The organism is Pseudomonas syringae CC1557, from assembly GCF_000452705.1.
Taxonomy (GTDB): domain Bacteria; phylum Pseudomonadota; class Gammaproteobacteria; order Pseudomonadales; family Pseudomonadaceae; genus Aquipseudomonas; species Aquipseudomonas syringae_F.
Genome location: NZ_CP007014.1, coordinates 1,762,367 through 1,818,587 on the forward strand (window position 1 = coordinate 1,762,367; position 56,221 = coordinate 1,818,587).

Sequence of the window (56,221 nt, forward strand, 5' to 3'; positions counted from 1 at the left end):
GACAAATGCCGGTTGGCCGATACGCAGGCGGCGTGCCCCGACGCCGCCTTCAAGACCCAGCCCCGGCAGGCTGTGTACGTCTTCGGCAGCCTGTGGCGCTTGCCCGAATGCTCTGGCGATAGGGTGTTCGGAACGGTTCTCCAGCGCAGCGGCCAGTCCCAGACACTCATCGGCACTCAGTTCACTCAAGGGCAGAATACTGCGCAGGACCAGTCGCCCTTCGGTCAGGGTGCCGGTCTTGTCGAAGATCACCGTGTCGATCCGGTTCAGGCCCTCCAGCACATGGCCTCGGGTCAGCAACAGCCCAAGCCTGTGCAGCGTGCCGGTCGCTGCGGTCAAGGCAGTCGGAGTCGCCAGCGACAGCGCACACGGGCAGGTCGCGACCAGCATCGCCAGGACAATCCAGAACGCACGCGATGCATCGATCTGCCACCAGACCACCCCGATCACGGCCGCTGCGATCAGGGAAAACAGAAGGAACGCCTGTGCGGCACGGTCGGCGATCTGCGCCAGCCTGGGTTTTTCGCTCTGGGCCCGCTCCAGCAGCCTGACAATCGCGGACAGCTGTGTTGCCTCGCCCAGTGCCGACACCTGAACGGTTAACGGCCCTTCCACATTAAGCGTCCCGGCAGTGACGGCGTCGCCGACGCCACGCGCCTGTGGCAGGTATTCACCGGTCAGCAGCGACTCGTCGACACTGGACTGACCTTCAAGAATCTTTCCGTCAGCAGGAATCACCGCTCCGGGTTGCACCAGCACCCGATCAGCCAGACGTAGCTCGCTGAGCATGATGCGCTCGGTCTGATCTTCCTGGTTCAGGCGCAGGCATGAGGCAGGCAGCAGGTTGACCAGTTGTGCAGTGGCCGCAGCCGTGCGCTCGCGGGCTCGGCGCTCCAGATACCGTCCGGTCAGCAGAAACAGGGCGAACATCCCGACTGCGTCGAAATACAGCTCGCCGGTGCCGGTGATCGTGGTCCAGATGCCTGCCACATAGGCTGCGCCAATCGCCAGAGACACCGAGACGTCCATCGTCAATTGAAGGCTGCGCAGGTCACGCAGGGCGCCGCGAAAGAACGGCGCGCAGCTGTAAAACACGATGGGCGTGGTCAGAAACAGCGCCACCCAGCGCAGAATGATGTGTAGCTGCGGGCTGAGGTCAATATTGAACTCTGGCCAGGTCGCCATGGTTGCCATCATGGCCTGAAACCACAGCAGGCCCGCCACCCCGAGTTGCCGCAACGCCAGCTTGTTGTCATGTGCAAGACGTTCGGCTGCGCGGTCGGCCTGCCAGGGGTGAGCCACATAGCCAATGATGCGCAACTCGTTGAGCAATTGGCTGAACAGCAGTTGTTCAGTGTGCCAGCGCACCTGAAGGCGGTGGCTGGACAGGTTCAGGCGCGCCTCGGCGACACCGGGCAATCTGCCGAGCCGCTGTTCGATCAGCCAGCCACAGGCTGCGCAACTGATGCCTTCGACCAGCAGTGTGGTTTGCGAAACCGTGCCTTCATGATGGACGAACGGTGCCTGCACGTCGGGACGGTCGTAAAGTTGCAGTTCTTCCAGCAATTGCGCAGGCAGGATGTCTGGGTTGGCTGATGCCTGACTGCGATGGCGGTAATAGTCTTCCAGCCCGGCAGCGACGATGGCCTCGGTCACGGCTTGGCAGCCGGGGCAGCACAACTCGCGGGTCTCGCCCAGCACCCGCGTGGTAAAGCGGCTGCCGGGCGGGACGGGCAGGGCGCAGTGGTAACAGCGGGTGGGGCTGGAAAGGGCAACCACGGTCAGTCTTTCCGGCCTTGTACGGCCTGTAGCGGTTCGTCGCCGAGCGTCAGGTCTTCGCGGCCGATCTGCTCTTCTTCGAACAGGCGCCAGGTCTGGCCACCTTCGGCACCCAGCAGCTCGACAAAACGACGGCCTTCGACCTTGTCCTGCAACTGACCGACATAACGGCCAGGTTCGGACGCGCTGCGCGTCAGGAAGACCCGACGGTCCCTGGCGGGCTGGGTGGGGGAAATGAGGTTCAGTTCTAGGCGCTCCGGCCCGCTGTTGCCGCTCAGGCGCACCTCTGCTTCTCCGGTAAGCTCGTCCAGATGAACGCGGGCGCGCAATTTGAGTGTCTGGGCCAGCAATTCGCGGTTGAGCGAGCGATTGATGCCTTTGCCGGCTTCGTAATAATTGTCGCTGACCAGATTGTCCGGGTTATTCACGGCGATGGTCACCATCGTCAGGCTCAGGGTCACCGAGCAGGTCAGGATGGCGATGATGAGCCACGGCCAGAGGTGCTTGTACCAGGGGCTTGAAGCAGTCGCAGCGGGCATGAAAGTGCTCTTAACGAATAGTCGGTGGGCCAAGGAAGCTGCTTTGGGCTTCGACCTGAGTCTCGCCGTTGTCGATGTCGCTGAGGGTGAACGTTACCTGATTTCTGCTGGATGGCAGTTTCTCGGGAGCGCTGGACAACTCTACCGGCAAGCTGACGATCTGGCCTGCCGGAACCCTGATTTCGCGCGTACCTTGCAGCTTCAGATCAGGCACGCCACTGGCCTCAATCAGGTAAGTGTGATCGACCTGATCCTTGTTTATCACTTTCAGGCTGTAGACGTTTTCAATACGGCCTTCGGCATTTTCCCGGAACAGCATACGGTCTCTGCTGACATCCAGGCCTGTCAGCGGACGCAGGTAAAACGCGCTCGCCAGCAGCCCGATCATCAATAGCAGAGCCAGCGCATAGCCAATCAGGCGTGGTCTGAGGGTGTGGGTCTGCTGCCCGGACAGGTTGTGTTCGGTGGTGTAACGAATCAGGCCGCGAGGGTAATCCATTTTGTCCATGACCGTATTGCAGGCATCGACACACGCCGCGCAACTGATGCACTCCACTTGCAGACCGTCGCGAATGTCGATGCCGGTCGGGCAGACCTGCACGCACATCGTACAGTCGGTACAGTCGCCCAGACCCATCGCCTTGTGATCAGCTTCTTTCTTGCGCGGCCCCCGGGCTTCGCCGCGGTCCGGGTCATAGGAAATGATCAGCGTGTCCTTGTCGAACATCACGCTCTGGAACCGCGCGTAGGGGCACATATAAATGCACACCTGCTCGCGCAGCCAGCCGGCATTGCCGTAGGTGGTCAGGGTGAAAAAACCGACCCAGAAATACGCCCAGCCGTCAGCTTCGCCGGTCACCAGTTCAACGCACAGGTCGCGGATCGGCGCAAAGTAACCGACAAAGGTCACTCCGGTAGCAAGGCCGATCAGCAGCCACAGGCTGTGCTTGGCGAACTTGCGGACCAGCTTGTTGGCACTGAACGGTGCGTGATCGAGCTTGATACGCTGGTTGCGGTCGCCCTCGGTGATCTTTTCGCACCACATGAAGATCCAGGTCCAGACGCTCTGCGGGCAGGTATAGCCGCACCAGACCCGTCCGGCATAGACGGTGATGAAGAACAGCCCGAAGGCTGCGACGATCAGAATCCCGGACAACAGGATGAAGTCCTGCGGCCAGAAGGTCGCGCCGAAGATGTAAAACTTGCGCTCCGGCAGATTCCACCACACGGCCTGATGCCCATTGCGGGTCAGCCAGACCGTGCCGAAAAAGATCAGCAACAGCAAGGCGCCACCTGCCATTCGCACATTGCGAAACAGGCCTTTGAAGGCGCGGGTATGAATCTTTTCCCGTGACGCGTAAAGCTCGACCGTTTCGCGGCTTTCAGCGGGGGCAGGGGTCATGTCGTGGAGCGGAATCTGGTTGCTCATTGAAGTGTTCTGTATGTGAGGCTCTGAGTTGCGCGGGTCGAATAATGGGCATACGGATAGGGCGGATGGATCACCCTGACGTCAAGCGACCTGGATGCCGATCGCCAGTATGCGCCTAGCGAAGATTTTCAACACATTATGCTCCAGCCCTATTCGCAGCGTCGCATCCGGCCGGAACGATTGCTATCGGTTTTGAAACACGCGTTGACGACTATCAGGGGGACGATGATGATAAGTCTGGCGACGATACGGCTTTGAACGGCATGAGGATGAGTTGCGGTCCCGAGACTTAATGTGTCGGCAATGGCAGTCGTGAGGATTTCAGGCTGTCACGACGCCAGGCACACTGTCTGCCAGAGCCGTATTACTCTTTTTCAGTAGACTTCTCCTGGCGGGACAGGCTGTAAACATAGGCAGCCAGAATATGCACACGATCATTGCCCAGCAGTGCTTGCTGAGCAGGCATCTGGCCCTGGCGGCCGTCGCGGATGGTTTGCTGCAGTTGCGCGAAACTTGAACCATAGATGAAGGCGCGAGGATGCGTCAGGTCTGGCGCGCCCAGCAGGGGCATCCCTTTGCCTTCCGGCCCGTGGCAGGCAGCACAAAGGGTAGAGAACGTCTTCTGACCGGCGGCCGGGTCTGCATTGACGCCTTCCGGAAGCGGCCGTGCGTTCAGTTGGGTCAGCACGTAAGCCGCCACATCGCGAACCCCTTGTTCGCCAAGTGCTCCACCCAGCGCCGGCATCACGCCATTGCGGCCTCCCATGATGGAGTCCTTGATCGCTTTTGCATCGCCGCCCCAGCGCCAGTCCGCATCGGTCAGATTCGGAAAACCGTAGGCGCCCCTGGCATCAGAGCCATGGCAGACCGAGCAGTTGGAGGCGAACAGGCGAGCGCCTATTTTTAGCGCCTGAGGGTCTTTTGCTACATCTTCGACGGGCATCGAAGCGTATTTGGCGAACAGCGGGCCATAACGTGCCTCGGCAGTTGCGACCTCCCTTTCCCACTCGTGAACACTGGTCCAGCCTTGCTGACCGTCGGAGAACTGGACCTTGGTTTCCTTGTCCCGGTACTCATAACCGGGCAGCAGACCCTGCCAGTTACCCAGCCCCGGGTACAACACCAGATAGCCCAGCGCAAAAACCAGGGTGGCGATGAACAGTTTGAACCACCAGCCGGGCAGCGGGTTGTCGTACTCCTCGATGCCATCGAACGAGTGCCCGACTTTTTCTTCGGTCGACTCGTTGCGTTGACCTTTGCGCGTGCTCAGCAGCAGCCAGAGAATGGCGATCAGTGTGCCCAGCGTCAGCACCGTGACATACAAGCTCCAGAACGTGCTCATGGCCTGTCTTCCTGTTCGGCTCTGGCATGCTCGACCTTGCTGATGGCTTCAGGGTCGTCGGCGAAGGGCAGCAGGGTTGCATCGTCGAACTGTGCTTTGCGCGCCGGGCTGAATACCCACAGCATCAGACCGATGAACGCCAGCATCACCACCAGTGTGCCGAGTCCTCGAATCATTCCGATGTCCATCATGATCACCGCTTGCTTTTAATGAGGGTGCCGAGGCCTTGCAGGTAGGCCACCAGCGCGTCCATTTCGGTCTTGCCTTGCACCGCCGCCGCAGCCCCTGCAATGTCTGCGTCGGTGTAGGGCGTGCCGAGCGTGCGCAGCACCTGCAGCTTTTTCGCGGTCTGCGTGCTGTCGAGTTTCTTGCCTGCCAGGAACGGGTAGGCTGGCATGATCGAGGTGGGTACGAGGTCACGTGGATTGTACAAATGCGCTCTATGCCATTCATCCGAGTAACGCCCGCCGATCCTCGCGAGGTCCGGCCCGGTGCGTTTCGACCCCCACAGGAACGGGTGATCCCAGACGCTTTCGCCTGCCACCGAATAGTGCCCGTAACGCTCGGTTTCGGCGCGGAATGGGCGAATCATCTGTGAATGGCAACCCACGCAACCGTTGGCAATGAACACGTCGCGGCCTTCCACTTCCAGCGCGGTGCGCGGCTTCATGCCCTCGATCGGCTGATTGGTCACGTCCTGAAAGAACAGCGGGACGATCTGCGTCAGGCCGCCGATGCTCACCGCGATGACCATGAAAAAAGCCAGCAGGCCGACGTTTTTTTCGAGCGCATCATGCTTCATGAATGAGCTCCCGATACCGTGATCCGTGCTGCGGCTTGTGTGGCCTGCGGGTCCGCCCCGCGTATTGTGCGCAGCACGTTATAGGCCATCAACAGCATCCCACTGGTGAAAATGGCGCCGCCGATGGCCCGCACGACATACCCCATATGGCTGGCCTGCATGGCTTCGACGAACGAGTAGGTCAGCGTGCCATCCTCGCTCACTGCGCGCCACATCAGGCCCTGGGTGATGCCATTGACCCACATCGACGAGATGTACAGTACGGTGCCGATGGTCGCGAGCCAGAAGTGCGCGTTGATCAGGCCGACACTGTGCATCTGCGGGCGGGCGTAAAGTTTCGGAATCATGTGATACAGCGAACCGATGGTGATCATGGCTACCCAGCCCAGCGCCCCGGAATGAACATGGCCGATGGTCCAGTCGGTGTAGTGCGACAGCGAGTTGACGGTCTTGATCGCCATCATCGGTCCTTCGAATGTCGACATGCCATAAAACGCCAGCGACACCACCAGAAAACGCAGAATCGAATCGGTACGCAGCTTATGCCAGGCCCCTGACAGGGTCATCATGCCGTTGATCATGCCGCCCCAGCTGGGCACCAGCAGGATGATCGACATCACCATGCCCAGAGACTGAGCCCAGTCCGGCAGCGCGGTGTAATGCAGGTGGTGCGGGCCGGCCCAGATATACAGGGTGATCAATGCCCAGAAGTGCACGATGGACAGGCGATAGGAGTAGACCGGACGCTCGGCCTGCTTGGGCACGAAGTAATACATCATCCCGAGAAAACCAGTGGTCAGGAAAAACCCCACGGCATTGTGCCCATACCACCACTGGATCATGGCGTCGGTTGCCCCGGCGTAGGCCGAGTAGGATTTGAACAGGCTCACCGGCAGCGAGATGTGGTTGACGATGTGCAGCATGCCGGTCACGACGATGAACGCGCCATAGAACCAGTTGGCGACATAAATGTGGCGGGTCTTGCGTATCACAATGGTGCCGAAGAAGACCGCCGCGTAGGCCGCCCAGACGATGGCCAGCAGTATCGCAATCGGCCATTCGAGTTCGGCATATTCCTTGGTGGTGGTGTAACCCATGGGCAAACTGACGACTGCCCCGACGATCACGGCTTGCCAGCCCCAAAAGGTAAAGGCCGCCAGACCGTCGGAAATCAAGCGTGTCTGGCAGGTTCGCTGCACCACGTAATAGGAGGTGGCGAACAGCGCGCAACCGCCGAAAGCGAAGATCACCAGATTGGTATGCAGCGGTCGCAGGCGTCCGAAGGTGGTCCACTCCAGCTCCAGATTAAGCCCGGGCCAGACCAATTGCGACGCGATAAACACGCCCAGCCCCATGCCGATAACGCCCCACACCACAGACATGATGGCGAACTGGCGCACCACTGTGTAGTTATAGGCAGTCGGAGTGATTGCTGTGCTCATTGCAGACTTCCACAATTCAGAGGGTGACCAGAGACGTATTCGGATGCGGGCGATGCAGGCTCGGCAATCGCACCAAGGCAGACCGAAGGGCAGGGGCAGGACCGGACATGTGAGTGATCAGATGTCGGGTATGTGCAGCAGACCGTGTGCTGGCAAGCTTAACTTTGAAAACGGGGTCTGGGAAGTCGCAGCAATCAGCTGCCATGTGCAGCCTGGATTCCGCACCCCGTTGCAGGGTGCGGAGTTCAGGTTCTGCCACCGGGTTGTAGCATGACGGTGCAGCTATTCCGTACAGACGAGTTGATCAGGACTCCCGGAAGGGCTGCACACTTGTCTGGTCCGCAGTTGGAGCGTGTCATCGTCCGGCAAAATGGCCTGAGCAGGTAAATGACGCTGGAGACCGATTCGGTGGGGTGTCGCTACCGTGCGAAGCTGATGCCGCTTATGAAACCGCCCGGTTGTGTCAGGTTTGGGGCGCCCATTGCCTCGACACCGTTACCTTTCGCACCCTGACAGATTACGCGGCCACAGCTGAATAGTTGCTGTCCGGCGGCCGTGGGTACATTCCGGTTGCCGTGCAACACCCAGGCGATTCGCGGTTTATAGTGGCGAACTACTGACAGACTCACCGGGACCCGACAGGCATGAGCAAAGGTTTATCACTCGCCAGCAATGACGATCAATGGCTACAGCGTGTTCGCGAGAGCGGCTGGATATGGACAGCGGGGCAACCGGTCGACGGGCTGGAACCGCTGACGTTGGTGCTGGCGCACGGGGCGGGCGCGCCGATGGACAGCAGTTTCATGAACGACATGGTTGCGCACCTTGCGACGCAGGGCGTCAGTGTTCTGCGCTTCGAGTTTCCGTACATGGCCCAGCGGCGAGAGGGGGGCAGCAAGCGCCCGCCCAACCCGCAAGCTCAGTTGCTCGACTGCTGGCGCGAGATTTATGCAAGCGTGCGAAGTTCTATCAAGGGACGCTTGGCGGTGGGTGGCAAATCGATGGGCGGACGCATGGCCAGTCTGATTGCCGATGAGTTACAGGTCGATGCGCTGGTATGCCTGGGCTATCCGTTCTATGCCGTGGGCAAACCGGACAAACCACGTGTCGCTCACCTGGCCGAGCTGAAAACACCGACGCTTATCGTGCAGGGCGAGCGTGACGCCTTGGGCAATCGAGACGCTGTCGAGGGTTACACACTCTCCGGCGCGATTCATGTGCATTGGTTACCGACCGCCAATCACGACCTGAAGCCGCTGAAAGTCGCAGGCGTCAGTCACGACCAGTGCCTGGCCGAATCCGCACGGGAGATTGCCCGGTTTCTGTGCACCTGAGTTAAAGACAGCGCAGATCGAAACGGCCTTCTGTTACCTCGAAGTTGATCGATGACAGGCTAAAACTGAAGTGCCCCCTCAAGCGCAGGGTGCAGGGGTCGGCTTCAAGCAGGGTCAGCACGCCGCCCTGGAAATGCGCGGAATGATAGAGGGTGCTCCGTTGGAGCGACCGTTCGTTGTAAATCACCTTGATCCGATCATTGCCTGGCAGGCGGTGAGTGCCCGGTTCGAGGTCTCGGTCCAGATACAAGCCGATGCTGGCCCGTATGCGACCGGCCTTGCCATCGGCGATAACCTTCCAGACCCAGCGGTCAGGCTTGTGAGTCAGCTCCGAGCGCAGGGCGAGTCGTCCCTGCAGCGATGAGACGATAAGCGGCTGCTTGTTGATGTGTGCTTCGAAGCTGCCCTCACGCAGGGGCAGCGGAACACAAGATGTGGCTGGCAAAGTGCTTGTGTGCATGGTCGGACTCTTGACGGCTTTTAAAGAAACTATAGGGCGTTACCTTTCGGGTAACGCCCTGCCTGATAATCAAAGAGGTTTCAGCAGACGGTCATTTGACAGCAACGCCAAAGCTGGGGTTGTGGCTCTTCAATTTGAAGTTTCCACCCGTTACCAGATTCTTCACGTAATACCAGTTCCATCCCGCCAGGCCGGCGTGCGCAATGGTGGACGACCAGTAATTGCCATTGCCCATCCGCCAGCGATTGCCGTAGGCGGCATGAATATCCACAAGTTCTTGAATCGATGGAATCCTCGCACCGATGCTACTCGCAGTTTTGCTCACTTGGGAAAAGCTGCCGGTGCCTACACCCATGCAGTGAATGACGCCGGTTACGCTGACCGGGTAACTCTTGCTGACACTTAGAGCGTCGGTCACGGTAATAGTCGTTGCGCCTTTGCCTCGACCCGAGACCAGGCCGTTGGCGTCCACTTTCGCCACCGACGGGTTGCTTGACACATAACTATAAGGCGCCTGACCACCGCTGGCCTGGCGCTGGACAGTGGTGTCGGCGGGGAAGTTTGGCAACAGATCCGGCGTGCCTGGAATCAGATAGATCTTGCCCGCCAGCGTGACCGGCGACGTATCGAGTTCCAGTTCCTGCCTGGCATCAAGAACCTGCAAAACCAGTGTGTCGGATGTCTGCACCAGACCATTGCTGCGATTGACGACGTAAGAAACCGCAACTGTCTGGCCGGCGTTGGTTGTTACCAGAACAGCCGAAAATGGCACCTCCAGCGCCTTGCCTGCTTCACCGGCTGTGAGGGTCTTTTCCTTGGTGTCACTGCCTTTCGGACCTTGCCATTGCACGATGAGCTGGTCACCGGCTTTGAGGTTGGCGGTGGCGTCGATGACCACAGTGGCGCCGGAAGAGGCGTTGGCAGGGTCGAGGGTGCCGCCGTTGGCTTCCTTTACGGTTGGGGTAGGGAGGGGAGTGACAGTCGTAAGTTGAAGCTTCACGCTCACCGGCTCGGATCGCATGGAAAGATTTCCCGCAAGATCCGTGATCGTGTAATGGACCGGCGCTTCAATATCGCCGATCGACTCGAGAAACGATCTGACAAAATCGACCATGATGCGTTTCAGCCCCATGTCGTCCTTGGTCACTACTGCAGTCGGGCCAGGGATATTGTTCCAGTAGGTATGAATGACGTCGCCTGCCTGCATGCCTTTGTAGCTGGCAATCGTACCGCTCAGGACGTTGCCCATGCCTTCGAGTTCCTCGGAGGTCAGACCGTCCCGGGTTTGGCTGGGAAAAAGAATGGGTGCAAGGACCGGAGCTCCCGGTGGGGTGATGTCCACGGAGATGAGCGTTTTCTCAGAGAACTCAACGACCATGTTTCCAGGGTTCTCAATGGCGTAAGCAACAGAGTGATCACCTTCGCCTAATAGCGCTGGTGGAATCTCCAGACTCAACGTATCCCCTGGCTTGTTACTTGCCAGTATTTCTTTATTGGGACCAATAAGCATTTCATTAAAGTACAGTTGGTAGGTATAACCGGTTAGTGCACCTGGCCATACTTCCAGCTTGACCTGGACAGGATCGGTTAGAGAGGCGATGGGCAACAGCCCATTATCCAGCGCGGCTGGTATGACGGGGGCTTCCAGTAGTTTTCTGTGTGTGTTGGAGCTTGAGTCAGGCATTTTCTTTCCTTAAAAATTTATAAAATGCGGGCCGTCGAGGCCCGCATCGAGTCAACGGACCAGGCAGGTTACGTCAGAGGGTTTGAGCATTAAAACCGGTACTTTAGTTATTGTAGAATTCGCCGGGCTTTGGTTGCTGCCTTCAACCGGCTTGATGGTATAGCTCGCTTCTGCGAAGCCTGTGCAGATAACCCGGGTGTTGAAAAACGGCACTGTAAATACATGCCCTTTTGCAACATCGACTTCGTCAACTGTTCGGGTCGCTACATAAGTGGCTGCTTCAATCGGGTTGTTTGATGGGTCAAAACCTTTGAAGGTGAACGTGATTTTCTGGCCTTCGAACATGTTTACATAGGGAACGATTTTTACATCTGAGCCGTCGGGGTTTTCATTGGGACCTAACACTCCATTCGGCGCGAGGTTAAAGGTGGGGCTGGCGAGTCCGTCTTGACCGCCAGGCTGTTCCTCTCGGGATCTTACCGTGACAGGTTGAATCGGGCTTCTGACTTCATTTGGGTTGCCTGCGCGCGTTACAGTAAAATAAACAGGAATGGTCGCGCCGGTCCCCTGACGTTGCATGAGCTCATTATCAATTGGAATGATCAGGTCTTGTTGGGCTGCCACGTCCCCCGACTTTATCTGATACCATTGCAATTTTACCTGGTCGCCCCAGTGAAGGTTTAAATCATCATTTACCCTGAAGTCTGCGTTCCAGCTCACCAGGCCTCTGCCGTTCAGCTCATAGTCATCCTCGTCAATAAAGTTATTCTCAACGTTCGGATTTTGTACGCTTGTACCCTGTACCGTGAGACTGTTGAGTGGCGCATCAATAGGCAGCGATGTAAATACATCGATGTCGGAATTTAGCGATACGCCCGCAAGCTCTCCGTTACGCGATACTTCATAGTGAATCGATACACTGCCCTGAGGGACTTTGTTTATCGCCTCAAATGGCACTCTCAGGGTCAGCACGACTGCCTCATTTTCCTCGCCAGGTGGCAGTGCAACAGATGCCAGGGGATTGCTATCACCCCAGAACAGCTGGAGGTTATCAAGTGCAGTTGCGCCCGGATAATGCGGAATATCCACCAGCACACCCGACTGCGCCTCAAGATAATCCAGCATGTCGCCTACGGCGGGGTCGATGACCGGGGCGGGATAATCAGACGGAATTTCCTGAAGCCGTAATTTTATAGCAACGGTATTTGAGAGAATCGACGTGTTGCCAGCACGGTCAATGACTTTGTAGCAGACCAGTTTCTCGTCTTGTCCCAAAGACTCCAGAAACTCACGTGTAAAGGTGACTACCACCTTGTCCAGTCCCATGTCATTTTCGCTGACGACAGCGCTCGGGCCTAGAATATCGCCCCACCTTGTCTGAACGAGGTCGTGTTTTGCCATGCCGGTGTAGCCGGGGATCTGTACTTCCAGTTTTCCACCAAGACGTTCAAGCTCAGCAGCAGTCAGACCGTTTTGAACCTCTGTCGGGAATTGTATTGCGGCAAGCTCAGGCGCACCCGGTGGTGTTTTGTCTATCTGGATTCGAAACGACTCTGATGTTTCTTCCACCTGGTTTCCCGGGTTTGTAATGACATAAGCAATATCGTGAAAACCTTCCGATAACAAATCGACAGGCACCTCCAGACTCAATGGATCTCCAGGGGTGTGTGACGCCAGGATCAGCTTTTTCGGACCCACTTTTTTCATGTCGAAAAACAGCTGATAGGTATAGTCAGGGAGCGCTGCCTGCCATACCTTCAGGCTGACAGCCAAAGGCTGAATCAGTGCGCTGACGGGAATCAGACCTGGCGTGTCTACATCATGAAATGCGACTGCTACATCAGGTGCTTCCACTGGGGCTTTCAACCCATTATATCGAACGTTCGGAATAATAGTCGGTTTCAGAAGGTCGGTTTTTTGAAAATTATTCATTGATAAATCCTATCGTTAGTGAAGAATTTTGTAGGAGGTTTCTTACATTTTAATTGAGGGCTACCGGAAGTTTAAAAGCTAACTACTGGTGTTGCTTTCTCAGTCATTTTTGGACGTAATAGGTTTTTATTGGTGGTGTCAATAGCTGTGGTTGATGTTTTTTTTGCCCGGGTACGTGATTTTTCTGTAAACGGCTAAATGTGTCTTGGTTGTAGGGTTTAGCCTATAGTTATTTAGGAGTGCTCCTACAATTTTAATGTTGAAAGTATGAGTATTTTATGAATTTGGTGGGCTACTTTCTCGGGCTCAATAGCCGAGGAGATGGATGGTGACTTATAGAAAGAGTAATGCAGAAAGTTTTAGGCCTGTTTTTTTTCAGTTTTTCGTACTTGGAATGGGAGTTCTGATTACTGCCCAAGTTTCGGCAGACACTCCGTCCAGGTTGGACGAGGAATATCGGGGGGGTGGCAGAGTCGGGCTCGTCCTTCCAAATGGAGAAGAGTTCAAAGCTGTACCGGTAAATGGTGATGAAGTGACTGTCGGCCCTGAGACGGCTTTCGATTCTTATTTTGTGAGCGGGGGAGGTGTTCTCAACATCAATGGCGGAAGGGTTGACAAGGTTTATGCGACTAACTCTACAGTCAACATCGACTCGGGGGTTGTGGAGGATGGTCTTCACCTCACCGACAGTGTGTCGTACCTTGATCACGCGGTTGTAAGAAACAAGTCAGATTTTGGTATGACGCTAGGTGGGACTCTAGGTTTTTTTGAGCCTGGCTCCAAAGCTTCGGTTTTTTCGAGCAGCGTGTCCGGATTGGAAATAGGCGTTGCAGTGGGCACATGGGGCGAGCTGCATCTGGTTAATACTGAGGTGAATGGGTTCGCATCGCAACGTGGAAGGGGTCAAGGTATTGTTTCTTCTGGTGGAAAAGTTTTTAGTACCGAACGTAGTCATGTTACGGGTGATTTGAATGGCCTCAACCTTACTGACGGTTCGACCAGCAATAATTCGGGTGGCAGTCAGGCCGAAAATAAACCCTACACAGTTATCGATGACTCCGTTGTCGAGGGTTTGGCTGGCGCGGCGATCAGAATAGACCATCGTGTAGCGTTCGATATCGAGGCCGATATCGCTGTGCAAAACCATTCCGAACTGCGGGCCGGAAACGGGAATCTGCTTGAGGTCGCAGAGAGTAGCACCGCCAACTTCAAGGTCGACAACAGCATCCTCAACGGCAATCTTGTTGCCGATGACACCAGTACCTTGAACGTCACGCTGCAGAACGGCGCGCAACTTACTGGCGATATCGTCAACGGCAACGCGCTGGCTATCACTTCTGGTGGTCAGTGGCAGATGCAGGGTGACAATGCCGTCAGGTCGCTCTCCCTGCAGGGTGGCAGCGTCGGGTTTGGCGGCGAGGGGTTTCATACGCTGTCGCTGAACGAGTTGTCAGGTACAGGCACGTTTGGCATGCGGGTGGATCTGGACAAGGGGGTGGGTGATCTTGTCGACGTCAATGGTCAGGCCAGTGGGCAATTCGGGCTACGGGTGCGTAACACCGGGGTAGAGGTTGTATCGCCAGATATGACGCCGCTCAAGGTGGTGCATACCGAGGGTGGCGACGCGCAGTTCAGCCTGCTGGGTGGGCGGGTTGACCTGGGGGCTTATTCATACCTGCTGGAGCAGCAGGGCAATGACTGGTTCATCGTTGGCAAAGACAAGGTCATAAGTCCTTCGACCCAGAGTGCCCTTGCTCTGTACAGCGCTGCACCTGCCATCTGGATGAGCGAGCTTTCAACTTTGCGCTCGCGCATGGGCGAGGTTCGTCTCAGTGGCAAGGCTGGTAGCTGGATGCGCGCCTACGGCAATCGGCTTACTGCCACGACCGGTGATGGTGTCGACTACCGGCAGAAGCAAAGTGGCTTGTCGCTCGGGGCGGATGCGCCGATCGAGCTCAGCACCGGAAGGTTGCTGGTTGGTGTACTGGGTGGTTACAGCAAATCCGCTCTGGATTTGAGCCGCGGAACATCCGGGAAAGTCGACAGCTACTATGCGGGCGTCTACGGCACCTGGCTGTCTGACGATGGCTACTACGTGGACGGTGTGCTCAAGCTCAACCGCTTTCGCAACAAGGCAGACGTTGCCATGAGTGATGCGAGCAAAGCCAAGGGCGACTACAGCAACACGGGTGTAGGTGGCTGGGTGGAAGCGGGTCGACATATCAAGCTGGCGGATGACTATTTTCTTGAGCCGTTTGCCCAGTTATCCAACGTGGTGGTTCAGGGTCAGGATCTGCGTCTGGATAATGGCATGAAGGCGAAGAACGATCGTACTCAGTCGGTGCTGGGTAAAGTCGGCACGTCGCTGGGGCGAACTGTCGCGCTCAAGGACGGCGGGTTGGTGCGGCCTTACGTTCGTGGTGCTGTTGCGCAGGAGTTTTCACGGCGTAATGAGGTCAAGGCCAATGACGTGACCTTCGATAACAGCTTGTTTGGCTCACGTGCCGAAGTGGGGGCCGGGGTCTCGGTTTCCCTGTCGGAGCGTCTGCAGGTGCACGCAGATGTCGACTACATGAAAGGCCAGCATATCGAGCAACCGTGGGGCGCCAATGTGGGGCTGCGCTTTGAGTTCTGATCAGCACACGCCAGTAAGTGGGTAAAAACCAGGCCCCCGGTGAGTGATCACCGGGGGCTTTTGGCTACTTGTCCGTAAGCCCGTTGGTGATAAAGCGTTGGCGTTGACGCGCTCTGGAGTTCGCGGGCATCGAGTGCTTGACGTTGACCTGTAACGTGGGTGATGTGCCGATCAGTCGATCATCGCGATAGAGCTCGTAGTACAGGTCCACCAGGCCATATTGAATATGCGGGACAAAATCGTAGGATACGCACAGTACACGTATGACACTGTTTTCGCCGACCCGATGAAAAAGTGTCGTTGTCGACAGGTTTTTTCCCCAATAGAAGCGAATTTCATCTCCACAGCACATCTTGATCGAGCCTGGAATGTGTACAACCACGCCCGTGTGTGCCTGTTCGTGACTGATCACATCATCGCCGTTGTCGGGCAGTATCGGTGGTTTCAGTGTGTCTGAAACATCTGATGGAATATGTTCAGAAGTCATTTTTTGATAGGTACTCTCTTGCAGTGGGGCTTCTCGCACAGCGTCTGGCTCTGTGGGTTGGCTCTTCTCTGAAGTGAGTGCAGCGACATCCTTGGAATGCTCTTTATCCATCATGAACTCGTTTATTTGAATTAAGTGAGTTGTTTTTGTTGTGCCGCCAGCTGTGGCACCGGAAATATTACAAGGCACATTAGTGTTCAGGTCAAGTCGTTAAAATGTGCGATGGTAGTGCCAGGTTTACAAAGGTTTTGCTGTCACATTTGGTTTCAAGTTCAGACTAAATTTTTTGATGGAGTGCTGGGGATGCTGTAAATAGGGGGTGGGGCTTATGTCGGGTGCTTGCTTTGGAATTTTTGAAAGAGTGATATCTGTAGGATCTTTACTACAGATAATTCCTACATTTTTGAAAATAAGGGATTTTGTGAAATATCCCACTTGAGCGTAGGACTATTCACTCAAACTTATCATAAAGGTCTCGCACGGCTTGGCGTACGAAACCTTCAAGGTCCTCAGCAATAATGTAGGTCTCTGCAGTTAACTCTGCATGGAAAGGGTTACCGGACGCGCCATAATCGAGCGATTGCCTGCACGATCGATCACCTGATAGCTCATGGTGATGCTCTCGCTGCCCAGATCAAGCAAGAAGGCCTTGTCGAAAATGATCTGTACCGGGCGTTCAGTCAGGTTGTCAGGAGTGACCTCATGGACAGGGCCTTCCTGTTCATTGCACAGGGTCTGAATACGGTCGCCAGGCTGCATGTCGGCGTAGCCTGGAATGATGCCAGCCAGGGTTTCGCCGAGGTTGATCTGATGGAAGAGCATGGGGGCCAGCAGCGCTGCGCCAGGGGCAGTGCGGTCGATTCGAATCTCAGTAGTTGCTGAGTCTGTTCGCACGCCGCCTGGAAATGTTAGCCATTGGTATCCAATCGCATAATTGCCATCTTTAGCGAAGTGTCCACCCTTGAGATTCATAACGAACGTGACCTCTTGGGGCGCTTCGGGATCAGAAATGGTCTGGATGATCCCAGAGCCAACACCGTTAATCATAAGCTCGAATCTGTCTTTTTCTTTGATTAGACCGCGCGCGGTAAAATGAACCGAAATGCCTAAGTCAAGGTCACGGACTTTTATGAGGCCGTCGTGTTCCGCCACAGGGATTGATGGTGCTTCCATTGGTAGATGGGTAAGGATATTCATTTGTTTCTCCAATTAATAAATCAAACGCCACATGGCGTCGATCCAGATTTTTATTCAGGAGATGGGCAATAGTTACCCGTGGTAATAGATAACTACCGCACATTCCCTTGATTTCAACTAATCGGAGTGTTCGTTGGGTGTCAATGCTCGACATTCATGCTTTACTGCTGCTCTTGATGTTAAGGAAAAGTCTTACATCCTGCTCGGATGATTTGGTGATAATTGTAGGGCGTGAAGATCACAAGCCCGCTAATCAATGAAGGGCGCAATAAAAAGCCCCGACCAACCTGAGTTGACCGAGGCCTGTTACAGCAGTTTCAACCCTCAGCGATTAAAGCGCTCCACCAGCGAGTACTGCGAATTGGCGGTGTCTGTCAGTTCTTCACTCAATACTGCCGAACGTCGGGCTTCGTCGGCGGTTTTGTCGGCCAGTTCGGCGATAGTGGAAATGTTGCGGTTGATCTCTTCGGCTACCGCGCTTTGTTCTTCGGTAGCAGTGGCTATCTGAGTGGTCATGTCGGTGATGTTGGCGACCGCTTCGCTAATGCCCACCAGCGCCTGATCCGCTTCCAGCACCCGTGCCACGCCTTCTTCGGCCTGACGACGTCCGGCGTCCATGGTCTGCACGGCGTCGGTGGCCGTCTGCTGCAATTTGGCGATCAGGCCATGAATCTGGCCAGTAGATTCGGCAGTGCGTTTTGCCAACTGGCGTACTTCATCTGCCACCACCGCAAAGCCACGGCCCATCTCTCCGGCACGTGCCGCTTCGATGGCCGCGTTGAGTGCCAGCAGGTTGGTCTGGTCGGCGATGCCTTTTATCACATCGACCACGCCGCCGATTTCATCGCTGTCCTTGGCCAGGCGTGTCACCGTCAGGCCTGTTTCGCCTACCGAGGTAGAGAGGCGCTGAATGGCTTCGCGGGTTTCGCCGGCGATGTCGCGGCCGCGACGGGTCAGCTCATTTGCCTGTTGAGTGGCGTCAGCAGCGCGATGCACATGGCTGGCAACTTCCTGGGTGGTGGCGGCCATCTGGTTGATGGCTGCGGCCACCTGCTCGGTTTCCACGCGCTGACGTTCCAGCCCGGTCGAGCTGTCTTTGGCCAGCGAGTTGGATTGCCGGGCCTGGCTGTTCAGATGCTCGGCGGTGTCCTGCAAGCGCGTCAGGCAGGTTTTCATGCGCGCTTCCTGGCTGAGGATCGACATTTCCAGACGCGCCTGCGGGCCACGGCTGTCGGTGTACATCTGCGCGATCAGCGGGTCAGAGGTGGTTTGCTCAGCCAGGCGCAGCAGGCGTTTGGTGCCGCGCTGTTGCCAGGACAGGCCGAGCAGACCAAGCGGCACCGACAAGGCGGCGGCAAGCGCGAAGCCCCAGTGCGAGTTGAGCCACACGCCGATCAGAAAACTCAACTGGCTGACCAGAATGAACGGCAGCCAGTCCTGCAACACCGGTAGCCACTTGTCACGGCCAGGTATGGCGCTCTTGCCTTGATTGATGCGCGCGTACAGTGCTTCGGCGCGGCGAATCTGTTCGGCGGTCGGTTTGATGCGTACCGACTCGAAACCCACCACCTTCCTGTTTTCCAGCATCGGCGTCACATAGGCATTGACCCAATAGTGGTCGCCATTCTTGCAGCGATTCTTGACGATGCCCATCCACGGCTGGCCGCTCTTGAGCGTGGTCCACATGTGTTCGAAGACGGCTGGCGGGACATCCGGATGGCGGACGGTGTTGTGCGCGGCACCGAGCAATTCGGCTTCGCTGTAACCGCTGATATCGATGAAGGCATCGTTACAGTAGGTAATCGTGCCGCGGGTGTCGGTGGTGGAAATCAGTCGTTGTTCGGCAGGAAATGTCCGCTCACGTTGGGTGATAGGCTGGTTATTGCGCATGGGGTATCGATCCTTCGATCCTGAGGACTATGGCGTGTTATCGGCGAGCACATCAATAAATTGAACGTTGCACACCAAATGACCCATGAGTCAGTGCAGCGGGGGATTTCACAGTGGCCAGCCACTGTGAAATCCCCCGTGCATGAATCGCTGCGTAAACGCCTCAGGAAGCGATCAGTTGTCGCAACACATAATGCAGAATGCCACCAGACTTGAAGTACTCCACCTCGTTGAGCGTATCGATACGGCACAACACGTCGACGGTTTCCTTGCTGCCGTCCTCGCGCTCGATATGCAGGGTCAGGCTCATGCCTGGCTGTATATCTGCATGGGTCAGCCCGGTGATCTTCAGGGTTTCCTTACCAGTCAGGCCCAGAGTCTTGCGAGTCTGTCCGTTCTTGAACTGCAAGGGCAGAACGCCCATGCCCACCAGATTGGAGCGATGAATGCGCTCAAAGCTTTCGGCGATGACCGCTTTGACGCCCAGCAGGTTGGTGCCTTTGGCCGCCCAATCGCGGCTGGAACCGGTACCGTACTCCAGACCCGCGACAATCACCAGCGGTGTGCCTTCGGCCTGATAGCGCATCGCGGCGTCGTAGATCGCCAACTTCTCGCCTGAGGGTACGTGCAAGGTATTGCCACCTTCTTCGCCACCGAGCATTTCGTTGCGGATACGAATGTTGGCAAAAGTGCCACGCATCATCACTTCATGGTTGCCGCGACGTGAGCCGTAGGAGTTGAAATCCTGGGACTTGACGCCTTTCTCTTGCAGATAACGCCCGGCCGGGCTGTCAGCCTTGATATTGCCAGCAGGGGAGATGTGGTCGGTGGTGACCGAGTCCCCCAGCAGGGCAAGGATGCGCGCGTCTTCCACGTCCTGAATCACGGGCAACGGGCCGTCGATACCGTCGAAGAACGGCGGGTGCTGAATGTACGTCGAGTCGTCCTGCCAGACATAGGTGGCAGCCTGCGGCACCTCGATGGCCTGCCACTGCTCGTCACCGGCAAACACCTCGGCGTATTCCTTGTGAAACATACCGGTGTTGACGCTGGCGACCGCGTCGGCGATCTCCTTCTGGCTGGGCCAGATGTCGCGCAGATAAACAGGTTTGCCGTCCGAGCCTTCGCCCAGCGGTTCACTGCTGATGTCGATGCGCACTGAGCCTGCCAGGGCGTAGGCAACCACCAGCGGAGGCGAGGCCAGCCAGTTGGTCTTGACCAGCGGATGAACCCGGCCCTCGAAGTTGCGGTTGCCCGACAGCACCGACGCGACGGTCAGGTCGGACTGCTGAATGGCTTTTTCGATCGGCTCCAGCAGCGGGCCGGAGTTACCGATGCAAGTAGTGCAGCCATAACCCACCAGGTTGAAGCCCAGCGCGTCGAGGTATTGGGTCAGGCCGGCTGCCGCGTAGTAATCGGTCACGACCTTGGAACCGGGCGCCAGCGAACTCTTCACCCACGGCTTGCGTTGCAGGCCTTTTTCGACGGCTTTTTTGGCCACCAGCCCGGCTGCCATCATCACGCTGGGGTTGGACGTGTTGGTGCAGGAAGTGATGGCCGCGATCACTACTGCGCCATCTTTCAGTTGGTAGGTCTGCCCGTTGTACTCATAGTGGCTTTCGCCGCTGACCTGCGCATCGTTGCCCACTGCAACGCCACCGCCACCTTCGCTTTCCAGGCGGCCTTCTTCGCCTTTGGCAGGCTTGACCTGCAAGCCGAGGAAGTCGTTGAACGCCTGGGCAACCTGCGGCAACGCCACACGGTCCTGCGGGCGCTTCGGACCGGCGAGGCTGGCCTCTACGGTGCTCATGTCCAGTTCCAGGCTGTCGGTGAACACTGGCTCCTGGCCGGGCAGACGCCACAGGCCTTGTGCCTTGCAATAGGCTTCAACCAGTTTCACGGTTTCCGCGGGGCGGCCGGACAGGCGAAGGTAGTCCAGCGTCACGTCATCGACCGGGAAGAAGCCGCAAGTCGCGCCATATTCCGGTGCCATGTTGGCGATGGTTGCACGGTCGGCCAGCGGCAGATCGGCCAGCCCGTCACCATAGAACTCGACGAACTTGCCGACCACGCCTTTCTTGCGCAGCATCTGGGTCACGGTCAGCACCAGATCGGTAGCGGTAATGCCTTCTTTCAGTTTGCCGGTCAGCCTGAAACCGATGACTTCCGGGATCAGCATCGATACCGGCTGGCCGAGCATCGCCGCCTCGGCTTCGATCCCGCCCACGCCCCAGCCCAGTACGCCGAGGCCGTTTATCATGGTGGTGTGCGAGTCGGTGCCGACCAGTGTGTCGGGGAACGCATAGGTGCGACCGTCTTCTTCTTTGGTCCAGACGGTGCGGCCCAGATACTCCAGATTCACCTGATGGCAAATACCCGTGCCGGGCGGCACCACGCTGAAGTTATCGAAGGCGCTCTGGCCCCAGCGCAGGAACGCGTAGCGCTCACCGTTGCGCTGCATCTCGATATCAACGTTCTGTTCGAACGCCCCAGAGTTGCCGAACGTGTCGACCATGACCGAGTGGTCGATGACCAGGTCCACCGGCGACAGCGGATTGATGCGCTGCGGGTCGCCGCCAGCCTTGGCCACGGCGGCGCGCATGGCGGCCAGATCGACCACCGCAGGCACTCCGGTGAAATCCTGCATGAGGACCCGTGCAGGGCGGTACTGGATCTCTCGATCCGAACGGCGCTCGGTCAACCAGTCAGCGATGGCCTTGAGGTCGTTGCCGGTGACGGTTTTGTTGTCTTCCCAGCGCAGCAGGTTTTCCAGCAACACCTTGAGCGACATGGGCAGCTTGTCGAGGTTGCCGAGGGAGCGGGCAGCATCGGGCAGGCTGAAATAGTGGTAGGTCTTGTTATCGATTTCGAGCGTTTTCAGGCTCTTCAGGCTATCGAGGGAGGGCATGAATGTCTCCTTTTGGAATGTTCTCCGAATATCGGATTACAGGGCTCCATTTACATCAGGTCAGGAACACCGTATCAGGCTTCAGGTTCTGTGGACTGTCTGGTCGCGCCAGTGGTTCCTGGATTGGGCTATGATGCGCGGCTTTCAAGTCTGCGGGGTTACGCCCGAGTGCCCGTTGCCCAGGAGTAACCCATGAATACACTGTTTATGCATTGCCGGCCCGGTTTTGAAGGCGAGGTCTGTTCGGAAATCGCCGAGCATGCCGCACGTCTGGAGGTTGCCGGTTATGCCAAGGCGCGACCCAATACCGCCTGCGCCGAATTTATCTGCACCGAAGCGGATGGCGCCGAACGGTTGATGAGCGGCCAGCGCTTCGACCAGTTGATCTTCCCTCGGCAGTGGGCGCGAGGCCTGTTTCTCGACCTGCCGGAGACTGACCGCATCAGCGTGATCCTCGCTCAGCTGTCAACGTTTCCTACGTGCGGCAGCCTGTGGCTGGAGGTGGTGGACACCAACGATGGCAAGGAGCTGTCGAATTTCTGCAAGAAGTTCGAAGCGCCGTTGCGCAAGGCCTTGAGCCAGGCTGGCAAGCTGGTCGATGATCCGCGCAAACCACGTTTGCTGTTGACCTTCAAGAGCGGTCGCGAGGTGTTTCTTGGACTGGCTGACGCCGACAATTCGGCAATGTGGCCGATGGGCATCCCGCGTTTGAAGTTCCCCCGCGAGGCGCCGAGCCGCTCCACCCTGAAACTTGAAGAGGCGTGGCACCATTTCATCCCTAGAGATCAGTGGGATGAGCGTCTTTCCGGTGACATGACCGGCGTCGACCTCGGCGCTGCGCCCGGTGGCTGGACCTATCAACTGGTACGCCGCGGCATGCTGGTGACGGCCATCGACAACGGACCGATGGCGGAAAGCCTTATGGATACCGGGCTGGTGCAGCATCTGATGGCCGACGGCTTCACCTACAAGCCTCGCCAGCCGGTGGACTGGATGGTCTGCGACATCGTCGAAAAGCCGGCGCGCAATGCGGCGCTGCTGGAAACCTGGCTGGGCGAAGGCTTGTGCCGCGAAGCGGTGGTCAACCTCAAACTGCCGATGAAACAGCGCTACGCAGAAGTCCGTCGCTTGCTCGACCGCATCGAAGAAGGCTTTCAGGCACGCGGTGTGCGGGTGTCGATCGGCTGCAAGCAGCTCTACCACGACCGCGAAGAAGTCACCTGCCACTTGCGCCGCCTGGACGTGGCCAAAGCCGCGAAAAAGTGAATTCAGTCAGATACATCTTTGACTGCTTCTCCAACTGACCCTCGTGCCAATGCTCCGCGTTGGCATGCATTGGGTGACGCTCCGCGTCACAAATCTGCAGTCTGGCGCGGTATCAGGCACAACGAAGTCTCAGGTTTTGGTGCAGCCTGTATCGTGCCGGGTTAAGTGATGCGCCAAGGCTGCAATGTGACGCTCTGCGTCCGACGTTGAATATGCGCTGCGGCGAGAGTCATCGGCTTGGCCTGCCCACTGATTTGAGCGACAATCGTCACCCGCTTCTGGAGTGCCCCATGTCTGAATCCGTTGAACACCTCACCGTTGACGCCGTTCTGGATGCCACCGGGCTGAACTGCCCGGAACCGGTGATGATGCTGCACCAGAAGGTTCGCGACCTGCCTGCGGGCGGTTTGCTCAAGGTCATCGCGACCGATCCGTCCACGCGTCGTGACATTCCCAAGTTCTGTATATTCCTCGGCCATGAGCTGGTCGAAGAGCGTGCAGAGGCAGAAACGTTTCTGTACTGGATTCGCAAGAAAGCCGACTGACCGCCGCATCGCTGCAACTCGCGCCTGTTCACGACATGGACCGGTCTTCGTTCGCCCGACCCCGAGAGTCTTCCATGCGCATTGTTGCTGACGAAAATATTCCCTTGCTCGACGCCTTTTTCGCTGATTTCGGAGACATACGTCGCTTGCCCGGCCGTTCCATCGGCCGTGCAGCGGTAGCGGACGCCGACATCCTGCTGGTGCGCTCGGTAACGCCCGTGACCCGCGAGCTGCTGGAGGGCAGCCCGGTGCGTTTCGTCGGTACTTGCACCATCGGCACGGATCATCTGGACCTCGCTTATTTCCAGGAGGCTGGTATTCAATGCTCCAGCGCGCCGGGCTGCAACGCGCGTGGTGTGGTCGATTATGTGCTGGGCAGCCTGCTGACTCTGGCCGAAATCGAAGGTGTCGATCTCAGGCAGCGTACCTACGGTGTGGTCGGTGCAGGGCAGGTGGGCGGTCGTCTTGTGACGGTATTGAAAGCGCTGGGCTGGAATGTTCTGGTCTGCGATCCACCCCGTGAGTCGACCGAAGGGGAAGGTTTTGTCAGCCTCGACGAGATCATCCAGCGTTGTGACGTCATCAGTCTGCACACGCCGTTGACCAGAACCGGAGACGTGCCAACCTGGCACTTGTTCGACGAAGCGCGTCTACGCCAGTTAAGACAAGGTGCCTGGCTACTCAACGCCAGCCGTGGCGCGGTGGTGGATAACGCAGCGCTGCATGATGTGCTGCTTGATCGCGAAGACCTGCAAGCCGTGCTGGATGTCTGGGAGGGCGAGCCGCAGGTCAATACAGCGCTGGCCGATCTGTGTGTGATCGGCACGCCGCACATCGCCGGTTACAGTCTTGACGGCAGGCAGCGTGGTACCGCGCAGATCTATCAGGCGCTGTGTGCCTTTCTCGGCCAATTGCCGGTGATCACACTCGACGACCTGCTGCCCCGGCCATGGCTGGCGCAGGTCAGTCTGGATGCCGACACTGACCCGGTCTGGGCCTTGAATACGTTGTGCCGCAGCGTGTACGACCCGCGCCGCGATGATGCGGATTTTCGCCGCAGCCTGACGGGTGATACGGCCAGTCAGCGTCTGGCTTTCGACGCGTTGCGCAAACACTATCCGCCACGTCGGGAAATCGAAGGGCTGAAGGTGCGGCTTGAGGGGCATTCCGACGAGTTGGTGCAGATCGTCACTGCGCTGGGCGCAGTGCTGGTCTGATCGACCCCATTGATTGCGCATAAAAAACCCGACAGCAAGGTCGGGTTTCAAAGGATTCGACAGGTCTTATTTTTCAGGTGTTACCCAGTTCTTGTCGCATTCCTGACAGGCCACCTGGACCATTTCTTCGGTGATCAGTACTTCGTGCCCGTCCTGGTCGAGAATGGCACCGCCAACCGGCAGGTTGGGCGTGGCTCGTACGACTTGAACTTCGGTGCTGCGCTCGTGCAGGCTCATGGTGTCTCTCCTTTCATCAGGTAACGGCGTTAAATTAACCGCGCTTGATGACCGGTCCGTGACAGGTACTGTCAGCCGCTCAAACGCGATACCAGTGCAACAGAAACAATGCTGCTCTGCCAGCATGCGCTTAGATCGTTGTCGTCTAGCGGCGCTGTGAAGCAGTCATAACCTGACCCTTGGAACAGGGCGCAAGTTCACTCGTAATGACGCTCAGCGTCGCCTGTCTGACAGGTGTAGGCTTGGCGATTCGATCATATCGGCAGACCGGCAGGCTCATATTTCATGATTTCACTGTTTTCCGAGCGTCAGCGCCAGGCCATACGTCTGGCCGCGAGCTTCATCGCTCCATATCGCTGGCAGGCACTGGGCGCGCTGCTGGCGCTGGTCGTCACGGCGGGCATCACCCTGTCGATAGGGCAGGGCATCAAGCTGATGATCGACCAAGGATTCATGACGCGTTCCGCGCAACTGCTCGAACGCTCGATCGGCTTGTTCATGCTGTTGACGATCGGTCTGGCCATCGGGACGTTTACACGCTTCTACCTCGTGTCGTGGATCGGTGAACGCGTGGTTGCCGATTTGCGCAAGAAAGTCTTTGATCACCTCATCGAATTGCATCCGGGGTTCTATGAAAATAACCGCAGCTCGGAAATTCAGTCGCGACTGACCGCCGACACCACCTTGTTGCAGTCGGTCATCGGTTCGTCGCTGTCGATGTTTCTGCGCAACGCACTGATGGTGATTGGCGGCATTGTGTTGCTGTTCATCACCAACCCCAAACTCACCAGCATTGTAGTTGTGGCCTTGCCGCTGATCATTGCGCCCATTCTCATGTTCGGTCGACGGGTGCGCAACCTGTCGCGCGAAAGTCAGGACCGGGTCGCCAACGTGGGCAGCTATGTGGCCGAGGCACTGGGGCAGATCAAGACGGTCCAGGCCTACAACCATCAGCAACAGGACAAACAGCGCTTTTCGCAGACCGTGGAGCAGGCGTTCGACACCGCCCGCAAGCGGATTCTGCAGCGTTCCTGGCTGATTACGCTGGTCATCGTTCTGGTGTTGGGTGCCGTCGCCGTGATGTTGTGGGTGGGCGGTATGGACGTGATCAACGGCCGTATTTCCAGCGGTGAACTGGCAGCGTTCGTGTTCTATGCGCTGGTGGTCGGCATGGCGTTCGGCACGTTGAGTGAGGTGATCGGCGAGTTGCAGCGCGCAGCCGGTGCCGCCGAGCGTATCGGCGAACTGCTTCAGGCACGCAGCGAGATCCGTGCGCCAGCTACCGACCTGCTGACGTTGCCGCCGCGCATCAGTGGCCGTCTGGCCCTGGAAAACGTCAGCTTTGCCTATCCGTCACGGCCCGAGCGCAACGCCGTCGATAACCTGACCCTGAACGTGGAGCCCGGCGAAACACTGGCGCTGGTCGGCCCTTCGGGGGCGGGCAAGTCAACGATCTTCGACCTGCTGCTGCGTTTCTATGACCCCGCGCACGGGCAGATTCTGATCGAGGGAATGGCGGTCGAGCGCCTTGATCCTCATGACCTGCGCCGCTGTTTTGCGCTGGTCTCGCAATCGCCGGCACTGTTTTTTGGCAGCGTCGAGGACAACATTCGTTATGGCAACGCGAACGCCAGTTTCGAGCAGGTAGAGGCGGCCGCCCGGATCGCACATGCCCATGAGTTCATTTTGGAAATGGCCGACGGCTACCGCACCCATCTGGGCGAGGGCGGGCTTGGCCTGTCAGGAGGGCAACGACAACGTCTGGCGATTGCCCGCGCATTGCTGGTAGACGCGCCGGTGCTGTTGCTGGACGAAGCCACCAGCGCGCTTGATGCGCAAAGCGAGTATTTGATTCAACAAGCGTTGCCGAGCCTGATGCAGGGCCGAACCACGCTGGTAATCGCACACCGGCTGGCCACGGTACAGAATGCTGATCGCATTGCAGTGATGGATCAGGGAAGGCTGGTGGCTGTCGGTACGCATCAGCAGCTGATTGCCAGCAACCCGCTGTATGCACGCCTGGCGGCGTTACAGTTCAATGCCGGCAGGGAATGACGAAAGGAAAGTTTTACCGACCACGGTGGGAGGCAGCTACCTCCCCCTGATCAGGCTCAGCGATATTCACACAGGTAAGCGGTATCGACGCTCACCTTGATCTGGAACTTGCTGTTCGCCGGTACATTGAACTGGCTGCCGGTAGTGAAAGTTTCCCAATCGCTGCTGTCGGGAAGTTTCACATTCAACTCACCGGAAATGACGTGCATGATTTCCCGTTGCGCAGTACCAAACTCATATTCGCCCGCTGCCATGACGCCGATGGTTGCCTGACCGTCGGCCTGGCTGAAGGCGATGGATTTGACGGTGCCGTCGAAGTATTCGTTGACCTTGAACATGGGCGGTTCCTTATGAAAGGGCTGGAAGTGGCCTACCAGTATGCCCAACACGCCATACCTCGTCACGCCTGATTAATGTCGTGCGCAACAGCCTGTGATCAGTTTGTGAGTATCAGTGGCAACAATCTGGCGGTGTTGCGGGCATCGACCAGTGCCCGGTGTTGCTGACCGGAAAACTGCATACCGGCCAGTTGCAGGGCGCTGTTCAGACCCATGGGTTTCTGCAGATGGCGTGCCTGGGCAAAACGCTGTTTGAGATTGACGTGTGGCATGCCGGAGAGGGCGCTGTCGAGTTGATGATTACGCCATTCCTCTTCCAGTTGCTGACGGTCGTAATCCCCCCAGCTCGCCCAACCCACGACACGGGCGCGATGATGACCCAGCCAGCGCTCGAACTGCGGCCAAACGGCTGTCAGCGGCGCGGCGCTGTCGATGTTGCTTTGGTTGATATGGGTCAGTTCGCGACAGAAATGGGTCAGCAGCGGTCTGCGAACGGGGCGTACGAAGCGCTCGAAATGGTCCAGCTCGCGCCCGTCCTGATTGACCAGCGTCGCGCCTATCTCGATGACTTCCATTTCTGCGACCGGCCAGCCACCCTCTTCGGTGGTTGCCTCCAGATCAATCACCAGCCAATGCGGCATTACCAAGCTCCCTTACCCTGTTGAATGACTACAGCTTAGGTACATTGACCTGCCATGCCGGACGATGCTGCCCACCGGTGGCAGCATCTTTCCTGCCTGCCTTGGTAATGACCACCCTATAACGCATTGGTGCCGTGTGCGAGTTCATTGCTCTCCTACACAGACGATACTTGAAATGGATTGACGCCGGTGATTTGACAGTTGTTTAAATCAGGGAAACCGCATAGCGTGGGGGGCTTTGATTAATGTTGTTTTTATGAAAAGACTTGCAGTGATAATCAATGGGCAACTGCGCGGGACTGCAACGGGCGTATTGCTGTTCCTTTCGCTGGTGACGGCGTCGCCGTCTTTCGCAGCGCAAGTCGTGCGTGTGGCCGCGGTGCATTTCCCGCCGTACATGGTGCGTCCCGAAAAAGGCGAAGACGCCGGCCTGCTGCCACATCTGATCACCGCCTTGAATACCGCGCAGGATGATTACCAGTTCGTGATGATCCCGACTTCCGTGGCCCGGCGCTTTCGCGACTTTACCGAAGGCCGTTTCGACATCGCGATCTTTGAAAACCCGGACTGGGGCTGGAAAGATATTCCCCATGAAACAGTCGATATGGGGCTTGAAGATGCAGAAGTGTATGTTGCGCGGCGTATCGAAGGACGCGATCAGGATTATTTCGACACGCTGTCGGGGAAGCGCCTGGCCGTGTTCTCCGGCTACCATTATGGTTTTGCCAACTTCAATACCAATCAGAAGTTTCTCAACGAGCACTTCAACATTGCCTCGACGTATTCTCATGACAGCAATCTGCTGATGGTTGTGCGCGGAAGAGCAGACATTGCGCCTGTTACCCGTTCTTATCTGATTGACTTCATGGCGCATAACAAAGCCGAGGCCGAGCAGTTGATGGTGTCTGACCGCGTCGACCAGGTCTATCGGCAATATGCGTTATTACGTCCCGATGGCGCTATCGACGTATCACACTTCACGGTGTTGCTGGACAAGCTGCGCAGTGATGGAACACTGGCGACTATCTTTCAGCCGTTGCACATCAAGGTACTGCCGATGGCTGCTGAAGGCGCTACGCAGTAGGGCAAACCATGGACGCTGCGCTTATCGCTATGCGTAACTCCTGATGAGCCGGAAAATGATGCGTCCAGGTTTCTGCCCGAAGGGCGTAGGAGCGAACTTGTTCGCGAAGAAGACGTGGGTCCAAACGCCGTGTTTCCGGGAACTGCACCAGCCTGCTTGGCGAGCAATGCGAATCGCCGCCGCGGTCGTTCTCACGAGACTTATGTATAACGATGACCGCTACGCCTCGGCACGAGAGTCTGCCAGGTTTGCCGGGTCCAGATAGAGAAGGGTGACAGCCTCGACGGTCTGCCACCCTTGCTGACTCAGCGATCCCTGGCGTCCTTGGCGTCCATTTCCGCGTTGCGCTCATGGACGCGCTTGAGCTGTTCTTCGGTCAGGGGCAGTTTCTTGGCTGTGTCGCGCAGCATCATAAGACCGCCGACGATCGAGCCGATGGCTACGAGCAGAATTAACCAGGCATACCAGGGCATAGCGCTCTCCTTGTTGTGATACCGGTTTGAGCAGCGAGGCGGCCCAATGGTTCAAGTGTACGCGCCATAGACGTGTTGCGTGCAAGACGGTTTGCACGCAACAGGGGGACATTTTCGGCTTACTGGCCGGTCAGCATCGCATCGGCCGGTGCAGCGGCGCGCGACTTGGCGGTCAGGCTGAAGTAGATGAAACCGATAGCCATCAGTCCCAGGAAGATCAAGCCGATCAGCATGTTGAACCAGGCCATTGCGATCAGGCACACCACCGCCAGAACCAGAGCAATGCCGGGCACAACAGGGTAGCCGGGCGCGCGGAAGGTACGTTCCAGTGTGGGTTCGGCCTTGCGCAGTTTGAACAGGCTGAGCATGCTCATGATGTACATGACAATCGCACCGAACACAGCCATGGTGATCATGGCAGCGGTGAGGGTCATGCCGCTCAGGTTGATCAGGCCGTCGCTGTAGATCGCGGCGATGCCGATCACGCCACCGGCAATGATCGCCCGGTGAGGCGTTTGAAAGCGCGACAGCTTGGCCAGCGAGGCGGGCAGGTATCCCGCACGGGCGAGGGCGAAGAACTGGCGCGAGTAACCCATGATGATGCCGTGGAAGCTCGCGACCAGCCCGAACAGGCCGATCCAGACCAGCATGTGCAGCCAGCCGGAGCTGTCACCGACGACTGCTTTCATGGCTTGCGGCAGAGGGTCATTGATGTTTGCCAGGGTGCGCCAGTCGCCCACGCCACCGGCAAACAGCATCACGCCAAGGGCCAGCAGCACAAGGGTGATGATCCCGCTGATGTAAGCTTTGGGGATCGTACGTTTCGGGTCCTTGGCCTCTTCGGCGGCCATGGCTGCACCTTCGATGGCCAGGAAGAACCAGATGGCAAAGGGGATCGCCGCAAACATACCGGCGATGGCTTCAGGCCCGAATGTCTGCGAACCCGCCCAGCCATTGAGGGCGAAATTGCTGAAACTGAACGCTGGCGCTACCACGCCCATGAACACCAGCAACTCGGCGACTGCCAGGATGCACACCACCAGTTCGAAGGTCGCTGCCAGCTTCACGCCCACAATGTTGAGCGCCATGAACACGATGTAGGCACCAACTGCGGCCTGTTTGGGGTCCAGACCCGGATACTGCACGTTGAGGTAGGCACCGATGGCCATGGCGATGGCCGGTGGCGCGAACACGAACTCGATCAGTGTCGCCATACCGGCAATCAGCCCGCCTTTTTCGCCAAAGGCGCGGCGGCTATAGGCGAACGGGCCGCCTGCGTGGGGGATCGCAGTGGTCAGTTCGGTAAAACTGAAGATGAAACAGGTGTACATGGTCGCGACCATCAGGGCTGTTACCAAAAAGCCCAGCGTACCCGCCACGCCCCAGCCATAACTCCAGCCGAAGTATTCGCCGGAGATTACCAGCCCGACCGCAATCCCCCATAAATGAAGTGTGCCGAGTGTTGGCTTGAGTTGAGTACTCATATTGTCTCCCTGAGGTTCTGTAATCGTTGAAACATCTTGTTGCAGAGGCCGTGCCAGTGCATGAATGACCGTCGCAATGCTTCAAAAGAGGTCGTTTGCAGAACGTCTGGGTGAATCGATTCACTTCTGCGGTCGGGTTTGGTGCGGGCTGGCGCGCGAGTGTTCGCTGCAAGTGCACGGAGTTATTGGGTTTTTCAATGCGATCCGGGCAAATGCCGATCTACGGGTCCCGCCCGTTCACCGGTTCGGCTACAATGCGCGCCGATTTCGACTTACCTGAGACCACGCTCATGTCCGCCTGCCAGACTCCTGTCATCGTCGCCCTGGATTTTCCGACCCGTGAAGCCGCCCTGCGACTGGCGGATCAACTTGATCCCAAACTGTGCCGGGTCAAGGTTGGCAAGGAGCTGTTTACCAGTTGTGCTGCGGACATCGTCGAAACCCTGCGTGACAAGGGCTTCGAGGTGTTTCTGGATCTCAAATTCCATGACATCCCCAACACCACGGCAATGGCGGTCAAAGCTGCGGCAGAGATGGGCGTGTGGATGGTCAATGTGCACTGCTCCGGCGGGCTGCGCATGATGACTGCGTGCCGTGAGGTACTTGAACAACGTACCGGTCCACAGCCGTTGCTGATTGGCGTGACAGTACTGACCAGCATGGAGCGCGAAGATCTGGCCGGTATTGGCCTGGACGTCGACCCGCAAGTGCAGGTCTTGCGTCTGGCTGCGCTGGCTGAAAAGGCAGGCATGGACGGGCTGGTCTGTTCCGCAATGGAAGCGCAGGCGCTGAAAGCTGCCCATCCATCACTGCAACTCGTTACCCCGGGCATCCGCCCGGCGGGCAGCGCGCAAGACGATCAGCGCCGCATCCTGACCCCGCGCCAGGCACTCGACGCAGGTTCCGATTACCTGGTCATCGGTCGCCCGATCAGCCAGGCCGCCGACCCGGCCAGGGCGCTAGCCGCAGTGGTAGCCGAACTGGCTTGAACGGAAACGCACGGTAGACCCGCTCGTGCCACTGCTCGTGTCGGCATGCATTTCTGAACGCTCCGCGTCCGCTTTTGGGCGCAGAGCGTAGCCATACGCAGGGGCGTGAGCAACGCTAGGTGACCGGCGATGCTTAGTCGACTTTCAAAATCAACTTGCCGGAGTTTTCGCCGGTAAACAGCTTCAGGAATGTCTCGGGGAAGGTCTCCAGGCCTTCTTCGATATGCTCCTTGCTCTTGAGCTTACCTTCCTTGATCCAGCCGGCCATGACCTGACCGGCTTCTGCGAAGCGGTCAGCGTGGTCGAGTACAATAAAGCCTTCCATGCGCGCGCGGTTGACCAGCAGTGACATGTAGTTGGCCGGGCCTTTGACGGCAGTGGTGTTGTTGTACTGGCTGATTGCGCCGCAGATCACCACACGGGCACCGACCGCCAACTGGCTGAGTGCCGCGTCGAGAATGTCGCCGCCGACGTTATCGAAGTAGACATTCACGCCATCTGGACAATGTTGTTTCACAGCGTCCATGACGTCTTCGGACTTGTAATCGATAGCAGCATCGAAACCCAGTTCCTCCGTCAGCATGCGGCACTTTTCCTTGCCCCCCGCGATACCGACAACTCGGCAACCTTTGATTTTGGCAATCTGCCCGGCCACGCTGCCGACTGCACCCGCTGCGCCGGAGATCAAGACAGTGTCGCCACTTTTCGGCTGGCCTACATCCAGCAGCGCTAGATAAGCAGTCATGCCGGTCATGCCGAGCGCTGACAAATACAGCGGCAGCGGCGCCAGGCTGGTGTCTACCTTGTAGAAGCCCTTGGGCTCGCCGATAAAGTAGTCCTGCACACCCACGGCCCCTTGCACGTGATCGCCCACGGCAAATTTGGGATTTTTCGATTCGAGCACTTCACCCACGCCCAGGGCGCGCATGACTTCGCCCAGTTCTACGGCCGGGATGTAGGATTTGCCCTCGTTCATCCAGCCACGCATGGCCGGGTCCAGGGACAGGTATTTGTTTCTGACAAGGATCTGGCCGTCTGCGAGAGCCGTCACCGGGACGGTCTGATACGTGAAGTCATCACGGCGCACAGTGCCCGAAGGACGCTTGGCGAGCAGGAACTGGCGATTGGAAAAATCAGTCATGGCAGGGCCTCATAAAAATTGGTTCAAGAATGGATTCAAACGCTCGCGGTGCTGTTAAGGCAAGAAGCGATCATCAAGCGAATGCCGTTTGATCCATGTGATTGATAGGAGTCCGGTCAGGCTATGGCGTTCAGCTTGATCTGCAGATGACGCATGTTGATTGTTGATATGGCTTGAGTCACACACCGCAGTACTCTAGATTCCTCGTTCGATGAACGCTTGGATGATCGTAATGCCGGCCACTTCTTTACATACCCTTCAACCTCAAGTCCTGCGCGCGGGTGACGCTGTGGCGCTGGTATCTCCTGCCGGGCCTGTAGCGGCTTCCAGGGTCGAAGCGGCAGTCGAGGTACTCAAGGGGTGGGGGCTGCGGCCGCGGGTCTATCCTCATGCCCTGGGGGCTTATTCATTCTACTCAGGGACCGACGAGGAGCGGCTCGCCGACCTCAACGCAGCACTGGCTGATCCGGAAATCCGCGCGGTGCTTTGCACGCGCGGTGGCTACGGCGTACAGCGGATCGTGCAACAGGTAGACATGGAGGCCGTGCGCCGCGACCCGAAGCTGGTGACTGGCTTCTCGGACATTACCGCCCTGCACGGCGCGCTGTGGAATCATGCGCGTCTGGCGACCATTCACGGGCCGATAGCCGCGCAACTGGAGCGCGGCGGTCTGTTCGTCAGCGGCATGCGCCACGTGCTGATGAGCACCGAGCCGGTCCTGCTCAAGGCAGATCCTGCTTCGCCGACCGCCCGTGTGCGTACCGCAGGCAGCGCTCAAGGGCTGTTGCTTGGCGGTAACCTGTGCATGCTCGATACCTCTGTCGGCACGCCATTCATGCCGGACCTGACCGGAGCAATTCTGCTCATCGAGGAAGTCAACGAGCCTGCTTACCGGGTCGACCGCATGCTGACCCATCTGGGCAACTGCGGCATTCTCGGGCGTCTGGCGGGTATTGCCATCGGCGAGTTCACGCCCGCACCGAACACCGGCGGCACCATCAGCCCGGCGCATGTATTACTGGAACGACTGGGCGGTCTGGGCATTCCGGTGCTCGGCGGTTTGCCGTTTGGTCATGGCGACCTCAATCAGGCCGTACCGCTGGGGATGCCGGCAATTCTCGATGCAGATGCCGGAACTCTGCTGGTGTCCGCAGCCGCTCGCTAAAGCGCGAGGCAGATACTCAATCGGCCTTGCGCGCATTCAGAATCAGCAGCGTCAGTACGCCTGCGAGGATTCCCCACAATGCCGAGCCGATGGAAAACAGCGTCATGCCCGATGCGGTGACCATGAAGGTGACCAATGCGGGCTCGCGCTCTGTCGGTTCGGCCATGGCGACCGTCAAGCCGTTGATGATCGAGCCAAACAACGCCAGTGCCGCAATCGACAGCACCAGTTCCTTGGGGAACGCGCCGAACAGGGCGGCCAGGGTCGCGCCGAAGATGCCGGCAACGCCATAAAAAATGCCACACCAGATCGCTGCGGTGTATCGCTTCGCCTTGTCGGGGTGAGCGTGTGGGCTGGTACAGATTGCCGCGCTGATGGCGGCCAGGTTGATCCCGTGGCAACCGAACGGCGCTGTCAGCAGCGAGGCAATGCCGGTGGTTGAAATCAGTGGCGAGGTGGGAGGGTAATAACCGTCGGCGCGTAACACCGCCACGCCCGGCATGTTCTGCGAGGTCATGGCGACCACGAACAGTGGAATGCTGATGCTGACGGTTGCCGCCCAGGAAAATTCCGGCGTGGTCCATACCGGCACGGCCAATTCCAGAGCCAGCCCGCTAAAGTCCAGTAATCCCGACAGGCCAGCGATCACAATGCCGACCAGCAGCGCGAGCAGCACCGAGTAGCGTGGCGAAATGCGCTTGACCAGCAGATAAGTGAGAAACATGCCCGCCACCAGACTGGTACGGTGCTGGGCAGCAACAAATATTTCGCTGCCGATCCGGAACAGAATGCCTGCCAGCAGGGCCGCCGCCAATGAAGCGGGCAAGCGCCTGACCAGCCGTTCGAACGTGCCGGTCATGCCACACAGAATGACCAGGATCGCGCTGGTGATAAAAGCACCGACAGCCTGCGGGTAGGTGACGCCGCCCAGACTGGTGATCAGCAACGCGGCACCAGGGGTCGACCACGCCACGGTGATGGGGGTGCGATAACGCAACGAGAGGCCGATGCTGCACACCGCCATGCCCATGAACAAGGACCATAGCCACGAAGAAACCTGCGCACTGGTGAGCCCCGCAGCCTGTCCGGCTTGAAACATCAAGGCCAGCGAACTGGTGCAACCGGTCATCACGGCGATGAAGCCGGCGACTATTGCTGACGCCGATGAGTCGGCCAGCGGGCGCAGCGGCACCTTCAGGGTTTCGTGCATGGAGGGTATTCCTTGAAGCGGGCAGGTAGCGAAGGGCGCCAAGCCTAAACGCAGGCTCGCGCGGCCTTACGATACAGCGATACGCGTAAACGCCAGCACAGTTGCAAAAGGCTCGCTTACTCGGTGCCTGCGCCTGCGGGGCATGCTCCGGATTGCAACGTCTGCCCCAGTGCGCGGTTGACCGCCAGCCAGCCATCCACTGCTTGCTGGCCTGCATCACCAAACACGCGCTGCAGCAGTTTGACCTGCTCGCGGCGTAGCGCCTCTTCGAAGCGTGTGCCGTCCTCGGTCAGCGCCAGCAGCCGCTTGCGCTTATCGGCCTCGGGTGCGGCGCTGTTCACCAGGTTCATCGCGATCAACTGGCGCAGCGGCGCGTTAAGCGCCTGTTTGCTGACGCCCAGTACCGTCAGCAGCTCTTTGACGCTCAAGCCGGGGTAGCGAGCGATGAAAAACACAATCCGCTGATGCACTCGGCTGAAGCCGCGTCTGGCGAGCATTTCATCGGCTTTTGCAGTGAACGCCTGATAGCCGAAGAAGAACGCTTCCATGGCCATTTGCTGATTGGCTGGTTTTTTAAGGTCAAGCATATTGACGTATCCGGTTGGTGCGTCGTAATTTGAGTCAACAAGTTTGACTTATTTTCATTGGCCTCGGCTACAGGTAATCAACATGGCATTCTCTGAACGCGTTTCCCGTCTGAAAAGCTCCCTGATTCGCGAGATACTTGCCGCCGCCCAGCGTCCGCAAGTGATGTCGTTCGCTGGTGGCCTGCCTGCCGAGTCGATGCTGCCCAAAGTCGAGTGGGCCGACATGCCGGGTGCACTGGGTCAATATGGCATGAGCGAGGGCGAGCCCGCCTTGCGCGAAGCTCTCGCTGCCGAGGCGCGTGCGCTGGGCATTGCCTGTGAAGCCAGTCAGGTGATGGTGGTCAGCGGTTCCCAGCAGACACTCGATCTGGCCGCCAAGCTCTACATCGACAAGGGCACCGAGGTTCTGCTGGAAGCGCCGACCTACCTGGCTGCCTTGCAGATATTCCAGCTGTTTGGCGCTGACTGCATCACGGTACCGTTGCTGGCCGAGGGCCCGGATCTGCATGCCATGCGCCAGCGGCTGGAGCGGCACAGGCCAGCTTTCGCGTACCTCATCCCGACCTTCCAGAATCCTTCAGCGGTGCGCTACAGCCAGGCCAGTCGCGATGCGGTCGCGGCCCTGCTCGACGAGTTCGGCGTGACGCTCATCGAGGATGAGCCGTACCGCGAGCTGACGTTTGACGGCGGCAGTGCCAAACCGATCGTCAGCAACCTCAAGAAGGCCAGCTGGATCTACACCGGCACCGTGTCGAAGACGCTGCTTCCTGGTCTTCGCGTGGGTTATCTCATTGCCAGCCCTGATCTGTTTCCGCATCTGCTGCGCCTGAAACAGTCTGCCGACCTGCACACCAACCGTTTGGGGCAATGGCAGGCCTTGCAGTGGATCGGTACTGAACACTATCGTGAGCATCTGGGCACACTGCGTGAGTTCTATTGCGGTCGACGTGATGCCTTTGAACAGGCTTTGCAACAGTACTTCGCAGATCTGGCCGTGTGGAACAGCCCGCAAGGCGGCCTGTTCTTCTGGTTGACCCTCAAACAGCCGCTGGACACCCGCACTCTGCTGGATGCAGCACTGGCGCAGGATGTGGCCTTCATGCCGGGCGAGCCGTTTTTCGCCGACCCTGACGCCAACCACGGTTATCTGCGGCTTAATTTCAGTCACATTGATCCGGCGCGTCTGGATGAAGGTATAAAACGACTGGCATCGGTCGTGCGTGCAGCACAGAATCTGCAAGCGGCTTGATCCTATCCAACCCGGACACACCAAGGGAGCAGGGCCATGTACAAGGTTTATGGTGATTACAACTCGGGCAATTGCTACAAGGTCAAGCTGATGCTCAACCTGCTGGGCAGCGAGTATGAGTGGGTGCCAGTGAATATTCTCAACGGCGAAACCCAGACCCCGGCCTTTCTTGAAAAGAATCCCAACGGCAAGATTCCTGTGCTGGAGCTGGATGACGGCACATGCTTGTGGGAATCCAATGCGATTCTCAACTTCCTGGCCGACGGCTCCCGCTACCTGCCGAGTGAGCCGCGTTTGCGGACTCAGGTGTTGCAGTGGCAGTTCTTCGAGCAATACAGCCACGAGCCTTCGGTGGCGGTCGCGCGGTTTATCCAGTTTTACCTGGGGCTGCCAGCTGAACGCATGGTTGAATATCGCGCGATGCAGAAGTCCGGCTATCGTGCTCTGGCCGTCATGGAACAGCAGCTCGACCGTACGCCGTTTCTGGTCGGCGACAATTTCTCGATCGCCGATATTGCCTTGTATGCCTACACTCATGTGGCGCATCAGGGCGGCTTCGACCTGGCACCCTATACCGGCATTCGCCGCTGGCTGCAGCGGGTTCAGGCTCAGCCTGGCTATATCGGCATGCTGGACTGATCCGATCATTTTGAGGGCAACGAATTCATGCGTACTGCACTTGCACTTCTCGCCGCCCTCATGGCGCTAGGCGTCGGTTGTTCCGCTCAGGCCGAGGATTGCAACGCCAATCAGGCGAGCATGAACACATGTGCCGCCAATGAGCTGGCGACACTCGACGCGGATCTGAACAAGCAATACAAAGCGCAGATGGCCTGGCTCAAGAGCCCCGGGAAAAAACTGGCGTTCAAGGACGCACAGCAGAAGTGGATCGTCTTGCGTGATGCCGATTGCCTGTATCAGGCGGGCAAGCCCGAGGATTCGGGTTCGATCTGGCCGCTGGTGCAATCGCAATGCCTGGCCGAGCAGACCAGGGTGCGGCTCAAACAACTGAAAACTTACGTGGCCTGTCGCGAGGAAGGTTGCCCGCGCTGATGCGCGTCGGGCAATCGTGGTTCAGATGGCCCCGAAGCGTCGGTCCAGATAGTCGATGATGACTTTGGATTCGTACATCCAGACGGTCTTGCCAGCTTCTTCTATGCGCAGGCAAGGCACCTTGATCCTGCCGCCCTCATTGAGCAGGGTCTGGCGATCCAGTTCGTTGTTCTTCGCATCGCGCAGTGCGACCGGAACGTTGAGGCGGCGCAGGGCGCGGCGGGTCTTCACGCAGAACGGGCAGGCGTGAAACTGATACAGGGTCAGGTCCTGGGCCGCTTCGTTGACGACCGCCTGAGCCTGAGGATCACGCTTTTTCCTGCTCGGGCGAGTCAGGAAGTCAATGCCGATGACGAGTTGGCCAAGGCCGACTCTTAACGCTTTCATGAACACGGTCATACCTCTTGCGGGCTGTTGCATAAATCGGCCGGGCGTTCAACGTGCATCATGGCACGTGAACACAGGCTGAACGGCTCACTTGATCAGGCTGAGAAACTCGCTGCGCGTGGCGGCGTTTTCACGGAATTCGCCCAGCATCACTGAAGTGATCATGGCCGAATTCTGCTTCTCGACACCACGCATCATCATGCACATGTGCTTGGCTTCGATCACTACCGCAACGCCCAGTGCACCGGTGACCTGCTGAATAGCTTCAGCAATCTGGCGGCTGAGGTTTTCCTGAATCTGCAAGCGACGGGCGTACATGTCGACGATCCGAGCCACCTTGGACAGGCCCAGAACCTTGCCATTCGGGATATACGCCACGTGTGCCTTGCCAATGAACGGCAGCAAATGGTGTTCGCACAGCGAGTACAGTTCGATGTCCTTGACCATCACCATTTCACTGGCATCCGAGCTGAACAGGGCATCGTTGGTGACTTCTTCCAGCGTCTGCGCATAACCGCGACACAGGTACTGCATGGCCTTGGCGGCGCGCTTGGGGGTGTCCAGCAAACCTTCACGCGAGACGTCCTCGCCCAGTTGCCCGAGGATGGCGGTGTAATTCTGTTCCAGTGTCACAGGACTGTGTTTCCGTGTGGGTTTCGATAAACGCGAGAGCATGGCCCGTCGCCGAGGCGCACATAGTAGCGTACGCACGGGGGAGGGTGCACGGCAGCGCAGTAAATCAACTGGTCGGGTTGCGGTTTGTGTCGTATCGCTTACACGTTGGCAACCCGATCGCTACCCACTTTCGACACCTGCGTTGTCTGAGCTTGCAGGTCATCAATCAATTGCCTGTCGAGAGAGTAAATCCGGATGTTGAGTCGAGTAGCAAAAATAGCGATGTTCGCCATCGTACTGTCGTCGGTTTCCGGTTGCTGGCCGTTCTGGCCTGGTCCGGGCGGGCATGGCGGTGGGGGCGGGCACCATGAAGGCGGTGGTCCTGGCCCTGGCGGTCCTGGCCCGCGCTGAGTATTGAATCAGGCAGCGCGCTGTCCCTGGCGTGTCAAAGGGCGCGAAGAGGCTTACTCGTCGCGTCCTTCCATCATGGTGCGTTTCAGCACCACGTACACCGCGCCGGCACCGCCGTGCTTGGCCAGGCATGAGCAAAAGCCCAGCACCTGCGAATGTTGACGCAGCCACGTATTGACGTGACTTTTGATCATCGGACGTTTGCCGTCCAGACGCACTGCCTTGCCGTGAGTGACGCGCACGCAGCGTATTTCCAGTTTGGTCGCCTCTGCCAGAAACTCCCATAATGTCTCACGCGCCACCTCCACGGTCATGCCGTGCAGGTCGAGGCTGCCCTCGAAGCTGATCTGACCGAGTTTCAACTTGCGCATCTGGCCTTCCTGCACGCCGTCACGCGACCAGCTCAGAACATCTTCCGGTCCGACATCGATCACGAACTGGTCGGAGAGACCGTCCACCGTCACCGAATCGGTGCGCACGGTCGCGGACTGACGCAGGCGGGCGAGCATTTTTCGATCAGCTTTGGGTTTGCCGACATCGGCGTGTTCATGCTTGAGCGGCTTTACGCCGCGCGTCTCGCTTCTGAACAGGGAAAAATCGTCGTCTTGCATGGGGCCTCCGCGAAGGAGGCTAGTCTAACCGTTCGAACGAGCGGGTCAGTTGTGTTTTTTCATCAAATGGGCGGAGATGCTCAAGCCGCTTGCACCCCGTTGACGACGCAAACGGCGCCATAGCCAGACACCCAGGTAAAACACCAGCAATCCACTGATCGCAACGAACGCGGCACCACCCGGGCTGGCGTTCAGTTCGCCCAGCATCTGAGGATGAGTGATCAGGCTGGACGCACCGGCGACGGTCAGCAAGATGCCCAGCGCAACCAGCAGCAGCGCGATCAGCGTGCCAATACGTTTGCGCCAGTTGCCCTGGCCTTTGTTGCGCAGGCGACGTGCATTGAAACCACCTGATGTCTTCATGCGTTTTCCTCAGCTGGTATCGGCTCAATAAGTATCGGCGCTGTGACCCTGGGCAGGAGAGTGTGTTCCCGCCGCCGGTGCATACCAGAGCCGCAAAGGATGGACGGTCATGTGAGCGGCGTCACACAACTCATCAATAGGGTCAGATCAGGTCTTTGGTCAGGGCCAGGGTAGCGAAGTTGTCGGCCATGATCGCCATTTCGGTTCTGTGTACCACGTGGGCACTGACCACGCCATGCTGGCTTGGCAGGTCGCGGGTTGCGCAGGCGTCATCAACCAGCGTGCAGCGATAACCGTAGTCCTTGGTCGCGCGAACGGTGGTGCTGATGCTGGAGTGGCTCATGAAGCCGCAGACAATCAGGTCCAGATGACCCAGGCTTTGCAGCAGTTCATGCAGGCCGGTGCCATTGAATGCATTAGGCAGACGTTTTTCGACCAGATGCTCATCGCCTTGCGGCAGCAGTTCCGGAACCAGTTGACCACGCTCGCCCTGCGGGTCGAACAGACCGCCCACGGTGCCCAGATGGCGAACGTGAACGATCGGGCATTTGACCGCGCGCGCCTTGGCCACCAGCAAGCCGATATTGGCCAGAGCTTCGTCTACACCGGTCAGGGCCAGCGGGCCGCTAAGGTATTCTTTCTGCGCGTCGATGATGATCAGCGTCGCGTTGCTCAGGTTGGCATGTGCATGTACACGGCCGCTGAGTTGAAACATGGTCTTTAAATCGGACATTCACGGGCTCCTTTGAGTGGGGCTATTGCGTCATTGTCCTCTGGCTGAGCCGTTCTGGGAATGGCAACCATCGCAAGCCCCGGTTTTTATGGGCTGCAGGGCAGGTGGCGGGCGTACTGTATGGCGGTTTGCCTTGATGGCGGTAGCCGAATCGTGGAAACTTCCACGCCTGTCGGGTACGAAGAGTGCGACGTTGTTCGGATCCAGGCCTTTCACAGTGGCTCGTCGTTTTTTCCAAGGAGTTTGTCCATGATCACTTCCCGTTTGCGTACCGTGCGCGACCATATCCGTTGGGCCGTCAGCCGCTTTCATCAGGAAGACGTGTTTTTCGGTCATGGTACTGACAATGCCTGGGACGAAGCGCGGCAACTGGTGCTGGGCGCCCTGCACCTGCCTTGGGAAATTGCCGACAGCTACCTGGATTGCCGCCTGGAAATCGATGAGGTCTCCGAGCTGCAGCGCCTGATCAGGCGCCGCATCGACGAGCGCGTGCCGACGCCTTACCTGCTTGGCGAGGCGTGGTTCTGCGGTATGTCGTTCATCGTCGATGACCGCGTGCTGATCCCGCGCTCACCGATTGCCGAGCTGATCGAAGAGCGTTTCGCACCCTGGCTGGCCAGTGAGCCTGAGCGAATTCTCGACCTCTGCACCGGCTCCGGCTGTATCGGTATCGCCTGCGCCGACGAGTTTCCCGATGCCGAAGTGGCGCTGGCCGATCTTTCCTATGATGCGCTTGAAGTGGCCAACCAGAACATTGAACGCCACGGCATGGACGCGCGCGTCTATACCGTTCAGGGCGATGGTTTCGACGGCTTGCCGGGACAACGCTTCGACCTGATCGTCTCCAATCCGCCCTATGTGGATGCCGAGGATTTTGCCGACATGCCGGACGAGTATCAGCACGAGCCCGAGCTGGCGCTGGCCTGCGGCAGCGATGGTCTGAACCTGGTACGCCGCATGCTGGCGCAGGCCGCCGATCATCTGACCGAAAAAGGCTTGCTGATCGTCGAAGTAGGCAACAGTCAGGTTCACGTGCAGGCGCTTTACCCGGAGGTCGATTTCGCCTGGCTGGACTTCAAACGGGGTGGGCACGGCGTGTTCATGCTCTCTGCCGAGCAGTGCCGTGCTCACCAGGCGGTGTTCCAGTCACGGGTCTGAAGCGAGGGTGAGTCGGGGCTGGCATCGGCCCCTTTACCTTGTGGGTAAACGACCTAGCGGTGAGTGGCGATCCAGATCAACAGTCCCGCCTGAAAGACCGCGAAGGTCACCAGACAGGCAATCGTGAAGCGCAGACTGGCGTCTTCGCGCTTGTATTTGCCAACCCGGTCTTCGTGCTGGCGAATGGTCACTTCCTGCTCGATCATGCTTTTCTCGGCTTTCTCCAGCATTTGCGACGCTTCGAGAATCTCGACGATCTGTACCTTGTCATTGTTCCAGGTGCTGTGCAGGTTGCCGACGTGCACGTCCTTGATACTGCCTTTCATGTGCTGAGCATCGGCGTAGACGACCTCAAAGCCCAGGGTGCGCAAAAAGTGATCACGGCGCAGACGGGTGTCTTCGTTCAAGCCGTCCTTGCTGGCGAGTGCCACGCCTTCAATCTTGTAGGTAGACCAGCGTTTCTGCGCCCAATGCACCGCGTGAGCGATCATGAAGCGGCCTATACCCCGATTCCACGGCTCGATCTGCAAGCCGGGTTGTGGGCCAAAGCGCACCGTGCGCGTCACATGGTCGGCCCAGACATCCAGGTTGTTCTGCTCCTTGCGGACTCGCTGACCGGGCAACTGAACGTTGATGCGCAGCAGGCTCAGCTCTTTGTTGTGTCGCTCGGCACGACCGAACTGTACAAAACGCAACGGCCGTCCACCGGTGGCTCGGTCGGTCGGCTGTGGCGCCAGACGCAACATCTGAAAGCTTTCAGGCAGGACGTCATCCCACGGCTGTGGCGCTACCGGCACTTCGACTTCGGCTTCGGCACTGGCGGGGTCTGCGATGGTTTCGGTCATGGTATTCGCGTCAGTCATTAACAATGGTCCTGTCCCTGGCCATGTGTAGCAAACACGAAGCCATCAAACAGCTATCGGCCGGATCTCCCGCGACTGAAGGGCGGCCGACTGTCAGTTTTTCTGGTCCACCTCCGGCAGGGCCTTGATGAAGCGCAGAATGCGTGAGGTGACTTCCTTGGCCAGCGGCTGGGTGGGGTTGCGGTAGGACAGCAACTGTTGCTGCAGATCGTCGGGCACGATGCGCAGTACGTGGTTCATACCGTCGATCAACGCCAGTTCGGCGTCAGGCTTGGCTTTTTGCAACAGCAGCGCGTCGCCCACACCCACCTGAATGTCATTGCGCCCCTGAACGATCAATGCGGGCATTTTCAAGGCGCCGAACGCGGCGGCCGGGTCCTGGCGGAACAGCGAGATCAGGTAGGGCTGGACACTGGGGCGAAATACCACCTCCAGCTCCGACGGCACGTTGTCATCAGTCTTGCCCGCCTTTAGCTCGTCCAGCAGTTGATTGCTGCGCTGGAGCAGTTCCGGTGGCAAGCGCTCCTGAAACTGTTCACGCAGCACCTGATCCACCGGTCGCCCGGTGCCGGCCACGGAAATCAGTGCTGCAGCACCGGCCTTTTCGGCAGCCAGCGTGGCGACCAGCGCGCCTTCACTGTGGCCCAGCAGGATCAATGGGCCCAGGCGCGTATTGGCTTTCAAGGCTCTGGCCCAGAGCTGCACGTCGGCAACGTAACGTTCGACGCTGAGATTGCGCTCGTCCGGTGTGACCGCCTTGCTGGCCGCAACGCCACGCTTGTCGTAGCGCACGCTGGCGATATTGTTGCTGGCCAGGATCACCGCCAGGCGTTTCATGCTGTCGTTGCGGCCGCCCTCGGGGTTATTGCCATCGCGGTCGGTGGGGCCGGAACCGGCGACGATCAGCACCACTGGCACCGGTTTGTCCGAGCGCGGCATCATCAGGGTGCCGTAGAGCTTGCCGTTTTCAGTGTCTACGCTGACCTGGCGTTGTACTGTGCTTGGTGCGGCAGCGCTGGCGGTGGCTGCGAAGAAAATCAGGGTCAGAGGCAGGGCCAGCAGGCGCAGCCTGTTTGCAGCTCGAAGCAGGGAATTACCGGATAACATCGCAAGGCCATCATGGGAGGTGTCACGCTTGGACGCACGCGGCCACAGAAGGTTCGAGGATGAACTGAACCGCGAGCCTGCGTATACTGGCGCGCTTGGTTAAACGATCTGGTTTTTTGGCTGATTTCTCGGAGCGCCCGCATGTCCGGCAACACTTTCGGCAAGCTGTTCACTGTCACCACCGCTGGCGAGAGCCATGGACCGGCGCTGGTCGCTATCGTCGACGGCTGCCCGCCGGGGCTGGAGCTTGACCTGCACGATCTGCAGCGCGACCTGGACCGGCGCAAGCCTGGCACCAGCCGCCACACCACGCAGCGTCAGGAGGCCGACGAGGTTGAAATCCTCTCGGGCGTCTTCGAGGGCAAGACCACCGGGGCCTCCATCGGTCTGCTGATCCGTAACACCGACCAGAAGTCCAAGGACTACTCGGCCATCAAGGACCTGTTCCGTCCAGCCCACGCCGATTACACCTACCACCACAAGTACGGCACTCGTGATTACCGGGGCGGCGGTCGCAGCTCTGCACGCGAAACCGCCATGCGCGTCGCTGCCGGGGCTATCGCCAAAAAGTACCTGGCGACTCAGGGCATTGTCATTCGTGGTTACATGAGCCAGCTCGGTCCGATCCAGATCCCGTTCAAGACCTGGGATTCGGTCGAGGACAATGCCTTTTTCTGCCCCGATCCCGACAAGGTCCCCGAGCTGGAAGCCTACATGGACCAGTTGCGTCGTGACCAGGACTCGGTTGGCGCGAAGATCACCGTGGTCGCCGACGGCGTGATGCCAGGCCTCGGTGAACCGATCTTTGACCGCCTGGACGCTGAACTGGCCCATGCGCTGATGAGCATCAATGCGGTCAAGGGCGTAGAGATCGGCGCAGGTTTCGACTGTGTTGCCCAGCGCGGCACCGAACATCGCGACGAGATGACGCCGCAGGGTTTTCTGTCGAATCAGGCCGGTGGCATTCTGGGCGGTATTTCCTCAGGCCAGCCGATCATTGCGCATCTGGCTCTCAAGCCAACGTCCAGCATCACCACGCCGGGACGTTCCATCGATGTCGATGGCAACGCAGCCGATGTCATCACCAAAGGACGTCATGACCCGTGCGTCGGCATTCGCGCCACGCCGATTGCCGAGGCGATGATGGCCATCGTATTGCTGGATCACCTGCTGCGTCATCGCGGGCAGAATGCCGATGTCAGAGTCGACACACCTGTGCTGGCGCAGTTGTAATGCGTGCTGTCACGGTCGCGGTTCGCTAGCGTGACGGCACTTCCCGACAGGCAGCTTCCGTATTGGCGGCTGTCCGGGTTTTATGTGTGTTATTTCGCCTTGCTCGGCTCGGCGGCGCCGTTCATGGCGTTGTACCTCCATCACCTGGGCTTTTCCAGCGCACGCATTGGCGAATTGATCGCCATCCCGATGCTGATGCGTTGCATTGCGCCGAATATCTGGGGCTGGCTGGGTGATCACACTGGGCGCAGGCTGACCATCGTGCGCTTCGGCGCACTCTGCACATTGCTGGCGTTTTCGCTGATTCTGGTCGACAAGAGTTACGCATGGCTGGCAATGGTCATGGCGCTGTATGCGTTCTTCTGGCACGCCATTCTGCCGCAGTTCGAAGTCATCACCCTGGCGCACCTGCGCGGCCAGACCTCGCGCTACAGCCAGATCAGGCTGTGGGGCTCGATCGGTTTCATTATGGCGGTAGTGGTGCTGGGACGCGTCTTCGAGCGTTTCAGCCTGGACCTGTTTCCCTACATTCTGCTGGCGGTCATGGCCGGCATTGCGATCAGCAGCTGGTGGCTGCCCAATGCCCAGCCGCTGGCCTCGCAGCAGGAGGCAGAGGCGGGTGGCTTTCTCAGGCAACTGACCCGGCCTGGCGTGATCGCGTTCTATATCAGCGTCGCGCTGATGTTGCTCAGCCATGGCCCGTATTACACTTTTCTGACCCTGCACCTCGAAGCGCTGGGTTACAGCCGCGGTCTGATCGGCATGCTGTGGGCCGTCGGGGTGGTGGCTGAAGTGCTGATGTTCATGCTGATGAGCCGGATACTGCTGCGTTTTTCCGTTCGCCAGGTACTGTTCGCCAGTTTTCTCCTGGCCGCGCTGCGCTGGCTGCTGCTGGGGCTGTTTGCCGATCATTTGGGCGTGCTGTTGATTGCCCAGGTGATGCATGCTGCAACATTTGGCAGCTTTCATGCGGCTGCCATCCATTTCGTGCAACGTAGCTTTGGCCCACGTCAGCAGGGTCAGGGACAGGCGCTGTACGCAGCGTTGTCTGGCGTGGGCGGTACATTGGGCGCGTTGTATTCCGGTTATAGCTGGAGCGTGTTGGGGCCTGCCTGGACGTTTTCGATTGCCAGCCTTGCAGCCCTCGCAGCAGCCGTCATGATTGTCACACCCAAGAAAGAGGAAGGTGTATGAGCCGCGAACAACTGAGCCTGGAAATCATCGAAGCCGGGCGCTTCCTGTACGGCCGTGGCTGGTCGCCTGCCACCAGCAGCAATTATTCGGTGCGCCTGTCTGCCAGCGAAGCGCTGTTGACCGTGTCCGGCAAGCACAAGGGCCAGTTGGGTATGGACGATGTGCTGGCCACCGATCTGGCAGGCAACAGTCTGGAGCCAGGCAAAAAGCCGTCTGCGGAAACCTTGCTGCATACCCAGTTGTACAGCTGCAGGCCGCTGGTCGGCGCAGTGCTGCACACCCATTCGGTGAATGCGACCGTGCTGTCGAGGCTGACCGCTGCCGATCATCTGGTGTTCGAAGACTACGAGCTGCAAAAAGCCTTTCAGGGTGTAGTGACACATGAGTCGCGGGTGGTGGTCCCGATTTTCGACAACGATCAGGACATTGCGCGTCTGGCCGCCAACGTGCAGCCATGGCTGGACGCCCACCCCGATTGCGCGGGCTATCTGATTCGCGGCCACGGTCTCTATACCTGGGGCGCGAAAATGAGCGATGCGTTGCGGCAGATCGAAGCGTTCGAGTTTCTGTTCGAATGTGAATTGAAAATGCGCACGGTGATGAACCGTCAATGACGCTGTATTAGGCAGCGTGTATGCCTGACCGGCCTGTAAAAGCCGGAAGGCGTTGCCCCAAACCGAGGATTCATGCCATGAGCAGCCTGTCCGTTTACCACGTTTCAAGCCCTGATACCCCCAACAAGGTACTGACCCATCTGGAAGACATCGCCTCGACCCTGGCCGAGCACGGTGTGGCGTTCGACCGCTGGGAGGCCGCGACGCCGATAGCGCCCGGGGCCAGTCAGGAAGAGGTCATCAATGCCTATCGCGCACAGATCGACACGCTGATGACCGAGCGCGGTTACGTCACCGTTGACGTGATCAGCCTCAACAGTGATCACCCGCAAAAAGCCGAATTGCGCGCCAAATTTCTTGAAGAGCATCGGCACGGTGAGGATGAAGTCCGCTTTTTCGTCGCCGGACGCGGCCTGTTCACACTGCATATCGATGACTATGTGTACGCCATACTCTGCGAAAAGAACGACTTGATCTCGGTGCCCGCCGGCACCCGGCACTGGTTCGACATGGGCGAGCATCCGCATTTTGTCGCCATTCGCCTGTTCAACAATCCGGAAGGCTGGGTGGCCAATTTCACCGGTGAAGACATTGCTGGCCGTTTCCCTCGGCTGGAAGACTGACAGGAGCCGATTCTGATGCCCATCAAAGCTATCCTCACGGATATCGAAGGCACTACCAGCGCAGTAAGCTTCGTTTTCGACGTGCTGTTTCCATTTGCCAGAAAGCACCTGCCTGACTTCGTTCGTCAGCATGCCGATCAGCCTTCGGTGGCCACGCAACTGCAGGCTGTAAGAGAGCAAAGTGGCGAGCCCGACGCCGATGCAGAGCGCGTTATTGAAATCCTGCTGGAGTGGATTGCCGAAGACCGCAAGGCCACGCCGCTCAAGGCGTTGCAGGGCATGGTCTGGGAGCAGGGCTATAACGCCGGACAGCTCAAGGGGCATGTTTATCCGGACGCCGTTGATGCGCTGAAACGCTGGCATCAGGACGGTTATAAACTTTATGTGTATTCGTCAGGCTCGATCCAGGCTCAGCAACTGATCTTCGGCTGTTCCGAGGCGGGCGATCTCTCCGGTCTGTTCAGCGGCTACTTCGACACAACGTCTGGCCCCAAGCGTGAAGCGCAGTCTTATCAAACGATTGCACAAGCCACAGGGTTCGCCGCGCAGGACATTCTGTTCCTGTCCGACATCGTCGAAGAGCTGGATGCCGCTCAGGCTGCCGGCATGGCAACCTGTGGTCTGGTGCGTGATGGCGGAACCCTGGCCGGTCATGAAAACGTGGTCAGCTTTGCGCTTATCGATCCCGCCGTTTTCTAGGCATTTTTCGCCCCCTGCATGCGGCACCGTTTGACGCCGCAGCATCTTGCTCCATCAACTGGCAAGCTATTTTCTGTAAGCAGCATCCTGCTTTTTGGTGGGACGTTGCCTGTTTGAAAGTGCTCTGATTCTGTTTGTTTTTGCCGTTGTTTTTCTACGCGATTAATCGTGTAAGTTCTGCGCCAATGTCCTCGGGGGCAACAACTGTGCCGATTCCGGGGCTTACAGGAGCGGTGGTGATGGGCAGTGCCATTACAGAGAGCGCACAGAAAGGACTGTTGATACAGCAGATGGTAAACACGATTACCGAGCTTGATGGGCAGACCGCCATCGAGAACGCCCTTGAATGGCTGCGGCGCGAATGTGATTGCGAGCGGGCGATGTTCTATCAGTTCAAAGGACCGCTATTGCTGACGTTTATCACCTCGAATGTCGACGGCCGCTGGGGCAAGGCTTATCGGCAGCATGAGCTGATCACTCAGGACCCGGTCATTCGCTACTATCGCAATCAGCTGGGTTTTTTGAACTGGCAGGATGCGTTTCGGCTATACCCGGTGTCAGCCTGTTACGACGAAGCGGTCGACGCCAGTGAGTTGCTGCCAGCCATTTCCTACGGGTATACCAGCCATTGCCGCGGCATCGAGAGCGTGACATCGGTCTGTACCCTGGCAGAGGTGGAAAAACCGATCAACGCTGAACAGAAGTATCTGGTCAGCAGTCTCATGCCGGTACTGCACAGTGTTGCGAGAGGGTTGAAGTTCTGTTCTCGCGGGTTGAGCCATCGAGAGCTGGAAACACTGCAGTGGGCCAGAGACGGGAAAACCGCCTGGGAAATATCGGTGATCCGCGATGTTTCGGAATCCACGGTCAAGTATCACCTCAAGACCATCTATTCCAAGCTGGGCGTTGCGAACAGGGCGCAAGCGGTGGGTGAAGCCTTATGTCGTGGCTTGATCAGGTAGGCAATCAACGCTAAACAGCAGGCAAAAAAAAGCCACGAAAACAGTGAGTAATCGCGGCAAACAAGGGATGAGAGAGCGTGCAACATCTCGCCGCTCCAGAGGGGCGGCGAGTAAAACGGATTAACGTGTGTGGTAAGTCGGCAGATCGAAACGGTGCTGGCTTTGCAGCATCGAGATAGCTGGCAGTTCGCTGGCTTGTGCAGCCAGGTCACGGCGAATCGCGCTGATAACCCATTCCAGTTGAACCGGCGTGTGCAGTTGCGCATAAGACACGGAGCGACGAATCTGCTTGCCGTCGTTATCACGCAGCGACACCAGAACGCCGCCATCCGGGCGAGGCTGAGTAGTCACTGTGTAGTCGGAAAATACGGAAGCGAATTTTTCTTGAATAAAAGTCATGTCTAGCGGCTCCATTGCTCATGGGATAACAAGCTTGCTAGTACTGTTGCAGTGTCTGTGCCAGTAATTGCAATGCCATTAAATCCTTTAAAAACAATGACTTGAGATATTCTCTTTTTCTGAGGCTCGTGCATTTTGCATGAACGCCTGTCGTGCACCCTGCATTTTGCGGGTTCCGGGTGGATGAGGTCGGGCATAAACGCGCACTGGAGCATTTTTGGTCGTCCAGGGTGTGCCTTGAGATGGACTGAAGAGGTTAATCGAACAGCCGACAAGAGTTGTGGTCACTGTGTTACCGCTGCCGGGACCATTGGATTCCCGGATGAACGTGTGCCAAGGAGTGATCAATGACCGATTCAGATATCAGCCAAGCGAAGACCATGACCGAGGATGAGGCAGCCGAATTTGCCGAGCAGGTCTTCGATGTAGCTCGTCAGGGCGATGCAGTCATGCTGGAGCGTCTGCTTGAAAAGGGCCTCCCTGCGGATCTGCGCAATCACAAGGGCGACACCCTGTTGATGCTGGCCAGCTATCACAGCCACCAGGACGCGGTTCGGCTATTGCTCAATCACGGCGCTGATCCGGAAATTCGTAATGACAATGGCCAGAGTCCTATTGCCGGTGCGGCGTTCAAGGGTGACCTGGGTGTCGTCAAGCTGTTGGTCGAAGCGGGTGCCAATGTGGAAGCTTCTGCTGCTGATGGCCGCACCGCGTTGATGATGGCGGCCATGTTCAACCGTAGCGAGATCGTCGACTATCTGATCAGCAAGGGGGCTGACCCGCATGTTTGTGATGCCAAGGGCATTACCGCACTGGGTGCCGCCCAGGCGATGGGGGCAGGCATCACTGCCGAGCAACTGACCAAGCTCGGTGTGCAGGCCGCCAGGTCCTGAGCTCGAATGCCCCTGAGGCACGTCAACTCAGGCAGGCTTGGATAGCAGGCATAGTTTGATAGCAGGCATAGATAGAGGCGCAAAGGATTTACCGTTATCCTTTGCGCCTCTTTTTTTGCCCGCTAGCAGGATCGCTCCCCATGAAAGACTCACTGGTCGAATTAATCAGCAAAGTCAGCTCCGGCTGCATGGCGGACGACGAAATAGCGCGTATTGCCGATGAGGCCGCCCAGGCCTACGCCGATCCGCAGGCTTTCCTGGCGGCGAACCCCGATATCAATTACGACGACAGCTTCCCGATCCCACTGGGCGAGTGGGTGGTGATTGGCAGTCTGCCGGAAACCGTGCTGTTTCAGGCTGACAGCTATATGGACCTGTTCGAACAGATCGTGCAGTCGTTCGGCAAGGACGTGACGTTCAACATCAAGTCGAAGCAACTGGCCAGGGTTGAACCGCTGGTTGCGCTCAATCGCATTCAGATTCAATTGAGCAGCATGAACAAGGACATGGGCGGTTACGTGCTGATGGACTTCAGCCAGCCGCTGGATGACGAGCTGCAAGCAGTGCTGGTCTATGGCTGCGATCAGGCACGTGTGCTTGAGCTGGCCGCGTCGGCGGGCATTCATGCCGCACCGTCGCTGCAAGCGTTGCGCGGCTAGCCGAGTGCGGTGTCCAGAAACATCATCACCGCGAACCCGCCCATCAACCCGAGTGTTGCCGAGGTCTGATGGCCGTTACGGTGGGTTTCCGGGATGACTTCATGGGACACCACAAAGATCATCGCCCCTGCTGCCAGGCCCATGCTCATCGGGTAGGCAATCGCAAACCCGCTGGAAATGCCCAGCCCTATCAATGATCCCAGCGGCTCCATGAGGCCGGAACCAATGGCGACCAGCATGGCCTTGAATGCCGACAGCCCCGTCGCGCGCAAGGCCAGCGCGATGGCCAGGCCTTCCGGAATGTCCTGAATCGCAATGGCGGTGGTCAACGGCAGGCCGACATTCAGGTCGCCGCTGGCGAAGCTGACACCGATGGCCATGCCTTCGGGGAGGTTGTGCAACGTGATTGCCAGCACGAACAGCCAGACCCGGTTGATGCGCTCCGAATGCGGTCCCTGACGGCCGACGCTTTCGTGCTCATGCGGGGTGAACTTGTCCAGCCCCAGCATCAGCAGAACGCCCAGCCCCAGGCCGGCCACCACCGTCGCCGCGGCAAAGGGGCCGGTGCCGGTAATCTCCCGGGCAGCTTCCAGTCCCGGCAGAATAAGCGAGAACGAGCTGGCAGCCAGCATCATGCCTGCGGCAAAGCCAAGCATGATGTCCTGAGCGCGTTGCGTCACATCGCGCAGGGCCACAGCAATGACCGCACCCAGCGCGGTGGCCATAAAGCCTGCGATGCCGCCCAGCAGTGCGTGATTGAAGTTGACCTGGCTCGTGCCATAAAACGCGTTGTACAGGCTGGCACCGCTCAGACCGACGACGGACAGCAGTGCAATTGCCAGACCCAGGCTCACCAGCGGGCTGGTCTGGAGGTGGGAAAGCCACGTCTCCCTGGATGTTCCGGGCTGTGCAGGTGATGGCATAAGGGGGCATACCTTTCTTTCTGATGACTGAGCGCGATGGCGAGCTGAAAAAACGGCCCTCGTCTCGGAGCCCGAGAATATACAGTTGGTTCAATGGAACCCGCGAACGGCGCGACTATCCTAGGAGGGTAAGCATTCATTAAGAGGCAACACCATGGGTTCGTCATTCAATGGCCTGGTCGGTCTGATTATTCTGGCGCTCGATATCTGGGCCATTATCAACGTCTTGAAAAGCAACGCCGAGACCGGGAAGAAAATTCTCTGGGTGTTGTTGATTGTCCTGTTGCCGGTACTGGGTCTGATTATCTGGGCGATTCTCGGACCGCGCGGCAACGTGCGTATCTGATACATCTGAAGTTCGACATCAACGCCTGACTACGCATGTAGTCAGGCGTTTTTCGTTTTCGGGTCAGGGGTTTGCAGGACGGGCTAGCCGATATGACCGCAGAGAGGTTCGACCTGTCATGTACATCGACGTAGAATGCGCGCCTTTGTTGTTGTGGGCGGTCGGCCGTCCTGTCATCAGTATCCAGCGGGAGCTTACCCATGAGCGATTATCAGGAAACGTTGTACGAAGGCTACGGCCAGCGCTTTCGTATCGAAAAGATGCTTCACGAAGTCCGCACCGAGCACCAGCATCTGGTGATCTTCCAGAACCCGCGCATGGGCCGGGTCATGGCGCTGGACGGCGTGATCCAGACCACCGAAGCGGATGAATTCATCTACCACGAAATGCTCACCCATGTGCCGATCCTGGCACACGGTGCAGCCAAGCGTGTACTGATCATCGGCGGGGGTGATGGCGGCATGCTGCGTGAAGTCGCCAAGCACATGAGCGTTGAACACATCACCATGGTCGAGATCGATAGCACGGTGGTGGAGATGTGCAAGGAGTTCCTGCCCAACCACTCAAGCGGGGCGTTCGAGGATTCACGTCTGAATCTGGTGATCGACGATGGCATGCGCTTTGTAGCGACCACCGAAGAGAAGTTCGACGTGATCATCTCCGATTCCACTGACCCTATCGGTCCGGGTGAAGTCCTGTTTTCGGAAAACTTCTATCAGGCCTGCCACCGTTGCCTGAACGAAGGCGGCATCCTGGTGACCCAGAACGGCACGCCTTTCATGCAACTGAGCGGTGTACAGACCACTGCCGGGCGCATGAACGGTCTGTTTGCCGATTGGCATTTCTATCAGGCGGCCATTCCGACCTACATCGGTGGGGCGATGACCTTCGCTTGGGGCGCGACTAACAAGAGCTACCGCAAACTGCCGCTGGAAACCCTGCGTCAGCGCTTTTCAGGCAGCGGTATTGTTACGCGTTATTACAACCCTGAAGTCCATATCGGTTCGTTCGCATTGCCACAGTACGTGCTCCAGGCTGTCGGCAAAGCCAGCAACGACTGACCGCACCGGTTTGGCGTTGTGGTCCGACGGTCTGTAGCGACGCCGGACAGATGCCGTCACGGGGCGCTTGCGACAGAAAATTCACACGGTATGGCCCAGAATTGCGCGCGAAGCTGAACAGGCGCGCGCCTTCATGGGCTGAGCGGGCCCCATGCGGTCCGCAATCAAGTATTATCTGCGCCCTGTCGCGCACCGCCAGTCCCTGAGAGGAGGGCGGTGCTGCACCACCGAACCTACCCCTGAATCCACCGGATCCTGACAACCATGGCCAAAACGGACGCCCAGATTCATCGGCAAGCCCGCCTGCATAACCCGACCGTCAAATCGCATCTCGCGTATATCCTGCTCAGCGGCTTCGCTTTGATGGTGATGTACACGCTGCTGCGTATTGCCCTGCTGGTCTACAACCGCGAGATGATTGGCGATACGCCAGCCTCGACCTTTATTGAAGCGCTGTTCAATGGCATGCGTTTCGACCTGCGCCTGACGATGTATCTGTTGATTCCGCTGGTGCTGTCGCTGTTCAGCGCCAGGGCCATGGCGGCACGTGGGTTCTTCCGCTTCTGGCTGACTCTGGTGGGCAGCATCACGCTGTTCCTGGGTCTGATGGAAATGGACTTCTATCGCGAGTTTCACCAGCGCCTGAACGGTCTGGTGTTCCAGTACGTGAAAGAAGACCCCAAAACCGTTCTGAGCATGCTGTGGTATGGCTTTCCGGTCGTGCGCTACCTGCTGGCATGGGCAGCGGTCACCTGGCTGCTAAGCCTGGTATTCAAGGGCATCGACCGTTTGACGCGTCCGCGCACCGTTACCACGACGGGCACCCACTCTGTCAGTTCGGTTGCACCCTGGTACATGCGTGCCGGTGTTTTCGTTGTGGTGTTGCTGGTCATGGTGGTGTGCATTCGCGGCACCGTGCGCCAGGGGCCGCCGCTGCGTTGGGGTGATGCGTATACCACCGACTCGAACTTCGCCAATCAGTTGGGTCTCAACGGCACACTGACCCTTATTACTGCGGCGAAAAGCCGTATGTCCGAGGATCGCGACAACATCTGGAAAGCCACGCTGCCTCAGGCCGAAGCACAGCAGACCGTGCGTGACATGCTGCTGACCCCGAATGACAAACTGGTCGAGCCGGACATCGCTGCAGTGCGTCGTGACTTCACGCCGCCCGCCGAAAACACGCTGCCTATCCGTAACGTCGTTGTGATTCTGATGGAAAGCTTTGCCGGTCACTCGGTTGGGGCGTTGGGCAACGATGCCAACATCACACCGTACTTCGACAAGCTGTCCAAAGAAGGGCTGTTGTTCGATCACTTCTTTTCCAACGGCACGCATACCCACCAGGGCATGTTCGCCACCATGGCATGCTTTCCTAACCTGCCGGGTTTCGAGTACCTGATGCAGACGCCGGAAGGCGCTCACAAGTTGTCCGGCCTGCCGCAGTTGCTCAGTGCAGGTCGCAACTACGATGACGTCTATGTCTACAACGGCAATTTTGCCTGGGACAACCAGTCGGGTTTCTTCAGCAATCAGGGCATGACCAACTTCGTTGGCCGTGAGGACTTCGTCAACCCGGTGTTCTCCGATCCGACGTGGGGTGTTTCCGACCAGGACATGTTCGACCGTGGTGCTCAGGAGCTCAAGGCGCGTCAGGATGGCAAGCCATTCTATGCGCTGTTGCAGACGCTCTCGAACCACACGCCATATGCGCTGCCGGACCCTCTGCCTGTCGAGCGCGTTACCGGGCACGGTTCGCTGGACGAGCACTTG

55 protein-coding genes (2 of these 55 cut by a window edge) are annotated in these 56,221 nt (G+C 58.2%); 24 read left to right on the top strand and 31 right to left on the bottom strand.

What is annotated here, in order from left to right; all coding sequences use genetic code 11:
- The 7 genes from N018_RS08285 to ccoN all read right to left on the bottom strand — a co-directional run.
- Positions 1-1,779 carry the 5' portion of a heavy metal translocating P-type ATPase gene (locus tag N018_RS08285; RefSeq protein WP_025389309.1) on the bottom strand. 687 nt of this gene lie to the left of the window's left edge, so 1,779 of the gene's 2,466 nt are visible here — the first part of the coding sequence; its start codon is at positions 1,777-1,779; its stop codon lies off the left edge, out of view.
- A gap of 2 nt (positions 1,780-1,781) precedes the next feature.
- Positions 1,782-2,318 carry a FixH family protein gene (locus tag N018_RS08290; protein ID WP_024647605.1) on the bottom strand — a complete coding sequence of 179 codons (537 nt, stop codon included), beginning with the start codon at positions 2,316-2,318 and terminating at the stop codon, positions 1,782-1,784.
- 10 nt (positions 2,319-2,328) lie between these two features.
- A complete protein-coding gene (ccoG, locus tag N018_RS08295; RefSeq protein ID WP_024647604.1) occupies positions 2,329-3,747 on the bottom strand; it encodes a cytochrome c oxidase accessory protein CcoG in 1,419 nt (472 codons plus the stop codon).
- A gap of 364 nt (positions 3,748-4,111) precedes the next feature.
- Complete coding sequence (gene ccoP, locus N018_RS08300) at positions 4,112-5,089, bottom strand: cytochrome-c oxidase, cbb3-type subunit III (protein ID WP_024647603.1); 978 nt, start codon at positions 5,087-5,089, stop codon at positions 4,112-4,114.
- The gene (locus N018_RS08305) at positions 5,086-5,277 is read right to left on the bottom strand and encodes a CcoQ/FixQ family Cbb3-type cytochrome c oxidase assembly chaperone (protein ID WP_024647602.1); all 192 of its coding nucleotides are present in this window, start codon (positions 5,275-5,277) and stop codon (positions 5,086-5,088) included. The genes ccoP and N018_RS08305 overlap by 4 nt, the downstream gene beginning before the upstream one ends.
- A gap of 5 nt (positions 5,278-5,282) precedes the next feature.
- Positions 5,283-5,891: a cytochrome-c oxidase, cbb3-type subunit II gene (gene ccoO / locus N018_RS08310; protein ID WP_024647601.1), complete on the bottom strand. Its 609-nt coding sequence runs from the start codon at positions 5,889-5,891 to the stop codon at positions 5,283-5,285.
- On the bottom strand, positions 5,888-7,333 hold the full coding sequence (ccoN, locus tag N018_RS08315) for a cytochrome-c oxidase, cbb3-type subunit I (protein ID WP_025389310.1): 1,446 nt from the start codon (positions 7,331-7,333) through the stop codon (positions 5,888-5,890). The genes ccoO and ccoN overlap by 4 nt, the downstream gene beginning before the upstream one ends.
- A gap of 644 nt (positions 7,334-7,977) precedes the next feature.
- On the opposite strand from ccoN, the gene N018_RS08320 reads away from it, so the two are divergent.
- Positions 7,978-8,667, top strand: a complete 690-nt coding sequence (locus N018_RS08320) for an alpha/beta family hydrolase (RefSeq protein WP_025389311.1) — start codon at positions 7,978-7,980, stop codon at positions 8,665-8,667.
- Between the two features lies 1 nt (position 8,668).
- Here the strand turns inward: N018_RS08320 and N018_RS08325 are convergent, their stop codons facing one another.
- The 3 genes from N018_RS08325 to N018_RS08335 all read right to left on the bottom strand — a co-directional run bounded on the left by N018_RS08325 (position 8,669) and on the right by N018_RS08335 (position 12,743).
- Positions 8,669-9,127, bottom strand: coding sequence for a hypothetical protein (locus N018_RS08325; RefSeq protein ID WP_025389312.1), 459 nt, complete (start codon positions 9,125-9,127; stop codon positions 8,669-8,671).
- Positions 9,128-9,218: 91 nt separating this feature from the next.
- Positions 9,219-10,811, bottom strand: a complete 1,593-nt coding sequence (locus N018_RS08330) for an Ig-like domain-containing protein (protein ID WP_025389313.1) — start codon at positions 10,809-10,811, stop codon at positions 9,219-9,221.
- A 51-nt stretch (positions 10,812-10,862) separates the two neighbouring features.
- Complete coding sequence (locus tag N018_RS08335; protein ID WP_025389314.1) at positions 10,863-12,743, bottom strand: hypothetical protein; 1,881 nt, start codon at positions 12,741-12,743, stop codon at positions 10,863-10,865.
- Between the two features lie 739 nt (positions 12,744-13,482).
- Here N018_RS08335 and N018_RS08340 point away from each other — a divergent pair.
- A complete protein-coding gene (locus N018_RS08340) occupies positions 13,483-15,378 on the top strand; it encodes an autotransporter outer membrane beta-barrel domain-containing protein (RefSeq protein ID WP_038401135.1) in 1,896 nt (631 codons plus the stop codon).
- 64 nt (positions 15,379-15,442) lie between these two features.
- Here the strand turns inward: N018_RS08340 and N018_RS08345 are convergent, their stop codons facing one another.
- The 4 genes from N018_RS08345 to acnA all read right to left on the bottom strand — a co-directional run bounded on the left by N018_RS08345 (position 15,443) and on the right by acnA (position 21,860).
- On the bottom strand, positions 15,443-15,976 hold the full coding sequence (locus N018_RS08345; protein WP_024644169.1) for a hypothetical protein: 534 nt from the start codon (positions 15,974-15,976) through the stop codon (positions 15,443-15,445).
- Between the two features lie 423 nt (positions 15,977-16,399).
- A complete protein-coding gene (locus N018_RS08350; protein ID WP_025389316.1) occupies positions 16,400-17,062 on the bottom strand; it encodes a hypothetical protein in 663 nt (220 codons plus the stop codon).
- 324 nt (positions 17,063-17,386) lie between these two features.
- A complete protein-coding gene (locus N018_RS08355; RefSeq protein WP_025389317.1) occupies positions 17,387-18,952 on the bottom strand; it encodes a methyl-accepting chemotaxis protein in 1,566 nt (521 codons plus the stop codon).
- A gap of 163 nt (positions 18,953-19,115) precedes the next feature.
- Positions 19,116-21,860: an aconitate hydratase AcnA gene (gene acnA, locus N018_RS08360; RefSeq protein ID WP_024644172.1), complete on the bottom strand. Its 2,745-nt coding sequence runs from the start codon at positions 21,858-21,860 to the stop codon at positions 19,116-19,118.
- Between the two features lie 192 nt (positions 21,861-22,052).
- On the opposite strand from acnA, the gene rlmM reads away from it, so the two are divergent.
- From rlmM to pdxB, 3 genes are all read left to right on the top strand, one after another.
- Positions 22,053-23,126 (top strand): 23S rRNA (cytidine(2498)-2'-O)-methyltransferase RlmM, encoded by a 1,074-nt coding sequence (gene rlmM / locus N018_RS08365; protein ID WP_025389318.1) that lies wholly within the window; start codon positions 22,053-22,055, stop codon positions 23,124-23,126.
- A gap of 290 nt (positions 23,127-23,416) precedes the next feature.
- Positions 23,417-23,671, top strand: a complete 255-nt coding sequence (gene tusA / locus N018_RS08370) for a sulfurtransferase TusA (protein ID WP_025389319.1) — start codon at positions 23,417-23,419, stop codon at positions 23,669-23,671.
- 74 nt (positions 23,672-23,745) lie between these two features.
- Positions 23,746-24,888, top strand: coding sequence for a 4-phosphoerythronate dehydrogenase PdxB (pdxB, locus tag N018_RS08375; RefSeq protein ID WP_025389320.1), 1,143 nt, complete (start codon positions 23,746-23,748; stop codon positions 24,886-24,888).
- Between the two features lie 66 nt (positions 24,889-24,954).
- Here pdxB and N018_RS27745 read toward each other — a convergent pair whose 3' ends face one another.
- Positions 24,955-25,125 carry a PA1571 family protein gene (locus N018_RS27745; RefSeq protein ID WP_032606401.1) on the bottom strand — a complete coding sequence of 57 codons (171 nt, stop codon included), beginning with the start codon at positions 25,123-25,125 and terminating at the stop codon, positions 24,955-24,957.
- A 285-nt stretch (positions 25,126-25,410) separates the two neighbouring features.
- On the opposite strand from N018_RS27745, the gene N018_RS08385 reads away from it, so the two are divergent.
- Positions 25,411-27,180, top strand: coding sequence for an ABC transporter transmembrane domain-containing protein (locus tag N018_RS08385; RefSeq protein WP_024644176.1), 1,770 nt, complete (start codon positions 25,411-25,413; stop codon positions 27,178-27,180).
- Positions 27,181-27,236: 56 nt separating this feature from the next.
- Here the strand turns inward: N018_RS08385 and N018_RS08390 are convergent, their stop codons facing one another.
- Together N018_RS08390 and N018_RS08395 are read right to left on the bottom strand one after the other, a co-directional pair.
- Entirely contained in the window at positions 27,237-27,518 is a 282-nt protein-coding gene (locus N018_RS08390; protein ID WP_024644177.1) for a pyrimidine/purine nucleoside phosphorylase, read from the bottom strand.
- Positions 27,519-27,616: 98 nt separating this feature from the next.
- A complete protein-coding gene (locus N018_RS08395; RefSeq protein WP_024644178.1) occupies positions 27,617-28,159 on the bottom strand; it encodes an exonuclease domain-containing protein in 543 nt (180 codons plus the stop codon).
- 256 nt (positions 28,160-28,415) lie between these two features.
- Here N018_RS08395 and N018_RS08400 point away from each other — a divergent pair, with 256 nt between their 5' ends.
- Positions 28,416-29,243: a substrate-binding periplasmic protein gene (locus N018_RS08400; RefSeq protein ID WP_024644179.1), complete on the top strand. Its 828-nt coding sequence runs from the start codon at positions 28,416-28,418 to the stop codon at positions 29,241-29,243.
- Between the two features lie 305 nt (positions 29,244-29,548).
- Here the strand turns inward: N018_RS08400 and N018_RS08405 are convergent, their stop codons facing one another.
- Together N018_RS08405 and eat are read right to left on the bottom strand one after the other, a co-directional pair.
- Positions 29,549-29,716: a DUF2897 family protein gene (locus N018_RS08405; protein ID WP_007252154.1), complete on the bottom strand. Its 168-nt coding sequence runs from the start codon at positions 29,714-29,716 to the stop codon at positions 29,549-29,551.
- A 119-nt stretch (positions 29,717-29,835) separates the two neighbouring features.
- Positions 29,836-31,200, bottom strand: coding sequence for an ethanolamine permease (eat, locus tag N018_RS08410; protein ID WP_025389321.1), 1,365 nt, complete (start codon positions 31,198-31,200; stop codon positions 29,836-29,838).
- 290 nt (positions 31,201-31,490) lie between these two features.
- Between eat and pyrF the strand changes: the two genes are divergently transcribed.
- Positions 31,491-32,189, top strand: a complete 699-nt coding sequence (gene pyrF, locus N018_RS08415; protein ID WP_025389322.1) for an orotidine-5'-phosphate decarboxylase — start codon at positions 31,491-31,493, stop codon at positions 32,187-32,189.
- A 133-nt stretch (positions 32,190-32,322) separates the two neighbouring features.
- On the opposite strand, the gene N018_RS08420 is transcribed toward pyrF, so the two are convergent.
- Positions 32,323-33,330, bottom strand: coding sequence for an NADP-dependent oxidoreductase (locus N018_RS08420; protein WP_024644183.1), 1,008 nt, complete (start codon positions 33,328-33,330; stop codon positions 32,323-32,325).
- A 232-nt stretch (positions 33,331-33,562) separates the two neighbouring features.
- Between N018_RS08420 and N018_RS08425 the strand changes: the two genes are divergently transcribed.
- Positions 33,563-34,495: a S66 peptidase family protein gene (locus N018_RS08425; RefSeq protein WP_024644184.1), complete on the top strand. Its 933-nt coding sequence runs from the start codon at positions 33,563-33,565 to the stop codon at positions 34,493-34,495.
- A 16-nt stretch (positions 34,496-34,511) separates the two neighbouring features.
- Here the strand turns inward: N018_RS08425 and N018_RS08430 are convergent, their stop codons facing one another.
- Both N018_RS08430 and N018_RS08435 read right to left on the bottom strand, forming a co-directional pair.
- Positions 34,512-35,705: a benzoate/H(+) symporter BenE family transporter gene (locus N018_RS08430; RefSeq protein WP_024644185.1), complete on the bottom strand. Its 1,194-nt coding sequence runs from the start codon at positions 35,703-35,705 to the stop codon at positions 34,512-34,514.
- Between the two features lie 116 nt (positions 35,706-35,821).
- Complete coding sequence (locus N018_RS08435) at positions 35,822-36,292, bottom strand: MarR family winged helix-turn-helix transcriptional regulator (protein ID WP_024644186.1); 471 nt, start codon at positions 36,290-36,292, stop codon at positions 35,822-35,824.
- 82 nt (positions 36,293-36,374) lie between these two features.
- Here N018_RS08435 and N018_RS08440 point away from each other — a divergent pair, with 82 nt between their 5' ends.
- The 3 genes from N018_RS08440 to N018_RS08450 are packed head-to-tail and all read left to right on the top strand — an operon-like array spanning position 36,375 to position 38,594.
- Positions 36,375-37,541 (top strand): PLP-dependent aminotransferase family protein, encoded by a 1,167-nt coding sequence (locus tag N018_RS08440; protein ID WP_025389323.1) that lies wholly within the window; start codon positions 36,375-36,377, stop codon positions 37,539-37,541.
- Between the two features lie 36 nt (positions 37,542-37,577).
- Positions 37,578-38,180 (top strand): glutathione S-transferase family protein, encoded by a 603-nt coding sequence (locus tag N018_RS08445; protein ID WP_024644188.1) that lies wholly within the window; start codon positions 37,578-37,580, stop codon positions 38,178-38,180.
- 27 nt (positions 38,181-38,207) lie between these two features.
- On the top strand, positions 38,208-38,594 hold the full coding sequence (locus N018_RS08450) for a lysozyme inhibitor LprI family protein (RefSeq protein WP_025389324.1): 387 nt from the start codon (positions 38,208-38,210) through the stop codon (positions 38,592-38,594).
- Between the two features lie 21 nt (positions 38,595-38,615).
- Here N018_RS08450 and N018_RS08455 read toward each other — a convergent pair whose 3' ends face one another.
- The 5 genes from N018_RS08455 to N018_RS08475 form a co-directional block, all read right to left on the bottom strand.
- A complete protein-coding gene (locus N018_RS08455) occupies positions 38,616-38,987 on the bottom strand; it encodes a glutathione S-transferase N-terminal domain-containing protein (RefSeq protein WP_038401724.1) in 372 nt (123 codons plus the stop codon).
- An 81-nt stretch (positions 38,988-39,068) separates the two neighbouring features.
- On the bottom strand, positions 39,069-39,614 hold the full coding sequence (gene folE / locus N018_RS08460; RefSeq protein ID WP_024644191.1) for a GTP cyclohydrolase I FolE: 546 nt from the start codon (positions 39,612-39,614) through the stop codon (positions 39,069-39,071).
- Between the two features lie 446 nt (positions 39,615-40,060).
- Positions 40,061-40,618, bottom strand: coding sequence for a Smr/MutS family protein (locus tag N018_RS08465; RefSeq protein ID WP_024644192.1), 558 nt, complete (start codon positions 40,616-40,618; stop codon positions 40,061-40,063).
- Between the two features lie 45 nt (positions 40,619-40,663).
- Positions 40,664-40,981, bottom strand: coding sequence for a hypothetical protein (locus tag N018_RS08470; RefSeq protein WP_025389326.1), 318 nt, complete (start codon positions 40,979-40,981; stop codon positions 40,664-40,666).
- 142 nt (positions 40,982-41,123) lie between these two features.
- Positions 41,124-41,714 carry a cysteine hydrolase family protein gene (locus N018_RS08475; RefSeq protein ID WP_024644194.1) on the bottom strand — a complete coding sequence of 197 codons (591 nt, stop codon included), beginning with the start codon at positions 41,712-41,714 and terminating at the stop codon, positions 41,124-41,126.
- Positions 41,715-41,963: 249 nt separating this feature from the next.
- Here N018_RS08475 and prmB point away from each other — a divergent pair, with 249 nt between their 5' ends.
- Positions 41,964-42,872: a 50S ribosomal protein L3 N(5)-glutamine methyltransferase gene (prmB, locus tag N018_RS08480; protein WP_024644195.1), complete on the top strand. Its 909-nt coding sequence runs from the start codon at positions 41,964-41,966 to the stop codon at positions 42,870-42,872.
- 53 nt (positions 42,873-42,925) lie between these two features.
- Here the strand turns inward: prmB and N018_RS08485 are convergent, their stop codons facing one another.
- Both N018_RS08485 and N018_RS08490 read right to left on the bottom strand, forming a co-directional pair.
- Positions 42,926-43,735, bottom strand: a complete 810-nt coding sequence (locus tag N018_RS08485; protein WP_080274806.1) for a hypothetical protein — start codon at positions 43,733-43,735, stop codon at positions 42,926-42,928.
- Between the two features lie 93 nt (positions 43,736-43,828).
- On the bottom strand, positions 43,829-44,842 hold the full coding sequence (locus N018_RS08490) for an alpha/beta hydrolase (RefSeq protein WP_025389328.1): 1,014 nt from the start codon (positions 44,840-44,842) through the stop codon (positions 43,829-43,831).
- Between the two features lie 141 nt (positions 44,843-44,983).
- Here N018_RS08490 and aroC point away from each other — a divergent pair, with 141 nt between their 5' ends.
- The 6 genes from aroC to N018_RS08520 all read left to right on the top strand — a co-directional run bounded on the left by aroC (position 44,984) and on the right by N018_RS08520 (position 50,167).
- Positions 44,984-46,075: a chorismate synthase gene (aroC, locus tag N018_RS08495; RefSeq protein ID WP_024644198.1), complete on the top strand. Its 1,092-nt coding sequence runs from the start codon at positions 44,984-44,986 to the stop codon at positions 46,073-46,075.
- Between the two features lie 30 nt (positions 46,076-46,105).
- Positions 46,106-47,269, top strand: a complete 1,164-nt coding sequence (locus N018_RS08500) for an MFS transporter (protein WP_024644199.1) — start codon at positions 46,106-46,108, stop codon at positions 47,267-47,269.
- The gene (locus N018_RS08505; RefSeq protein WP_025389329.1) at positions 47,266-47,883 is read left to right on the top strand and encodes a methylthioribulose 1-phosphate dehydratase; all 618 of its coding nucleotides are present in this window, start codon (positions 47,266-47,268) and stop codon (positions 47,881-47,883) included. The genes N018_RS08500 and N018_RS08505 overlap by 4 nt, the downstream gene beginning before the upstream one ends.
- A gap of 77 nt (positions 47,884-47,960) precedes the next feature.
- A complete protein-coding gene (locus N018_RS08510; protein WP_024644201.1) occupies positions 47,961-48,506 on the top strand; it encodes a 1,2-dihydroxy-3-keto-5-methylthiopentene dioxygenase in 546 nt (181 codons plus the stop codon).
- 15 nt (positions 48,507-48,521) lie between these two features.
- Positions 48,522-49,205: an acireductone synthase gene (gene mtnC, locus N018_RS08515; RefSeq protein ID WP_024644202.1), complete on the top strand. Its 684-nt coding sequence runs from the start codon at positions 48,522-48,524 to the stop codon at positions 49,203-49,205.
- A gap of 239 nt (positions 49,206-49,444) precedes the next feature.
- Positions 49,445-50,167 carry a response regulator transcription factor gene (locus tag N018_RS08520; protein WP_025389330.1) on the top strand — a complete coding sequence of 241 codons (723 nt, stop codon included), beginning with the start codon at positions 49,445-49,447 and terminating at the stop codon, positions 50,165-50,167.
- Positions 50,168-50,287: 120 nt separating this feature from the next.
- On the opposite strand, the gene N018_RS08525 is transcribed toward N018_RS08520, so the two are convergent.
- Complete coding sequence (locus N018_RS08525) at positions 50,288-50,566, bottom strand: DUF3509 domain-containing protein (RefSeq protein WP_024644204.1); 279 nt, start codon at positions 50,564-50,566, stop codon at positions 50,288-50,290.
- Positions 50,567-50,913: 347 nt separating this feature from the next.
- Between N018_RS08525 and N018_RS08530 the strand changes: the two genes are divergently transcribed.
- Both N018_RS08530 and N018_RS08535 read left to right on the top strand, forming a co-directional pair.
- Positions 50,914-51,459 carry an ankyrin repeat domain-containing protein gene (locus N018_RS08530; RefSeq protein ID WP_025389331.1) on the top strand — a complete coding sequence of 182 codons (546 nt, stop codon included), beginning with the start codon at positions 50,914-50,916 and terminating at the stop codon, positions 51,457-51,459.
- 140 nt (positions 51,460-51,599) lie between these two features.
- The gene (locus N018_RS08535) at positions 51,600-52,118 is read left to right on the top strand and encodes a hypothetical protein (protein ID WP_024644206.1); all 519 of its coding nucleotides are present in this window, start codon (positions 51,600-51,602) and stop codon (positions 52,116-52,118) included.
- Here N018_RS08535 and N018_RS08540 read toward each other — a convergent pair.
- On the bottom strand, positions 52,115-53,041 hold the full coding sequence (locus N018_RS08540; RefSeq protein WP_024644207.1) for a ZIP family metal transporter: 927 nt from the start codon (positions 53,039-53,041) through the stop codon (positions 52,115-52,117). The two genes, N018_RS08535 and N018_RS08540, sit on opposite strands and share 4 nt — an antisense overlap.
- Positions 53,042-53,195: 154 nt before the next feature.
- On the opposite strand from N018_RS08540, the gene N018_RS08545 reads away from it, so the two are divergent.
- From N018_RS08545 to N018_RS08555, 3 genes are all read left to right on the top strand, one after another.
- The gene (locus N018_RS08545) at positions 53,196-53,387 is read left to right on the top strand and encodes a PLDc N-terminal domain-containing protein (protein ID WP_007252184.1); all 192 of its coding nucleotides are present in this window, start codon (positions 53,196-53,198) and stop codon (positions 53,385-53,387) included.
- Between the two features lie 200 nt (positions 53,388-53,587).
- A complete protein-coding gene (gene speE / locus N018_RS08550) occupies positions 53,588-54,448 on the top strand; it encodes a polyamine aminopropyltransferase (RefSeq protein ID WP_025389332.1) in 861 nt (286 codons plus the stop codon).
- Between the two features lie 264 nt (positions 54,449-54,712).
- A protein-coding gene (locus N018_RS08555; protein ID WP_025389333.1) for an LTA synthase family protein crosses the window boundary here: on the top strand, positions 54,713-56,221 show its 5' portion. Its footprint extends 579 nt past the window's final position; 1,509 of the gene's 2,088 nt are visible here — the first part of the coding sequence; it begins with the start codon at positions 54,713-54,715; its stop codon lies beyond the right edge, outside the window.

Excerpts from the sequence above, each read along its gene's own strand:
- N018_RS08290 (WP_024647605.1), bottom strand. The coding sequence starts at position 2,318 with ATGCCCGCTGCGACTGCTTCAAGCCCCTGGTACAAGCACCTCTGGCCG.
- ccoG (WP_024647604.1), bottom strand. The coding sequence starts at position 3,747 with ATGAGCAACCAGATTCCGCTCCACGACATGACCCCTGCCCCCGCTGAA.
- ccoP (WP_024647603.1), bottom strand. The coding sequence starts at position 5,089 with ATGAGCACGTTCTGGAGCTTGTATGTCACGGTGCTGACGCTGGGCACA.
- N018_RS08305 (WP_024647602.1), bottom strand. The coding sequence starts at position 5,277 with ATGGACATCGGAATGATTCGAGGACTCGGCACACTGGTGGTGATGCTG.
- ccoO (WP_024647601.1), bottom strand. The coding sequence starts at position 5,891 with ATGAAGCATGATGCGCTCGAAAAAAACGTCGGCCTGCTGGCTTTTTTC.
- ccoN (WP_025389310.1), bottom strand. The coding sequence starts at position 7,333 with ATGAGCACAGCAATCACTCCGACTGCCTATAACTACACAGTGGTGCGC.
- N018_RS08320 (WP_025389311.1), top strand. The coding sequence starts at position 7,978 with ATGAGCAAAGGTTTATCACTCGCCAGCAATGACGATCAATGGCTACAG.
- N018_RS08325 (WP_025389312.1), bottom strand. The coding sequence starts at position 9,127 with ATGCACACAAGCACTTTGCCAGCCACATCTTGTGTTCCGCTGCCCCTG.
- N018_RS08330 (WP_025389313.1), bottom strand. The coding sequence starts at position 10,811 with ATGCCTGACTCAAGCTCCAACACACACAGAAAACTACTGGAAGCCCCC.
- N018_RS08335 (WP_025389314.1), bottom strand. The coding sequence starts at position 12,743 with ATGAATAATTTTCAAAAAACCGACCTTCTGAAACCGACTATTATTCCG.
- N018_RS08340 (WP_038401135.1), top strand. The coding sequence starts at position 13,483 with ATGACGCTAGGTGGGACTCTAGGTTTTTTTGAGCCTGGCTCCAAAGCT.
- N018_RS08345 (WP_024644169.1), bottom strand. The coding sequence starts at position 15,976 with ATGGATAAAGAGCATTCCAAGGATGTCGCTGCACTCACTTCAGAGAAG.
- N018_RS08350 (WP_025389316.1), bottom strand. The coding sequence starts at position 17,062 with ATGAATATCCTTACCCATCTACCAATGGAAGCACCATCAATCCCTGTG.
- N018_RS08355 (WP_025389317.1), bottom strand. The coding sequence starts at position 18,952 with ATGCGCAATAACCAGCCTATCACCCAACGTGAGCGGACATTTCCTGCC.
- acnA (WP_024644172.1), bottom strand. The coding sequence starts at position 21,860 with ATGCCCTCCCTCGATAGCCTGAAGAGCCTGAAAACGCTCGAAATCGAT.
- rlmM (WP_025389318.1), top strand. The coding sequence starts at position 22,053 with ATGAATACACTGTTTATGCATTGCCGGCCCGGTTTTGAAGGCGAGGTC.
- tusA (WP_025389319.1), top strand. The coding sequence starts at position 23,417 with ATGTCTGAATCCGTTGAACACCTCACCGTTGACGCCGTTCTGGATGCC.
- pdxB (WP_025389320.1), top strand. The coding sequence starts at position 23,746 with ATGCGCATTGTTGCTGACGAAAATATTCCCTTGCTCGACGCCTTTTTC.
- N018_RS27745 (WP_032606401.1), bottom strand. The coding sequence starts at position 25,125 with ATGAGCCTGCACGAGCGCAGCACCGAAGTTCAAGTCGTACGAGCCACG.
- N018_RS08385 (WP_024644176.1), top strand. The coding sequence starts at position 25,411 with ATGATTTCACTGTTTTCCGAGCGTCAGCGCCAGGCCATACGTCTGGCC.
- N018_RS08390 (WP_024644177.1), bottom strand. The coding sequence starts at position 27,518 with ATGTTCAAGGTCAACGAATACTTCGACGGCACCGTCAAATCCATCGCC.
- N018_RS08395 (WP_024644178.1), bottom strand. The coding sequence starts at position 28,159 with ATGCCGCATTGGCTGGTGATTGATCTGGAGGCAACCACCGAAGAGGGT.
- N018_RS08400 (WP_024644179.1), top strand. The coding sequence starts at position 28,416 with ATGAAAAGACTTGCAGTGATAATCAATGGGCAACTGCGCGGGACTGCA.
- N018_RS08405 (WP_007252154.1), bottom strand. The coding sequence starts at position 29,716 with ATGCCCTGGTATGCCTGGTTAATTCTGCTCGTAGCCATCGGCTCGATC.
- eat (WP_025389321.1), bottom strand. The coding sequence starts at position 31,200 with ATGAGTACTCAACTCAAGCCAACACTCGGCACACTTCATTTATGGGGG.
- pyrF (WP_025389322.1), top strand. The coding sequence starts at position 31,491 with ATGTCCGCCTGCCAGACTCCTGTCATCGTCGCCCTGGATTTTCCGACC.
- N018_RS08420 (WP_024644183.1), bottom strand. The coding sequence starts at position 33,330 with ATGACTGATTTTTCCAATCGCCAGTTCCTGCTCGCCAAGCGTCCTTCG.
- N018_RS08425 (WP_024644184.1), top strand. The coding sequence starts at position 33,563 with ATGCCGGCCACTTCTTTACATACCCTTCAACCTCAAGTCCTGCGCGCG.
- N018_RS08430 (WP_024644185.1), bottom strand. The coding sequence starts at position 35,705 with ATGCACGAAACCCTGAAGGTGCCGCTGCGCCCGCTGGCCGACTCATCG.
- N018_RS08435 (WP_024644186.1), bottom strand. The coding sequence starts at position 36,292 with ATGCTTGACCTTAAAAAACCAGCCAATCAGCAAATGGCCATGGAAGCG.
- N018_RS08440 (WP_025389323.1), top strand. The coding sequence starts at position 36,375 with ATGGCATTCTCTGAACGCGTTTCCCGTCTGAAAAGCTCCCTGATTCGC.
- N018_RS08445 (WP_024644188.1), top strand. The coding sequence starts at position 37,578 with ATGTACAAGGTTTATGGTGATTACAACTCGGGCAATTGCTACAAGGTC.
- N018_RS08450 (WP_025389324.1), top strand. The coding sequence starts at position 38,208 with ATGCGTACTGCACTTGCACTTCTCGCCGCCCTCATGGCGCTAGGCGTC.
- N018_RS08465 (WP_024644192.1), bottom strand. The coding sequence starts at position 40,618 with ATGCAAGACGACGATTTTTCCCTGTTCAGAAGCGAGACGCGCGGCGTA.
- N018_RS08470 (WP_025389326.1), bottom strand. The coding sequence starts at position 40,981 with ATGAAGACATCAGGTGGTTTCAATGCACGTCGCCTGCGCAACAAAGGC.
- N018_RS08475 (WP_024644194.1), bottom strand. The coding sequence starts at position 41,714 with ATGTCCGATTTAAAGACCATGTTTCAACTCAGCGGCCGTGTACATGCA.
- prmB (WP_024644195.1), top strand. The coding sequence starts at position 41,964 with ATGATCACTTCCCGTTTGCGTACCGTGCGCGACCATATCCGTTGGGCC.
- N018_RS08485 (WP_080274806.1), bottom strand. The coding sequence starts at position 43,735 with ATGACTGACGCGAATACCATGACCGAAACCATCGCAGACCCCGCCAGT.
- N018_RS08490 (WP_025389328.1), bottom strand. The coding sequence starts at position 44,842 with ATGTTATCCGGTAATTCCCTGCTTCGAGCTGCAAACAGGCTGCGCCTG.
- aroC (WP_024644198.1), top strand. The coding sequence starts at position 44,984 with ATGTCCGGCAACACTTTCGGCAAGCTGTTCACTGTCACCACCGCTGGC.
- N018_RS08505 (WP_025389329.1), top strand. The coding sequence starts at position 47,266 with ATGAGCCGCGAACAACTGAGCCTGGAAATCATCGAAGCCGGGCGCTTC.
- N018_RS08510 (WP_024644201.1), top strand. The coding sequence starts at position 47,961 with ATGAGCAGCCTGTCCGTTTACCACGTTTCAAGCCCTGATACCCCCAAC.
- mtnC (WP_024644202.1), top strand. The coding sequence starts at position 48,522 with ATGCCCATCAAAGCTATCCTCACGGATATCGAAGGCACTACCAGCGCA.
- N018_RS08520 (WP_025389330.1), top strand. The coding sequence starts at position 49,445 with ATGGGCAGTGCCATTACAGAGAGCGCACAGAAAGGACTGTTGATACAG.
- N018_RS08525 (WP_024644204.1), bottom strand. The coding sequence starts at position 50,566 with ATGACTTTTATTCAAGAAAAATTCGCTTCCGTATTTTCCGACTACACA.
- N018_RS08530 (WP_025389331.1), top strand. The coding sequence starts at position 50,914 with ATGACCGATTCAGATATCAGCCAAGCGAAGACCATGACCGAGGATGAG.
- N018_RS08535 (WP_024644206.1), top strand. The coding sequence starts at position 51,600 with ATGAAAGACTCACTGGTCGAATTAATCAGCAAAGTCAGCTCCGGCTGC.
- N018_RS08540 (WP_024644207.1), bottom strand. The coding sequence starts at position 53,041 with ATGCCATCACCTGCACAGCCCGGAACATCCAGGGAGACGTGGCTTTCC.
- N018_RS08545 (WP_007252184.1), top strand. The coding sequence starts at position 53,196 with ATGGGTTCGTCATTCAATGGCCTGGTCGGTCTGATTATTCTGGCGCTC.
- speE (WP_025389332.1), top strand. The coding sequence starts at position 53,588 with ATGAGCGATTATCAGGAAACGTTGTACGAAGGCTACGGCCAGCGCTTT.